This window comes from Verrucomicrobiota bacterium JB022 (assembly GCA_030673845.1).
Taxonomy (GTDB): domain Bacteria; phylum Verrucomicrobiota; class Verrucomicrobiia; order Opitutales; family Oceanipulchritudinaceae; genus WOUP01.
On sequence record JAUTCQ010000002.1, the window covers coordinates 1 to 57390 of the forward strand.

The window sequence follows — 57390 nt, forward strand, 5'->3', positions numbered from 1 at the left end:
AGCCAAGGCGAAGGCCCAAAACATCGCCGCTTGAAGCGCAAGAAGTCATCGCGGTCATAAACGTCATACCGATGAAAGCTATCACAACTATGACAGCTTACACGTCCAGCCCGTAGTGACGGCGCTTGGCGTGACGCTTACACAACAGCTCCGATTACTATTACATTTCAGGCACTGAGACTTTCACGATCGACCAAGTGGAGTGGGAACCCGAAATCCGCTCGATTTTCACCGCTCCCTTCGCTCCCTTGACCGAAGATGGCTGGCGATGGTCTTACCTCTACAAGGAGTGGATCTACGAAGGTTACTACCCATGGGTCAGCTCCGCGACCCACGGCTGGCAATGGGCTTCCAGCATCGACTCCAATGGCAACTACTGGCTTTATGACAGCGGCATGGGCCGTTGGGTGATGCACAGCCGCGCGCTCTTCCCCAACTTCTACGTCTTTGCTGAAGACGGGACGGGCGACGGCTGGTATAGCTACATTGGCAAGCCCGGCCAGTACCGCCGCTTCTGGAGCTACGACGCACAAGCCTACGTGTTCGAAAACGAGTTCTAGAACGGATCCGGTTTTAGCTTGGATTTCCAGCCACCTCCGCCCAGAGGTGGCTTTTTTGGCTTGTCGGGTTTCCGGTTGAGCCCTCTACAGTTGAAAGAAATGCCTTTTCGATTCTAGCCGTAGCTTTATGTCTAAAATTCTTTAAGCCTCTCGTTTTGCACGTCTTGCAAGGCGCTTCATTTGGAGAAGATGCTTTAAGCTATAACAACTTGATTTTGATAACGTTCTTTGGTAATTCAGGGTGAATAATTCAAATGTGGAGGTTGGGCCAGAGATGTCCGTTTGGGAATAGCCGTAACTGCTTAAAAAGTCTTTACCTAGGAAGTGCGTATATCCACGAATAAGCGCATCAGTGTATTTGGGCTGATCGCTTGTCTTATTTGTCACTCCGCCAATGGATTTTGTTTTGTGTGCATTCACGGGGTCTCCAAAGATTCCATCGCATTTGTTATTTTTGCTAGGATCAAGGTATTCACTGGAATATTTAAGCCCCAGTCGCGTATAGATATTCCTTAAAAATGCTTCTGGATCCTTCAGAAGGTCCTCGTAACGAATCGTCATGCAGCGGTCAGATTCGCATGATCTGGAAAATTCTAGTAACATTTTGGGAGCGAAGCAGAGGTCTTCGTAAAACTCGTCTGAAGCTCTATAAATAGAGGCGGGCATCCAGGTTTTAAGGATGGAGCGGGCGACCGCAATGGGATCTCTTAGTAGTAAAATGAAGTAAGCCTCTGGGAATGCTGCATGCAACTGTGGAAGTATCTTGTAATAGCGAGGTGTTTTATCGAGAAAATACGGGGAGTCTTTAGCTAACTCCTGATAGTAGGAGCTCAGCATGCGTGCCATGATTTTGGCGGGCTCATCGGTTGATTGTTTCCAATTGTCATTAATGGCCGTTCGAGCGAGTTGGGTGTCTCTATCGATGTAGAATGGGGTAGATCCATAAAGACGCATCAAGGGCAGGGCTATCCAAGGCTCACTGACGGTGGCAATATCCGGATGATTGGTAATCACCCGCTGCAACATGGTCGAGCCTGCTCGCGGCTGGGAAACGAGGAATATAAGCTTCATGACGTTTTGTTACTGGCGTTTTCCAGTCGAAGATATTCTCCACTATCTAATAAACTTGCGGAGCTTTCTGGCTAGCTTGTGGGCAATGGGGTCAAAACGTTCCATACGCTTGGAAATGGGCCGCGGGGTGATCTTGGGCTTAACATGAAATCGGGTGCGGTTCAATTCGCGATCAATTTCATAATTGCGGCTCACGTAGGCCGGGTGGCGCAGTGGAAATGTAATCGGTTCAGTTGGGCGGGAGTCGTTCGCCGCGCCCGCATTTTGTGTGTGAGTAGCATCTGCTCCAAATCCGATATTGGAGATCAAGTTGACTGCGGGTATGATGCAAAGGCCACCGTTACGCCAGATTGATAGGCGATAGAGAAAATCCCAAATCGAGATGCGACGAAATTGGGTGCGCCAGTATTCAGCTACTTCCGGGCTCCCGTGGAGGTCTTGTAGCCACGTGCTGTCCATTAAGGTCTCAAAGTCTGGAGGAGTGCCTTCATAGTATGCCCAGGCGCGCTTCCAGGTTGCCCAGCCCCATGGTATATTGTAGAGGGAAAACCCATAAGAGGCTTCACCAAATGCTTGGCGGGAGATTTCACCATAACCTCCGATTGTCGCTACGCGTTTGTCATAGCGGTATCGCGCAAGTAGTTCGCTACAAAAGGGGAAAAACGATGGTTCAGGGAGGCAGTCGTCCTCCAGAATGATACCTTCGTCCACCTGCTCAAAAAACCACGTTATTGCGCTCGAAACTGCATCGCGGCATCCTAGGTTTTCTTCCCGGAAGAGGGTCTTGCATTCACAGGGCCAGTCAATGTTCGCTACAATGGCTCGTGTTTGTGCACACAATTCGGCTTCGCCAGCTTTTTGTGCTCTAGGCCCATCTGCTGCGATATAAAGCTGCGTTGGCTGAATCTCACGTAGGCGTTCGAAAACCCGAGCGGTAGGTTCGGGCCGGTTGAAGATCAGGAACAGGACAGGTGGCTTGGTGAGATGGGACATCGAGGCGCGTGCTTAAAACCCAAGATATATCGAAAAAATGCCGTCGAAGGCAGATCTACTCTTTTTGAGCCTTACAATATGAAGTCGTTCAGTTGACGTCTGCGAGATGCGGCAACGCTTGCCCCTTCACGCGGATAACCCACGCAAATGAACATCGTGACGCGGAACCATTCTGGCAAACCCAGCAGCTTTCTAAGCTGGGCATCGCGCTCGGCATCTACACACCAATTGAGGGTGCAAGACGAAATGCCTTTGGCGTGCAATGCATAAACGAGCGACATGGAGAACATTCCAGCGTCGATCCAAGGTTCGTTGCGCTCTTCTGGTCCCAGAAAGGAGCGCATATCGGCTCCGGTAAGGAGAAGTGTACGGACTTCGTGACCAAAGCCAGTGTTGCCATTCTGCAGCTTGAAAGCACTCGCAATCTCTTCTCTTTCATCCAGGATTTTGACCTTCCAGGGTTGACGGTTGCAGACTGAAGGAGTGCGCAGGGCAAGCTCTATAGCGGAGGTGAGATCCTCGCGCGGGACAGTTTGGTCCGAGAATGAGCGGACGGAGTGTCGAGAGTGGCAGAACGCTTTGAAATCCTGAAATGAAACCACCGACTCCGCCGGCATTAATTCGATTAGTGGCGATTGGGTGAATGTTTCTAGGTTGCCAAAAACACGTTGGGCTTCCTCGCGAAAAGCATCTACTTCCGGTGAGCCTTCATGAAATTTGAAATAGGCTACCGCGGCATCCTGTGCCATGATAAAACGCTCGTCGCCTGTGTTCCAGCCGTTGTCCACTACTTTGGCTGCTAGTTGGATTAGAATCGGGAACTTAGCGAGGAAGAATGGTTTTTTTACTGCCGACAGTGACAAAGCTTTTTCGATACCGTGGGCAAGCATTGTAAGGCGCGATAGACACTGCTCTTCACCTAAATCATCTAGAGAGAATATAGCGTGCCGTTGATAGACCTCAGCATCCCTCAGCGCGTTGACATAGAGCTTTTCATCGCCGCGGCGTTTCCAGAAGACGTTACGGCCCGCAATTCTGGTATGAAAGAAGCCCAAGCGTCTAAAGAGTTTCAGGATTTGTCTTCTCATGGTTGGTGTCAGGCGAAAATGGAGAGATCAGTCTGCAGTGGATAGGTGTCCTACCGCTGTTTTTAGTGCTTTGTAAAAGAGGTCGTGGCGCTGCTGGTAAAAGTGAGAAGGCAAGGGGTTTTCTCGCTGTTCCTGCAGCATTTGCATAATAAGGGCAGGCGTGGCCTGGTTGAACCGGTAAGTTGGGAAAGCATAGCGCTCGCGACCAGCACGGGCGCAGAGATCAAATGTCTTGCTCATAACTCGGGTGTGCGGATTGAGCCGGTGTCTCAGCTTGCGCTTAAGCTTACTTCCCGCCCATTTTAGGCCTACATCATAAGTATCGAGGGCGACAAAAGGTACACCCAATACCATCGAGAGCATGATGGGATGAAAGCGCACGCCAACGTAACCGGATGCGTTTGCAAGCCACTGAACCCATTCTAGCGGGCTCATTGGAAGCCCGAGGATTCGGTCAAAATTACCTCGTGTTTCTCCTTCGGGGTGGGGAAGGGAAAAAACCTTGTAGCCAGAGGCATGGGCGCTGCTTACAAGATCATCAATCCAGGTACTAGGGCGCGTATCCTCATAAAGGCTAACGATTATGTATGGTGGAGACTCTTCTGGCACTTTTAGCTCAGCAGAGCTAAGGAGACTGGGCAAGACACTGGTTGGGTCGGGGCAGTAGTGGATAGCCCGGTTAGGCACGCCACATAGGCGTAACATCCACTGAGTCCACCGGTCTCGTGTGGAAATATAGTCCAGCTTCTGGCAGGCCAAGCGTATTCCGCGTCTGGTTCGACCACTTAGTTGGTAGTACTTACTCCCCATGGCGCTGGGTGCAATGAAGCCGGTATGGGCAATCCCTGCTTCATTGCACCAGTCCAGCCAGAAAGCGTTTGGAAAGGTAAGGTCCTCTCGGTCAGATTTTGAATCCAGCCGCAATACCGCATCACTGCCGGAAATGACCGCATCGAGCCGATGTGATTTCGCAACGGAAATGACTTCCTCCGTGGAGGTGCAGACTTCGCTTAGAGGCAGGTATTCTTGGCAAAACGCTTCGTGAGTTTGTAATTGGTCGAGAGAAACCCTCTTGCGGTAGAGGGCTTCGAGCACGGGTAGCCGGTAATCTATTATAATAGGCTCGCAGCCCAACTGGCGCAGTGCTCGAGCCGTAGCCAAGGCCTGAAGGTTGGCTCCGAAATTGGCGAGCCAGTGATGAGTGAGAATGCCGACTTTCACAATTCAGCTTGGGCTATGTGATGGGTGTTGCTTTCAGGCGGTGGTTACGGTGCAGTAAACCGATCGGGCGAAAGGTGAATACCGCATCACATCTCCCGAAATCAGGAAAGGTGCGACCCCCTCCGCTCGCGCAATCTGATCTCCAGATACCCCACCGATTTTCGCATTGAGGATAAAGGTGTAGCGACCGGGGGAAAGCTCCAGCGCTCCAAGGTCGACCGCTACGCGGTATTTGCCGCGCCGGAAGTTGCGTAGCCTTTTATCTGAATCGCTGAGATCGAGGACCATGACAGGGTTTTGGTCCTGGCTGCAGATTGTCGCGAAAATGCTGACTTCAATGTCATCCACCACCTCGAATTCAAGATGAAGGGCAAGCTTTTCATCCGGGCGGAACGTATCGTCGTGCTTGTTTTCTCCAATTATCGAGGCATTGGAGAAGGAGACTTGGCCAGTGCCGGCAGTCGATGAGTGGCTTGCAATTCGCGAGAGGTAGAGGTCGATCCCACGCGGTACGTCGTTGGAGTGGTAGCTAATCTGGCCATGCTCTAGCATGAGCACATGGGTGCAAAAGTTGGATATCTGCTGCATGCGGTGCGAGACGAGGATAACGGCACAGCGGCTCATCATGTCGCGCACGCGGTTCAGGCACTTGACCACAAAAGTCATATCTCCAACCGCGAGCACCTCATCGAGCAGGAGGACATCGGGGTCGATTGATGAAGCAATCGCAAAGCCCAGGCGCACACGCATGCCAGATGAATAATTGCGCAGCGGTGTCTCCATAAAATCATGGGTTTCAGCAAAATCCACAATTTCGTCGTATCTTCGATCCATTTCCTTTTTGCTGATCCCGATGACCGCCCCTGCGATGTAAACATTCTCACGTCCAGTCAGCACAGGGTTAAAACCGGCGCCGAGAGCGATCAAGGCGCCCACACGGCCCCGCATTTCAATATACCCAGTGTCTGGCTTGATCAGCCCGTTGAGCATTTTGAGCAAGGTCGTCTTGCCGGCACCGTTATGGCCAATGAGGCCATAGGCTTCACCGCGGCGTACCTGAAAAGAGATGTTCTGATTGGCCCAAAATTCAGACGGGCGTAGGATCGGTCGTCCGCCGCTGTCAAGGCGCCGTTGGGCGGCTGGAAAAATGTCGCCCAAGCTATCTCGTGCGCCGTAAAGGAGTGAGCGCTTCAGGTCTGTGCAGAAAGTCTTGCCCACATTTTCCGCGCGGATCAAGACGTCACTATCAGAAGGCGGGTTTGCCATTTGGATAAGTGCTTTGGTTGGAGAGGCGGGGATTGGGATCAAGGGGCTACATGCCCATACGCTCGATCAGCCGCGGCAGAGTCAGGTGGAACACAAGCCAACCCAGCAGAAGAAAAAGAATGCTGCCAGTGGTGACGATAAAGAAACCAGTCAGGTCATGCACGGGCACGCCAGTCAGCCAGTCACGGGTTGGAAGCAGCACGTGTGTCACAGGGTTGATCGTCATCACCTTGCCCAGGATGCCGCCGCGCTCTGCAGCAAAAAAGACCGGAGTCAAAAACATCCAAATATTCGTGATCATCTGGAGACCTCGGCCAAAGTCGGTATAAAGCAAACTCGCGGTGGCCACGAGAAGGCCGATCGCGCTGCCGAGCAGCACAATTGCGGCAAGGCCAAGAGGGAAAAAGAGGACTTCCCAGCTGGGAGGGATGCGGAAATAGAGGAGGACTGGCAGCAGGACTGCCATTCTGATTGCGAGACCGATGAGCGCAGTGTAGATCGCTGACAGAATTAATGCCGCGCGAGGGAAGTTCACCTTGATCATCATGTCCTTCGACGCGGTCAACACTTTGGCTGGGGCCATGAGCGACTCGACAAAAATCTGCCACAGAATCATGCCGATGAACAGATAGGCCGCGTAGGGAATGTATATGCCCTGAGGATTTAACACGTTGCCCGAGCGCAGGATCAAGAAAGCGGCCGATGCCAGCAGGGGCGGTAATATCGCCCACACATACCCAGCGTAGCTTTGACGGTATTGAGCGGTAAAGTCGCGTAAAGCCAAGCGCACTGCCAATTCCTGACCCGCTTTCAAGTCGCGGGCCATTTCACGGAAGAGATCTGCAGGTTTCGAGAGCGAGGACTTGGGAGAATATCTACTGATCTGCATATTATCGATTCGAGAGGCGAGATGCAGGTTCATCTATTGCAGACAGCTTTATGAACCGAGTTTCCGTCATACGGAGTGATTACATCCCTACTGGGCTTGAAGGGTCAAATCCTTTTGCTTGCCTCCTCGATAATGGAGGGAGTCGTGCTCTATGAGTATTTTGCACTAAGTCTGCAGGCGATTTTTTGTTTAATATAGGCATTCGTTGGCGTTATTTCGTGCATCTATATCCTCGTCTAAGGTAGGATCTTAGGGCCGTTTTCGAGGTTTTATGCTGTCTGGCCTCTTATTTTGAAAAAGCTTTGAGGGATTGATATTACTTCACTTCCACCCGCTCCAGCGGCACGAGCTTTACGGGGCCGAGCAGGCCTGCCGGTTGCACGGGCCACCCAGAGGCGTCGAAGGGGCGGTAGTGGATATTTACGAAATTGATCTCGCGCATGATCTTCCAGTCGACGCTGCGGCGGTCGAGATCGCGGATGCGGTTGGCGGCCGTGTTGGTGACTTCGATGGCGAGTTCGTTGGTGCCTGCGCGTAGATCCCCGTCGAGCAGGAGGCGGTAGGGCAAGCTCCAGGCGGTGCCGACAAGTTGGCCATTGACCCATACCCGGGCGCTTTCGCGGACGTCTCCGAGGTCGAGTTGCCAGCCGTCGGCGATGGTGGGGTCAAGTTCGAAGGTCGTGGAATAGCGGGCGGTGCCGCTGAAGCGCTCGGCGTCGGCGCCCGGGGCCGTCGTCCAGCTGACGGGTTGGTCGGTGGCGAATGGATCGGGCAGGATAGAGCCGCCGTTCACAAACTTCACGCGCCACGGTCCCGGTAGGGTTTGCACGGGCTGGGCAGGCTCGGTGTAAGGCCAAGCCGGGCCACTTGACTTGCCGTCGGCCACGGTGCGGAGGATCAGCGACTCGCCGGGCGCCAGTTGCAGATAGGCTTCGGTCGCGTTGGGGGTCTGGCGCATGGCCGCCACGCCACCACGCCCGGTCAAGGGATCGAGCAGGGTGCTGGTCGAGGCCTCAACGCCGAGGGGGAACCAGCCTTCGCGCGGTTCGGCGCCGAGGTTGGCGATAAAGTAGTCCCAGCCGTCCGTCGTGCGCCGCCGGATACTCTCCAGCCCTTGCGCGTGCATCGCCTCCGGGCGCACCCCCGGCAAACGGGGCAGGGCGGACAATGCATCCTCGTCCAAGAGAACCCTTCCGCGTCCGACCTTTGCTACATCGACCCCCAGCTGGCGGTCATGCTGAAACTTGAGCGGTTGGCGCAGGTCCTTCAGCTCGGCGCGTCGCTCTTTCAGCCGACCGAGCCCCGGCACGTCTTCCGGCCAACCTTGCATGATGACGGTGGCCCCACCTTCGGCCAATTCGAGCAGTGCACGCAGGGTCTCCAGCCGCATGTGCTGCACGGGGGGCACGACTAGTGCGGCGTAGCTTGTGCCGGGCGTCACGATGCGACCGTCTTCCGCGTGGCTCAGGCGGAGTTGGGCATCGGAAATATAGTCAAAGCTGTGGCCGTGTTCGCGCAGTTGGCGCGTCGTTTCCCCAAAGGCGGTACCAGTCGCAAATTCGGGACGATGGACAGACAGCAGTTGCTGCAGGCCGTCAGGTGAGTGCCAGAGGTCGTCCAGCGGCCAGTAGACGAGCAAATCGTTGTCGGGCTGGCCACTCTGCAAGACGCTTTGCACGCGCGCCACGTAGGCGTTGAGCGCGCCGAAATCTTCCCACCACGGGTTGCGCGGGTTGAACTGCGTGGAGGCGTAAAAGAGCCAGCCCGGCCATTGCGCGTCGGCGGGGGAGAAGACGGCGCCGTGATAAAAGACGTGGTTGATGCCGTCGAGGAACAGGCGGTCCACCTCCGGCTTCACGCCCGCAAGCGTTACGTGCCAATGCTCACGCAGCCAGGTGGCCGTCTCGGACGAGATGAGAGGCTTGCCCATTACATGCCCGGCAGACGAGGCAAAGCGCGTCACGAGCGGCTCGGGCACATCTTTGCCGATGCGGTCGGGCTCGCGCCGCAGGCCGGGGATGGGGAAGGGGGTGGAGCCAAAGGTCTCCGTCTCGGGGATGTCGGCGATGCCGTAGAGGTCGAGCAGGTTGGCCGGCGCGCCGTGGGACTGGTTGCGCGTCTTCCAGCCGTGCCCGTGTGCCCAGTCGGCCCATTGTTGCAGGTAACTTTGATGGAGGTGGTCGAGCGTGGCCCGGTAGTCGCGCTTGATCCGCGCCAGTTTATCCGGTGCGGTGGTCGGGTTCTCGCTCAGGACTTCAGCCGCGTAGGGCTCGATGCGGTAGCCGTGCTGGCGTTCGAAAGCATCCGCAAACGCGCCGGTCACGTTGGCGCCATAGTATTCAAAAGAGTCGTGAAACTGAGACCGCACCAGCTCGTCCGGGAAACCTATCAGCGCCTCGTCGAAGTGGCTCAGGTAGCGCTCCAGCGCGTCGGGGGAATAGGGATCGAGCACGGTGCCTTCGCCGCCCGGAGCCGCCCGCTTTACCTGCTGCTTCGTCGGCTCCATCGCCCACTGGCCTGCCTGCACGGTCAGTGCCTGTGCGCCATCCTCCACTGGCACCCACGGCCCACCAAAAGGCCAGCCCGTGCCGGTTGCCATATCTACGCCCAGGCCCAGCCGATTGGCTTCGGCGCCCGTGTGCTGCAGCAGCTCCACCCAGCGCGGCGAGAGGTATGCGACGTAGCGCTCTTCCGCCCCACGCGCGCCGTAGATCGGCGTAATCTCGACTCCGCCCAGGCCCGCCGTTTGAAACGATTCCAGTTCCGCCGTGAGGTTGGCCTCATCGACTGCACTGCCCGGCCACCACCAGCGAATCCACGGGTGCGCCGTCTGCGTCACCTCCGGCCAGCCGGGCGAAAGGGTGGCGGCAGCGTTGGCCAGCGGTGCAGCTACTGTTCCCAAGGCGACCAAGGCCCACGCGCGTCGAAGTCTCATCATATGCAACCCTTAAGCCTTGGCACAAGGTGTGCCGACTGTTAATGACTCCACACGTCCGAAGATAGACCTTCGCTGCTGAAAAATGCCTCCCTACTCCTGGAAACACCTAAACACTCGGCAACTCGGCCGGTATGCTGAATACTTTGCTAAGATGGAGCTCGCTCGCTTCGGACTTCAAGTCTTTACGCCCGAAGTCGATGACCATGGGATTGATTTTGTCGCTCGTGTGAAGGATGGCGAGTTTTGGGAGTTTCAGGTTAAATCGGTTACCAGGTCAAATTACGTGTTTATGCGAAAGCAGCATTTCAAGCTGCATCCGAAGCGCTTTTGCATTCTTGTGTTGTTGCGAGAGAACGAAGTTCCTCGGATGTATCTGATTCGTTCGACCGAATGGCTCCGGCCCAATAGCTTGTTGTGCGACCGAGATTATAACGGAGAGGGGCAGAAGAGCGCCCCCGAATGGGGAATCTCATTGACGAAGAAAAACGTGTCCGTGTTGGAGGCTTACGCCTTTGAAGATCAGATGGAGCTACTGTTAAGGGAGGTCCTTGCGTAATGTCACTTCCCTCCGCCGTTCCTCCAAGGCGTGCTGGATTTCTTCCATGCGGCGGCGGGTGAGCGGGTAGCTGATCAGCACGGCGGCGCAGGCGACGATGAAGGCGGTGGGCACGACGCTCATGACGAGGCGGATGCCTTCGAGGGCGGTGGCGCTTTTGACTTCTTCGGTGCCGGAGTAGCCATAGCGGCCCAGCACGTAGAGCATGACTGCGCCCGCGATGCCGCTGCCCAGCTTGATCGCAAAGGTGCCGGAAGAGTAGACGAGGCCGGTGGCGCGGTGCCCAAACTTGTACTCCGAGTAATCGGCGGCATCACCCAGCATGGAGAAGAACAGCACCGGGAAGGCCCCCGCCGCGAAGTCGGACACGATGCCGAGCGTGAAGATCAGCGGCAGGTTGTCCGGACCGGCCAGATAGGTAGCGGCCGCCGCCGCGCCGGAAACTGCCATCGCGCCGAGGAAAAGTGTGCGTTGGCCCATCCAGCGCGCGAGCACGGGCGTCACGACGGTGGCGGCGAGGCTGGCCAGCACCAGAGCCGTCATATACGGGCCCACGAGGTCGCGACGCTCCATGTAGTGCGTGAAGTAATACATGATCACGCCTTGCCGGATCGCGACGTAGGTGACCCAGAGGAAGCCGACCAGCAGCAGGATGAGCCAAGCGTGGTTGCGCAGAAGGTCGTGCAAATCGTCCAGCAGGCGGGTTTTGGTGATCTGCGGTTGCACGCGCTCGCGAGTGCCGAAGAACGTGATCAGGAGGAACGCTGCCAGCATCGCCCCGTAGATGCTGAAGGTAATGGTGTAGCCGCGTGCATCATCGCCCTGCCCAAAGTAGGTCACCAGCCGCTCCGCCAGCCCCAGCGCCAAGGCACCGCCCGCAAAGGCCCCGAAGAACCGGAACGACGAGACGACCGTCCGCTCCCGCACGTGGCCGGTGATGACCCCGGTGAGGGAGGAGTAGGGCACGTTGCTGGCGGTAAAGGCCAGCGTGAGCAGGATGTAAGTGACATAGGCCCACACAAGGTTGCCGGTGTCACCCAGGCCGGGCGAGGTGAAGGCCAGTGCCAGTAACAGCCCGAATGGCACCGCCGACCAGAGGATCCAGGGGCGGTAGCGTCCCCAGCGCGTCTGCGTGCGGTCGGCAATCGTGCCCATCGCCACGTCGGTAAAACCGTCGGAGACGCGGGCGACCAGGAGCAGCGTGGCCACCGCCGCGCCGGGGATGCCGACCGTATCGGTGTAGAAGATCGGCAAAAAAGTCATCAGCGGGCGCCACGCAAGGGCCGTCCCGGTATCGCCGAGCGCGTAGGCCAGCTTTTCCCAAAAACTTGGGCGTTCGGTGGAAGCAGGGGAGGGGCTCATAAGGGGGTAGCGCCCGAGCCTAGCGCGTTGCCGCGCGGCGTCAGCCTTCGCGGTTTCAACCAGTCAAAAAAAGAAGGACCGCCCCCTGTGCAATGGGGCGGTCCTATGAGGATGGGAGAGCCTGCAATTCTCTCCCGCTAACCGTTCTGCGCTTAATGCTATGCTGTCTTGGAATAGCAGAGATAAATGTAGTCGCCGCCGGCGCCCTGGTTCAGGTCTTGCGGCACTTTGGTGAAGTCGTAGGGGGGCGGGATGTCCGGGTTGCCGCCGCCAACGATGGTGATGCCCTTGATCGACTCCATGGGGTTGTAGGCAATCGACTTGTAGCACAAGTAGATATACTCGCCGCCCGCACCCTTGTTGAGGTCGACATCGATCTTGGTATAGCCGCTCGGGGCGGGCGCTCCTTTGCCTTTGACGAAGAGGATGTCAGTGATGCAGGCGGGCTGGTCCTGCAGGTGCATCGGGTTGACGCTCATCTTGTGGTAGCACAGGTAGATGTATTGGCCGCCGGCCCCGCGATTGAGGTCGTAGGGGATCTTGGTGTAGCCCGCTGGCGGCGGCACTTCGGAGCTGCCGCCATAGACGACGGCCAAGGCGTCGATGTAGTTGGCGTAGATCTGGGCTTCCCTCGACTTGCGCGGCCCCCACACTTCGGTGAAGTAGCGCTGCATGTTGGCCCGATTGGTGGAATCTACGCACAGCACCCAGAGCCCCGTCAGCGGGTTGTTGCTCATGAAGTCGATGAAGTCGGGGGAAGTTCCGACGGTCGCCACCCACTTGTCGAAGTCGGCCTTGACGCCGGAGAACACGCTTGAGGCGACGGTCGAATCGCCGCCCGTCACAAAGTGTCGCATTTCCGAGTTTTGCTGAAAGCTCGACATCGATTGCGAGTACTTCGCGCGCGCCTCGGTGCTCAACTGGCCGGTAAAGCCCTGATAGCTGGCCTGGGCTACCGTTTCGTTGGAGAAGCTCTTGTCGACCTGCACCTTGTTGGTGGCCGAAGAGAGGACGGCGCGCCCGCCCATGATGATGCCGCTGAGGAAGTGGCTGCCGTAGAGGTTGAAGAGGGTTTCGAAATCCTGGTCGCTGCTCGCGTTGTCGATCAGCTTGCGCACGTCGTCGTAGAGCAGCGAACGCAGCTTCTCGAAGTCGGGTCGCAGGACGAGCGACCAGAGGGTGACGGATTGCTGGATGCGGGAGAACTCGTTTTCCGCCACCCGTAGGCTGCTGGAGCTGTATTCGTTGGAGACGGAGGCCGAGAACAGATTGTAGGCGCCGGACACCGTCACCTTGGCGGTGAAGTCTTCCTGGAACTTCGAGATGCTGTTGCCCGTGCTGTTGCTGTAGCGGTAGCTGTCTTGCTGCTGCACGTCGATCACGTCGGGCACGACATTGTTGGGTTTGAAGGAGACCGGGCGTTTGGTCGCCTTCGACCAGTCGAAGAGTTGGACGGTAATGCTCTTGGCCGACGCATATTCGCCATAGAGGTTGTAACCCGCACCAACGGCTTCGACGCCCGGCAGGTAAGACTCGGAGAGGTTTTGCTGGTAGCGCAGCAGCTCGCGGCGGGTAGGGGCGTCGTGCTTGACCAGTACGGGAGGAACGTGAGTGGTGATACGTGGCGCGATGTTTTTGGGAAACACCTCGCGCTCAATCTTCGCCTTGGAGGCGGAAAGAGTCTGGCTCATGGTGAGATGGGGGGGGGGGGGGGGCAGGGTAAGGGTACATGCCCTTGAGGGAGGGCAGGAGAAACGCACGGAATCGAAGAGCGGTCGGAACACGCCAGAATCTCGTGCGCCGATCAGTTGATTCCAACCGCTCTGGGGGGGGGGGGGGGGCTAACTTGCAAGAAAGGAGGAGATTCGAGGCCGGTCCGTATCCGCGAATCTAGGCGTATTCGTTTAGTCGAAAACGGACGTATGATCAAGAGCTTTTCTACGTTAATCACGTTTTTAAGCTTTAGTTTAAAGCTGCAAGGTCCGTTTGAGGGCCAAGAGCCGGTATCCCGGGCTACAGTGGATGGTGATTCTTCGGCTTTATTACGTTATTAAACGATCATGTATAACTTGCTCGCCGCTCGATCCAGTAGCTTGGTTTCCGCTTCAGGTGCGCCAAGTGTGAGGATGGCGCTGGATTTCTCGAAAGGCCGACTCCAGCTTCAAAAATCGATCCCTAGGCCGGGAACTTCATTTTCGTAGAATGCCGCTGCCTTTATCGTTTCGCGGCGAGCTGTAAGGGCTACTTTAAATTCCATCCGAGTTCCGCGCGAATACCCTCAAAAGCTTCCTCCATCGGAATGCCCGGTTCCCGCCCGTCTTTCCAGGCTTGGTACCGTTCTTCGGCCAAGGCGAACCATGCGCGGTCGATCTCGTTCAACTCCTCTGGCTCAGGGGCATGATACTAAAATAGACTTTCGCGACTCTCCGTCGACTCCGTCTTCAGCCCACCACCAGCTCCATGCGGACGTCGGCTCGGGTGTAGGGGCTGGGGCGCATGGGCACTTTGACAAAGCCGGCTTGCTCGTAGAGGCGCAGGGCGGGGGCGAGGCGGCTGTTTGTCTCCAGAAACAGTTGGCGGGCGCCGATCTCACGGGCGCGCTCCAATACGGCCAGCATCAGCAGGCGACCGATCCCCCGGCTGCGGGCCCGCTCGTCGACGCCCATCTTGGAGATCTCCCACCAGCCCGGCTCGCTCTTGGCGGGGACGAGGGCAATGCAACCCACGATAGTGTCGTCCAGCCGTGCGAGCAAAATATGGCCGCCCCGGTCGAGGATGTGGGCCTGCGGGTGGTTGAGCACCTCCAGGTCGGCTGGCTCGATGCTGAAGTAGGCCTTGATCCACCCGAAGCTGATGCGGGCAAAATCGACGGCATGCTCGGGGCGGAAGTCGATGATTTCGATTTCAGGGGCGGGCGCATTCGGTGTCAGTGGCATGACTGCAATGGGATACAGTTTGTGCGTGCAAAATTCCGGCCATACGTTCATCTTTGCCGCCTTATGGTCAAAAAAGTCCTGCAACTATTAGCCAATGGCGAAGCCGTAAACACTGCCCAGATCAGTGCCATCCTGGGCGCATCTGAAGCCGCAGTCGAGGCCGCCCTTGCAGAATTGCAGGCGGAAAAGCTCCTGCTCGGCTGGCGGCCCATCCTGCACCCCAAGGCGCACGATGGCGACAGCGTTCAGGCGCTGATTGAAGTCAAGGTGATGCCCGAGCGCGAGGGCGGTTTCAACAAGGTGGCCGAGCGCATCGCCCGGTTCGACCAAGTCGAAACCTGCTACCTGATGAGCGGCGGTTACGACCTCATGGTAGTGGTCAAGGGCCACAACCTGCTGGAGATCGCCACCTTCGTGGCCGAAAAGCTCTCCACGATCGACCGCGTGCAGTCCACTGCCACGCGCTTCATGCTGCGCTGCTACAAGGAGAGCGGTTTCCTGATCGAAACCCAGCCCGACGAGCTCCAGCGCCCCGCGGTCAGCCCGTGATCCGCGTTCAGTCTCAACCACCGTCATCACTTTAGATCCTTCAGACAGTAATGAGTGGAATTTCACACCGCTTTGTGGCGGAACACGTGCGCGATCTGCCACGTTCCGGCATCCGTGACTTTTTTGCGCTGGTCCAGCAAATGCCGCAGGCCATCTCCCTCGGCATTGGTGAACCGGACTTCGTAACGCCTTGGAACATCCGCGAAGCCGCGATTTATTCGCTGGAGCGCGGTCGCACCAGCTATACCGACAATCTGGGCCTGCTCGCCCTGCGCCGTACCATCGCCGATTACGTGGCGAAGGTCTACGGCATGCAGTACCATGGCGACAAGGAAGTGCTCGTGGGCATCGGCGTGAGCGAGGTGCTCGACACGGCCCTGCGCGCCACGCTCAATGCGGGCGACAAGGTGCTGTATCACCAGCCCTGCTACGTCAGCTACTCGCCCAGCATCCAGCTTGCGCGCGCCGTGCCGGTGCCGATCCAGTGCAAGGCCGAGCACAATTTTGCCCTGCAGGTGGAAGACCTCGAAGCCGCCTGGCAGCCTGGTACCAAGGCCATCATTCTCAACTTCCCGACCAACCCGACCGGCGGCGTCATGAGCCGCGAGGAGACGGAGAAGATCGCGAAGTTCTGCGTGGAGAAAGACCTGCTCGTCTTCAGCGACGAGATCTACGCCGAGCTGACCTACGAGGGCCAGCACGTGAGCATCGCCACCTTCCCCGGCATGCAGGAGCGCACCATCTTCCTCCACGGCCTCTCCAAGGCCTGGGCGATGACGGGCTTCCGCATCGGCTATGCCTGTGCGCCCCAGCCAATTATCGAGGCCATGATGAAGGTGCACCAGTACAGCATCATGTCGGTCTCGATCTTCACGCAAGAGGCCGCCGTGGAGGCGCTCAAGCGCAGCGACGACTCCGTCAACCACATGCGCGACAGCTACCACCGCCGCCGCGACTTCCTCGTGCGCCGCTTTAACGAGATGGGGCTCACCTGCCACCTCCCGCGCGCCACCTTCTACACCTTCCCCTCGGTCGCCATTACGGGCATGGACGAAAAGACGTTCTGCCAGACGCTACTCAAGGAGGAAGAAGTCGCCGTCGTCCCCGGCACTGCCTTCGGGCCTGCGGGCGCCGGCTTTGTGCGCGCCAGCTTCTCGACCAGCTTCGAAAAGCTGCAGATCGCCGCCGACCGTATCGAGCGCTTCGTCCAGCGCCACACGAAATAGCCGTTCGTTCCTTCCAACAGGAGATTCACGATGTCCCTACCACGTACCGTCGCCCTCGTGGGGCGCCCCAATGTCGGCAAGAGCCGCCTCTTCAACCGACTGGCGCGGAAACGCGTGGCCATCGTGCACGACCAGGCAGGCGTCACTCGCGACGTTAACGCCATCCGCGTCGACAACGATTACATGTTGCTCGATACGGGTGGCATCGGCCTCGTGCCGGAGATGTCGCTCAAGGCCCTCGTCTCGGCCGCAGAAGAGCAAGTGTGGCTGGCCCTGGAAACGGCTGGCCTCATCTGCTTCGTCGTCGACGCCCGCGAAGGCTTCACCTCGATGGACGAGGTGATCGCCGAGCGCCTGCGCCAGGCCAACAAGCCTGTGCTGCTCGTGGTCAACAAGGTCGACGGCGAAGAACATGTCGACCGCGTGGACGACTTCTCGCGCCTCGGCTTTGCGAAAGAGGTGATGGTCTCGGCCGAGCACGGCTACAACGAAGAAGAGCTGCGCGAAGCCATTTTCGGCATCATCGGGCCCGCCCCGGAGAAGGTGATCGACCCGGTGGAAGCCGCCAAGGGCGAACGCGTGAGCATCGCCTTCGTCGGTCGCCCCAACGTCGGCAAATCTTCGCTCTGCAATGCCCTGTTGGAGGCCGAACGTATGGTGGTGAGCGAAGTCCCCGGCACCACGCGCGACTCGGTGGAGCTGGACCTTGATTACCATACCAAGAGCGGCAACTCCTGGCCCTTCCGCCTGATCGACACGGCAGGCTTGCGCCGCAAGGGCCGCCTCGATTCGCCGGTCGAATACTTTTCGACCCTGCGCACGCGCGACGCGATCGAGCGCGCCGACATCGTCTTCCTCGTCATCGACGCGGAGGAGGGGGTGAGCAAGCAGGACAAGCAACTCGCTGGTGAAGTCGTCGACTCCGGCAAGCTCGTGGCCGTCGTGATCAACAAGTGGGATCTGGCGATGGAAAAGTTCAACGAAGCCGAGTCCGAAGCGGAAGGCGTCACCGGCTACAAGGACGAGCGTGAGTTCCGCGAAAAATATGCCGCCGCGGCCCTGAAGGAGCTCTTCTTCCTGCCCGACAGCCCCGTGCTCTTCGTCTCGGCCAAGACCGGCTACGCCAACGAGCGGATCCTGCGCACCGCGCGCGGCCTCTGGGAGAAGTCGGCCCGCCAGCTGCCTACGCCCAAGCTCAACCAGCTGATCGACCGCCTGCAAAAGGCTCGTGAGCCCCGCGTCATTGGCGGTAAGCGCTTCCGCATCTACTACGCCGTGCAGGTCGACAACCGGCCGTTCCTCTTCCGCCTCTTCTGCAACCGCGCGACCAAGCTCGAAGACAGCTACTACCGCTATCTGCGCAACGCCATCATGCGCGAATTCGACCTCGCGGGCTGCCCGATCAAGTTCGACCTGCGCGGCAAGGAAGTGCGCTACGCCAAGCCCTAGTAGGCGCTTTTCTTTACGTTCGCAGGCGTTATTGGGTTGCCGTGAGCGTGCGGGGGGCTATCCACCATAGCATGTCTAAGCTGTCGCTGTGGTGCGCGCTCTTTTGTGCGGGCGTAAGTGCTGTGTGGTCTGCTCCCACCAAGGTGGCGGACGGCGTGTGGACCGAGCCCGAGCTGCCCGCCTGGGTGGTGGCGCCCGCCGCGCCCCAGGCCCCGGACGACCTGAGCGACGACACCACCGGCCTCCACCAGCTCGTGGTCGACTCGCAGGTGCGTGTCGAGGGCCAGGAAGAATACGCCTACCGCGCCTATCTGCTGACCAACGACCGGGGCGTCGAGCAAAACGGAGACGTCCAATTCTCGTTCGACCCCTATTACCAGGAGCTGTTTCTGCATCGCCTGCAGATCCGGCGGGGTGACGAGGTGATCGACCTGTTGCCCACGCAGAAGTTCTTCGTCTCGGTGCAGGAAGGCTCGCGCGAATATCTCACCTACGACAACTCCGTCACCGTGGAGGCGCTGCTCAACCAGGTGCAAGTGGGCGACATCGTGGAATACGCCTACCGCATCGTGGGCGAAAATCCCGTGACGCAAGGCCGCTACGGCGAATGGTGGTCGCAGACTTTCAGCGTGCCGGTCGAATACGCCCGGGTCCGCACCCTCTGGCCGGCTGACCGGGGTGAGCTAAATTGGCGCCTGCATGGGCCCGACGTGGGCATTGAGCTGGAGCAGGACAAGCTGCCCAGCGGCGAAACCGTTTACGGCTGGGAGCAAGGCCGCACCCCGCTCGTCGTCTACGAAGAAGATACGCCTTACGACTACGACCCGCGCACCTACGTGCAGTTCAGCGACTGGCCCGACTGGCCGAGCGTCTCGCGTTGGGCGGAGAATTTGATCGACTGGGAAGCTCCGCTGCCCGACACGCTCCAGCCGCTGCTGGCCGAGTGGCGTAAGCTCCCGAACGAAGAGGCCAAGGTCGCCGCCGCCCTCAGTTGGGTGCAGCGCGAGATCCGTTACGTGGCCATCCCGATGGGGGAACACAACTACCGCCCTTACCCCGTCGAGACCATCGTCGAGCGCCGCTTTGGCGACTGCAAGGACAAGTCGCAACTGCTCACCCGCCTGCTCTGGGAGCTGGGTATTGATGCCGTGCCCGTCTTGGTCGACACCTCCGCCGGTTCGCTCGTCAAAGGCTACCTGCCGGGCCCCGGCGCGTTTGACCATGTGATCACCCATGTGCAAGGCAAGGACCGCGAATACTGGGTCGACCCCACCTCCTACGCGGTCGAAGGGCCGCTGACCAAGGCCTGGTGCCCCGATTACGGCTGGGGCCTGCCGATCCGTGGCAACAGCGAGCTGGTGCGCGTGCCGGGGCAGGGCGGGGAAGCCTGGAAGAGCGTCTCGATTGAGACTTATGTGATGGATGACTACGGCACCGACATCCGCCTGAGCGTCCAGACGATCTTCGACGGGCAGTCCGCGCTCCAGATGGCGAACCGTATGAAGGGGCAGACTCTCAGCGAGCTGGGCGACGACTACCTCAACTACTACGCCGACTCTTTCCCTGAGATTACTGCCGACCGCCTGCCGGAAGTCTCGGAGATCCGCGCCGACGGCACGGTGGAGATCACCGAAGCCTATACCATTCAAAACGCCTGGCAGCCCAGCGAAGACGAAACCGTGATTACGGTGCAGTTTTATCCGTCTTACCTGGCCGACCACCTCTTTCTCTCGAATCAGCGCATCCGCAAATCGCCGATGGAGCTGAGTTATCCGCTCAACGTCGAGCAGCGCATCACGCTCGTGATGCCGGAGGCGGGCGATTTCCCGGCGGAGGAGGAAAAGATCGAGACCAAGTGGTTCGAATACTCTGCCACCGTCAAGCCCGTGGGCAGCGACGTGCGGATCGTCTACGCCTACCGCAACCTCGTCGACCGCGTGGAGGCCGACGACATGGCCGAATACCGCAAGGCCCTCACCCGGGTCCAGAACTCGCTCGGCTATCCCATCCAGTATGCCACCGGTGGTACGAGGGTGGCCGAAGGCGCGGCCTGGCACGAAAAGTTTTATTGGCCTGCGGTTACCGGCTGGTTCGTCGGCGGCGTCATGGGTTTTGGACTCTTTTTGTGGCTTATTTTACGCCGTAAAGTCCCCCCACTGCCCCCAATCGACCCAGAGCAGGATGGGATCACCAGTTGGCTGATCCTTGTCTCCATCGGCGTGATCGTGCGCCCCTTCATCATCGCGGCGACTATGATCACAACTGCTGATGCGCTGTTTTGGGAGAATATCTGGGTCCTTGCCTCGCCAGACAGCCCGCAGCATGTGCCTGCATTCGGTATGCTTCTCGCAGCCGAGGGCTTCATCAACTTCCTCATGATCTGGCTCTCGCTGGCGCTGATCGTGACGTTCTTTTGCCGACGGGCGGTTACACGCTGGCTCTACCCCACGGTGGTGCTGTCCAACCTCGTGGTGTTGCTGGCCGATGCTGCCGTCGTGCAGGCCCTGCTCGGTGAGTATGCCGATGCGAGTGACTCCCTGCCCAGTCCGGCGGGCGCTGTCTTCGGAGTCGTTTTCTCGATCTATATGATCGTCTCAACTCGCGCCAAATCCACCTTCCGGCGTTGACGTAGCCGGGCGGGGCTGGCAGGTGGGTTGTTTCGCCTTGGCTCCCAAACCCGAATTTACCGTTTTGAAGCGCGCACGCATTGTCTTTTTTGGCTCCGACGAGATTTCGCTGCCCCTCCTGCAGCACCTCGTCGAGGCCCAGCAGGAACAGGCCGAACTGGTCGCCGTGTTCACCCAGCCCGACCGGCGGACCGGTCGCGGCATGAAGCTGCAGGCCAATGCGATCAAGCAGTGGGCGGAGGCGCGCGGCATCCCCGTGCTGCAGCCCGAAAAGCCCGGCCCGGAGGAAGCCAACTGGCTGCGCGAGCAACAGATCGACCTCGCCTTGGTCATGGCCTACGGGCACATCCTGAAGCAGGCCCACCTCGACGCCCCCCGCTTGGGCATGCTCAATTTCCACGCCTCGCTGCTGCCTCGGCTGCGTGGCGCCTCGCCCATCCACACCGCGCTGGCCACGGGAGAGGGCGAGACAGGGGTCACTCTCATGCGGGTGATCCGCAAGATGGATGCGGGCCCGGCCCTCGATCAGGAGCGTGTGGCGATCACGGGCGAAGACACCACCGGCACGCTCTGGGACAAGTTGGCCGCCGCGTGCGTGCCGTTGCTGGAGCGCAACCTGCCGACCGTGCTCGCCGGCGAGGCCCGGTTTACGGACCAGGACGAGGCGCAAGCCACCTACTGTCGCATCATTTTCAAGACCGATGCGCACCTCGACTTCACGCGCCCGGCGACGGAACTGGAGCGGCGGGTGCGCGCCTTCCAGCCTTGGCCGGGCACCGCCTTTGAACATGCGGGGCAAGAAGTGAAAGTCGGCGCGGTGCGGCTGCTCGATACCACTTCCAGCGGCACACCGGGCGAGATTTCGCAGACCGACGGCCAGCTTGTGGTGCAGTGTGGGGTGGGGCGCCTTGAGCTGCGCGAGCTGCAGCGCCCTGGCGGCAAGATGCTGCCTGCCGACGCCTTTCTGCGCGGCTTCGACCTGCCCAGCGGCACGGTGCTCGCCAGCCGCGAGATGGACCCGCTCGTCGCTCCACGCCCCTTCAGGTATGTCGACCGCCGTCCGGTGATCGCCTGAGGGCATTCTGGTAGCAGGTTTTCCGCTAGGCCATTGACCACCGGGAGTTGATGCGCCAAGCTGCTGGGATGAAATGGCTTTGGTTCGTCGGGGCGGCGTGGGCTACCGTCTCCGCCTCCAGTGTAGCGTGGGCGCAATCGTCGTCCTACAATGTCAATCAGCAGGTTGCGCGGCTAACGGCCGATGTGCAGCGCCTGCAGCAGCAGCTTGGCTCTCTCAACATTGCGGTGGAGCAGTTGCAGCGCGAAAACGCCACCCTGCGGCAAGAGCTGCAGCAGCGCGACACGGCCACCTCCGAGATGGCCAATGCCTACGTGACCACGGCCCAGCTCAACCGCGCGCTGAGCGAGCTGCGTAGCCAAATGATTGCGGCCAACGAGTCGCAGAAGTCGGTCATCATCCGCGAAGTGACGGCCGAGATCAACTCGCTGGCCAAGCAGACGCAGACCGCGCTCGACGCCATGGCCCGCGCCGGTGCCTCCCGCCCGCAGACGAGCGCGCCGGTTACCTTCAGCGACGATTTCCCGAAGTCCGGCGTCTCCTACACGGTCAAAGGCGGGGACAGCCTCGGCAAGATCGCGCGCGAGAACAAGTCGCGCGTGGACTGGATCCGCAACGCCAACCGCCTCGCTTCGGACATCATTTACCCCGGGCAGGAACTCTTCATTCCGCAGCAATAGTTTTACACCATGTCGACTGCCAAGAAACGCCTGGGCCGCGGCCTCGGTAGCCTGATCAGCGGCGGCATCGCCGTCACCCAACCCTCCACGCCGGCGGCGGCCGAAATCGCCAAGGTCGAGCAGGAGGCCCCGCGTGCGATCCCCACCGGCCTGATGGAGATCGCCATCGAGCAGGTCGAGCCCAACCCGCACCAGCCCCGCAAGGAGTTCGACGAGGAGCTGCTCGAAGAGCTGGCGGAGAGCATCCGCAGCGAAGGCCTGTTGCAGCCCATCGTGGTGCGTCGCGTCGGCAGCATGTTCCAGCTCATCGCGGGCGAACGTCGTTGGCGCGCCTGCAAGCTGGTGGGCATGAAGCGCATCCCCGCGCGTGTGATGGAAGTCAGCGAAGCCTCCAGTGCGGTGCTTTCATTGATCGAAAATCTTCAGCGGGCCGACCTCAACCCGCTCGAAGAAGCCGTCGGCTACGCCAGCCTGATGCGCGACTTCGACCTCACGCAAGAAGCGGTGGCCGAGCGCCTGGGCAAGGGCCGCGCCACGATCGCCAATTCCCTCCGCCTGCTCCAGCTCGACCGCGAGATCCAGGGCTACCTCGCCCGCGGCCTCATCTCGGTCGGCCACGCGAAGGCCCTGCTGGGCGTGGAAGATACCGATGAGCGCATCTGGCTGGCCCGCCATGTGATCGAGCGCAGCCTCAGTGTGCGGCAGACGGAAAACCTGGTGCAGCAACAGCGTCAGCGCCGCACTACGGCCCCGCGCGAAAAGGGCGTTACTGCCGCCGAAGCCGCTGCGGTCGAGAGCTTCCAGAAAGAGATCGCCTCCTACCTCAACACGCAGGTGCAGCTGAAGCACCACGCGCGCAAGGGCCGGATCGTGATCGACTATTACGGCAACGACGACTTGCGCCGCATTCTTGAGCGGATGGGGATTCAGGGCTAAACTGGCCCACATGTCGTGGGCTTACCGCTACTCCTTCCCGCTCTTTGGCCCGCTGGCCGTCTCCCTGGCCGCACAAGCGCCTTTGGCCGACCGGGTCTACGAGCTCGAAGCGGTAGAAGTGACCTCACCCACCGGCCTGGCGCAAAACGTCAACGCCGTGCCGCAGTCGATCGACGCAGTGGGTCCGCAATCGGCGTCTCTGATGTCGCCCACGTGGGTCGGGGAGATGCTCAACACGTTGCCCGGCGTGCTCTTTGTCCAGTTGCGCGGGCCCATCGATGCGCCATCCGTGCGGCTGCCGGTTTCCTATGAAAACACGCAGATGTATTTGCAGGACGGCGTGCCCCTGCAGTCGCCCATCAGCTACAATCACGCGGCGTTTGCCTACTCGGGTGCGTTGACCTCGCTGGGCGGCGTCGAGGTGCTCAAGGGGCCGGGCACCGCCCTGCACGGGTCGGACGCCTTTGGCGCGGTGATCAACGTCAAGAGCCTCGCGCCCACGGGGACGCCTAGCGGCAGCTTCCGGCTCGCGGGCGGCTCCTACGGGCTCTTCGAAGCGCGCACCGAGGTATCGGACGGCCTCGGCGGCGGCCATAGCTACCGGGTGGCGCTCTCCACCGCACAGGAAGACGGCTGGCGCGACATGACGGGCTGGTGGCGTCACCAGGCGATCGTGCGGCATCGTTGGGCCAATGACCGCACTCAGGTAGATACGTTTATCACGGCGACCGATTTCGACAGCGAGATGGCTGGCACGCATACCCCCGAGTCTTATGCCGAGAATCCACGTGGCGATGCCTTCGACCCGGCCGTGCCGCGCGACAAGGCGCACGAAACCGCGAAATACCTGCGCCTGCACAGCGAGGTGACGCACCGCCTCGACAATATCTTCACCCTGCAGGTGACGCCCTACCTGCGCTGGATCGACTCCGACTACATGGTGACGTGGGAGCCCGCAACGCTGCCCGAAGTCTCCGACGACACCGAGACGCTGGGCCTGCTCGCCCGCCTTTATGCCGACTGGTCGCCCCGCAGCCAGACGGTGTTGGGTTTCGATGTCGAGCAGACCGATTTTGCGACCTCGACCCTCCAGACCTTGCCGACGGTCGAGGTGTGGGGCGACGTTTACCCGCAAGGGCTGCACTACGATTATGAGGTCGATTACCGCAACCTCGCGCCTTACCTCCAGCACACCCAGGATCTTGGAAACAACGTAAAGCTCCTGCTCGGGCTGCGCTACGAAAACGCCCGCTACGTCTACGACAACCATCTGGCGTCGGGCCAGCAGGATGCGTTTTATCGCCCGGCCGACCGCACCGACCGCTTCGAGGCGGTCAACCCCAAGGCGGGCCTCAACTGGGAATTCTTGCCCGACCGGCACCTGTATGCGCGCTACGCCCATGGTTTCCGCATTCCCAAGGCAGAATCGCTTTACGCCCTCAACTCGTCGCAGACGGGCTTCTCGCTCGACCCGGAGCAGATCGACAGCTACGAGCTGGGCTTCAAAGGCGCGCTGACCGAGCGGGTCTATTTCGCCACCTCCGTCTACACCATGCGCAGCCGCGACGGGCTGACCGGCGTGACAACCCTGGCGGGCGAGATTACGACCAACGCCGGCAAGCGTCGATACGACGGCGTGGAGGCTCAGATCGCCTGGCGCGCGCGGGACAACCTGACGCTGACGCTCGCCGGCGCGGTGCAGGGGAGCGAGATCCTGCAAGACCAGCCCGACGGCGAAGACCCGCGCGGGGTGAACGGCAAGACCCCCCATTACCAGCCCGCGCGCTCGGGCCATGTGGGCCTGCAATGGTGGCCCGAGGTGCTGGAGCGGCGCCTGATGGTGGGCCTCGGCCTGCAATACCTCGGCCCGTGGTGGATCGACGACCAGAACACCGCCCGCACCGATGACGAATACTTGGTCGACCTTCGCCTGCGTTACGCGTTCGCCTCCGGCTGGGCCGTCACGGGCAAGGTGCTCAACCTGCTCGACCGCGAGTTCCCGATTGCGGCGCACGATTCCGGTTACGGGCCGCGCTTTCGCCCGGTCGACGCCCAGCGTGCGAGCGTGGGGCTGGAGAGGGCATGGTGAAAAGGGCGTTGGAAAGGCGGGCGATCACCGGGGATTTGTCCTTGCCAAGGGGCGGTGACCTTCGCAGGCTACTAGGTTTTCCCGATATACCCAGCCCATGCTGCCGATCCTCATCACTTTCCTGACCCTCGTCCTCATCATGATTTGCGTGATCATGGTGACGGCCATCCTCATGCAACGTGCCAGCTCCGACGCGGGGATGGGCGCGGCCATGGGTGGCGGTGCGGCCGAGTCGGCCTTTGGCGCCGAGGCGGTCAACGTCCTCACCCGCGCCACCAAGTGGTCGGCCATCGCTTTCTTCGTGATCGCCTTTGGCCTTTACCTGCTCCACATGGTCAACGAGCGCCCCGGCGCTGCTGCCACGCAAGATGGCGACGTGCTGGAGTTTGAAGAAGAAACCGCTCCGGCGGCCAACGAGATGGGCGGCGACAACCTGACTCTGCCCGAAGACGCCCAGTTTGCCCCGGTGGAGCCTGTTGAGCCGGCTCCGGCGCCTGCGACCGGCACGACGACCGCGCCGGCCCAGTAAGCGGCCGCTGATTCAGTTTATTTTCGATGGGAGGGCGCTGGTTTCAGCGCTCTTCGTCGTTTAAATCCAGCACAAGCTTCTCCCGCTGGCCATCCTTGTGCACGAGCACCACGCTGCCGCCGTCGACGAGGGTGGTGACGATGGCATCCAACAGATACAGGGAGGTGCGGATGATCCGGTTGATATTGCCAATGCCCGTTAGTTCAATCAGGCGAAGGATCTTTTGGTCGCAGTCGGGGGCCAGACAAATGAGCGAGTCAGACGATACGGAGCGCATGGGGTGTTGGGGTAGGAGGGTTACGTCTCTGTGACGGGGGTGTTACATAAATCGGCCTGATTCGCTGCCTCCTTTAGGCTTATCACGCAAAAAAAGCCCGGCTTTGTAAGGCCGGGCGCTTGAGGTGGGTAAAATGTTATCAGCCTGAGAGCCAGCGGCTTACCACTTGCCTTTGGTGCGGCCTTCGACCCAGTTGACGATGGCGGTATCATCGTTCTCGTTGTCCATCACCACGCGCAGGAATTCGGCCGGGTGGATGTCGTTGGTCTTGAAGAAGCGCCGGTCGCCGCCGCAGCCATACATGATGTCGTGGCTCAGCTCGCCGCGCAGCTTGGCCTTGGCTTTGGGCAGGATGCGGGGCAGCCAGTCGATGCCGCGCACGCTGCTGTCTTTGGGCGGGAGCGTCGCTGGGTCGAGCACCTTGCCGGTCGGCTTGCTCTTCTGGCGCACGAGGAAGTAGTAGCGGCGGATGTCGGCCAGCAGGGCAAAGGTGCTGTAGTCCGGCTCCTGGCCAGAGCACCAGTCTTCGGCAAAGTCGTAGATCTCCTGCGGCGTCGCGCCGATGGAGCGCACGAACTCCAGCTGCTCGCCTTCAAAATAGGTGCTGGAATCGCGGTTGCCCTCTTCATACAGCTTCACGGCGTGTTCCCACACCCCGCGCAGGCGCTTCTGGTAGTCGTAGTTCTTCATAACATCGAGAAAGATACCAGACTATGCGGTCTACCCCCGTCTGGCAATCGTGGAGCGCAAGTTTATCCTACGGCGTGCGCACCCAGCCCACGACTGCGCCGACGAGGCCGCCTAGGATGTGGGCAAAGCGCGCGATCTCATGACCGCCCACCTCGTTGGAGCCCGCGATCGAGGCGGCAATCTCCTGCCCCAGGAAGAGCAGGGCCACCAGCAGAAAGGTAAGGGGGATCGTGCCGCTCTTGGCCCGGCTGAAGCTCGACAGCACGATGAACGCAAAGACCACGCCGCTGGCCCCGAGCAGGGTGCCGGGGAAGATCAGCGCCATCGCCATCCCCGTAACAAAGGCCGTGATCAGCGTCGTGACCAGAAGGGTCTGCCAGCCGTATTTCTCCTCCAGCATCGGCCCCAGCAGGAGGATGAGAAAGATGTTGCTCGCGAGGTGTTCGGCGTTGGCATGCCCCAGCACGTGCGTGAAGAGGCGGATGTAGGTCAGCGCGTGCGACCAGTCGGGATTGTGCTGGATGCTGAAAAAGCCGGCGTTGGCCGCTCCGCCGCTCAACAAGGCGATGACCAGCGCTACGATGCAAAGCAGCGCGTAGGTCAGCGTAAAGGGCGCGTTGTAGTCGAGGCGGAGCGAGCGGGGCATGCGCACAGCATACCCCCAGATCAGGCTCAGGCAAGCACAGCCCGCAGATGTGCGCTTTACACCACCGCCCAGTTCCTTAGCCTAGCCCCATGAGTCTGTCCGTGGAGCCGGAGGAGCAGGGAATGACATCCATCGTGGACGAGGTGGCGGCGCTGGTGGCCCGCCAAGGCACCCGCCCCAGTTGGGACGAATATTTCATGTCCACCGCGCTCCTGCTCTCGACCCGTTCGGCCTGCGAGCGGCTGCACGTGGGCTGTGTGCTCGTGAGCGGCGGAGACCAGAGTAACCGGATCATCGCGGCAGGCTACAACGGCTTCCTGCCCGGCTCGCCCCACCTCAGCCGCGTGCGCGACGGCCATGAACAGGCGACCGTGCACGCCGAGCAAAACGCGATTGCCGACGCTGCACGTCGGGGCGTTTCGCTGGAAGGGGCAACTGCCTACATTACGCACTTTCCTTGTATAAATTGCGCCAAGATGTTAGCTGCTGCAGGGATACGGACGATTAAGTATCACATCGACTACCGCAACGATCCCATCGCCCACGAGCTTTTGACCGAGGCGGGCGTGACGATCAGCCAGTTTTAGCAGCACGCAAATCTATGCGAGATATCAATATCAGCGGCCCCAGCCTGCGGGGAAACCTCCTCGTGGCGCATCCCAGCCTGCTCGATCCCAATTTCCAACGCAGCGTCGTCCTGCTCTCCGCTCATACGGAGGAAGACGGGGCCCTCGGCGTGATTATCAATCGCCCGCTCGACAAGACGCTAGGCGACGTGCGTACCGAAGTCTCCGAGGGCGTGCTTTCGGAGATTCCCCTCTACGAAGGCGGCCCGGTCGCGACCGACCAGATCATCCTCGTGGCCTGGAAGTGGGACATGGTGGAGGCGACCTTCCAACTCTACTTCGGCGTGGCCGATGAGACGCTGCAGGAGATGATGGCCGAAGAGCCCAACCTCATCGTGCGGGCCTTTGTCGGCTACTCCGGCTGGTCCGGAGGCCAGATGGAAGACGAGCTGAAAGAAAAGGCGTGGCTCGTGGCCCCGATCCGCAAGGACTATCTCGACGAGGAAGAAGAGCAGATCTGGCGACACATCCTCAAACACGAAGACCCAAAGCTGGCCTTCTTTGCCGACGCGCCCGACGATCCCTCGCTCAATTAACGCGTCTTAGATTAAGATGATCAGAGGGTTCCGCGATGTCGCGATGCCAAAAATAGCGTAAAATTCACCTCAAGCGCGCTACTTTTCGTTGTCCCTCGCTGCCGAATCCTGCTTTTTACCTTTTGGACCTCTTCTTGTCATTCGAATCTTACCTTTACTTCATCTGTCTCTATGTCCGTTAAAAAAGCGCTGATTACTGGCATCACTGGTCAAGATGGCTCTTACCTGGCTGAGCAGCTTCTGGCCAAGGGCTATGAAGTGCACGGCATGATCCGCCGCGCCAGCAGCTTCAACACTGATCGCATCGATCACTTGTTCGAAGATCCGGAGGTTCACGGGGTGAATTTCTTCCTCCACCACGGCGACCTGACGGACTCCAGTAACCTGAACCGCCTGCTCGATCGCATCGCGCCCGACGAAATTTACAACCTTGGCGCGCAAAGCCACGTGAAGGTATCATTCGACGTGCCGGAGTACACGGCGGATGTCGACGCCATCGGCGTGCTGCGCTTCCTCGACGCCATCAAGGAAGTGGGCCTTAAGGACAAGACCCGCTTTTACCAGGCTTCGACCTCCGAGCTGTACGGCCTCGTGCAGGAAGTCCCGCAGTCGGAGACGACCCCCTTCTACCCGCGCTCGCCCTACGGCGTGGCCAAGCTCTACGGCTACTGGATCGTGGTCAACTACCGCGAAGCCTACGGCATCCACGCCAGCAACGGTATCCTTTTTAACCACGAGAGCCCCCGGCGGGGCGAAACCTTCGTGACGCGCAAGATCACGATGGCCGCTGCCCGCATCGCGCTCGGTCAGCAGAAGGTGCTCAGCCTGGGTAACCTAGATGCCCGTCGCGACTGGGGTTACGCCCCGGAATATACCGAAGGCATGTGGCAAATGCTGCAGGCCGATCAGCCGGAGGACTTTGTGCTCGCTACTGGAGAAACCCATACGGTGCGCGAGTTCTGCCTTCACGCTTTTGCCGAGCTGGGCATCGAGCTCGAGTTCTCGGGCGAAGGCGTCGACGAAGTGGGCCGCAACACCAAGACGGGCGACGTCGTGGTGGCGGTCGATCCCCGCTACTTCCGCCCCGCCGAAGTCGACCTGCTGATCGGCGACCCGACCAAGGCTGCAGAGAAGCTGGGTTGGAAGCCGCAGACCACCTTCAAGGACCTGGTGTCGATCATGGCCAAGGCCGATCACGACCTGCTGGTCCACAACCGGCGCGCCTAAGCCCTCATGAACCCGGAATCCCGCATCTTCGTCGCCGGCCACCGTGGCATGGTGGGCTCCGCCCTCGTGCGCGGCCTGCAAGCTGCCGGCTACGGCCACGTTCTCACCGCGCCCCGCTCGGAGCTGGATTTGACCGACGCGGCCGCCGTGCTCGATTACTACCGCCAGGAAAAGCCGGAGGTGGCCATCATCGCCGCCGCCAAGGTGGGCGGGATCGAGGCCAACCGCAGCTACCCGGCTGAGTTCCTCTTCGAGAACCTAGCCATCGCGCAAAACACCATCCACGGCGCGTGGAAGGCGGGCGTGAAGCGCGTGCTCTTCCTCGGCAGCAGCTGCATCTACCCGCGCAAGGCCAGCCAGCCGATCCGCGAGAGCGAGCTGCTCAAAGGCCCGCTGGAGCAGACCAACGAAGCCTACGCGATTGCCAAGATCGCCGGCCTCAAGCTCTGCCAGTATTACCGCCAGCAGTATGGTGTGCTCTTCCACAGCGCCATGCCGACGAACCTTTACGGCCCGGGCGACAACTACCACCCGGAGCACTCGCACGTGATGCCGGCCCTCATCCGCCGCTTCCATGAGGCCAAGGAGACGAAGGCCCCCACCGTTACCATGTGGGGCACCGGTCGCCCGCGCCGCGAGTTCCTGCACGTCGACGACCTCGCCTCGGCCTGCATCCACCTGCTCCAGCTCGAAAACCCGCCGGACTGGGTCAACGCCGGGGTGGGGGAAGACCTCTCGATTCGCGAGCTGGCCGACATGGTGGTCGAAACCGTGGGCTACGAAGGTGAACTGGTGCACGACTATTCGAAGCCCGACGGCACTCCCCGCAAGCTGCTCGACGTGAGCCTCCTCAAGTCCACTGGCTGGGAGCCCAAGATCAGCCTCCGTGAAGGCCTCAAGCAAACCTACGCCGACTTCCTCTCCCGCAAGGCCGAGGGCTCGCTGCGCGCGGTTTAGGTCCTCTCCGTTTGTATTTTACAAGGTCGCCATGACATCAGTCGGGCGGCCTTTTTTGTAGTCGCAACGCCCGCTGGAGCCGCTCATCCTCAGCCTCGCATGGAGCCCTTCAAGAACCTCTTCAATCCCGACGTTATTCGTGCCATGGCGCGCTCGCTGGAGCGCAGTTGGGCGGACTTCCCTAGGGCGAAGTTCGAGCAGATCGCGCTCGACGGGCTGGAAGAGCTGGAGCTGAAGGCCCGCTCCGAACAGATCGTGAAGGCGCTGGAGGCAACGCTGCCCGATGACTTTGCCGCTGCCACTCCCGTCTTGCTGGAGGCGCTGCATCCGCACACCGATGGTTTTGACCGCGCCGACCCGGAGGCCATGGACCACGGTGTCAACGGCTGGGCGATCATGCCGATGACGGAATACGTCGGGCGGCATGGGCAGCAGCATTTCGAGCTGGCGCTGGAGATCGAGCGTGAGCTGACGAAGCGCTTCTCTTCGGAGTTTGGCATCCGCCACCTGATCGCGGCCGATCCGCAACGCGCGGTGGCGGTTTTCCGAGGTTGGACGAACGACCCCAACGAGCATGTGCGCCGACTCGTAAGCGAAGGCACGCGCCCGCGCCTGCCTTGGGGCATCCGGCTGCAGTGCTTCATCGCGGAGCCCGAAATGTGTTTGCCGCTGCTCGAAGCCTTGCGCGACGACCCGAGCGAATACGTCCGCCGCTCCGTCGCCAACCACCTCAACGACATCGCGAAAGACCACCCGGACCTGGTCGTGAAGATCGCGCGCGACTGGTGGAAAAAGGCCCCTGCGCCGCGCAAAAAGCTGCTGCGCCACGCCCTGCGCACGCTCCTGAAGCAAGGCCACTCCGGGGCGCTCGAGCTGATGGGCCACCGGGCCGCCAGTTGGGACGACGTGCAGCTCGAAATCCTCACGCCCACCGTGCGCGTTGGGGACAAGCTGGGCTTCCGCTTCCGGGGCAAGCTTGCCGAGCCGCTCGATTCGCTCCGGCTCGATTACACCGTGCACTACCTCAAGGCCAACGGGCAGCTATCGCCCAAAGTCTTCCGCTGGAAAGTCGAGTCCAATGTCCCTGCAGGCGCTTGGGTCGGCGAACGCCAGCACTCCTTCAAAGTCGTCACCACCCGCCGCTACTACCCCGGCCCCCACGAACTCGACATCATCGCCAATGGCCAAGTCGTCGCGCGGGCAAAATTCGAATTGGAGGAGTGAATTGAACAGGAGTTAAAAGAGGAAAAAGAGTTTTAAAACAGAAGAACACAAAGAACTCAAAGAAGGGATCAAGAAGCGCACCCCATCCCACTTCTTCGCGTTCTTTGTGTTCTTCTGTAAATCTTAATTCTGAACTCCCCAAACTCCTGTTCAAAATCCCATCCTTGTCTCTACACCTCGACCGGCTTGGGCTCTTGCCATTTGCCGTGGTGTTTGATCAGGGCGATGAGTTCGTCGACGGCTTCGGCGCTGGGGATGTGGTATTTCACGCACTCCTTGCCCACGTAGAGGTTTACCTTGCCGGGTGCGCCGCCGACGTAGCCAAAGTCGGCATCGGCCATTTCGCCGGGGCCGTTTACGATGCAGCCCATTACGGCGATCGTTACGCCCTTGAGATGCCCGGTGGCACTGCGGATACGCTGGGTGGTCGTCTGGAGATCGAAGAGTGTGCGACCGCAGCTTGGGCAGGCGACGTATTCCGTGCGGGTCGTACGGGCACGTGAGCCCTGTAGAATGCCGTAGCTCAAGGCGAGGGCCTGACGCGGGTCGGGCACCGTTTCGACGCTGATCAGGTCGCCGATTCCGTCGCAGATCAGGCCGCCGGAGAGGATCGAGGCCTCCAGCAGTTGGTCCCCGAAATACGGCTGCGGGTCGAGCGCGTTGGCCACCGTGTTGCGGATCCAGATAGGGGCCTTCAGGCCCAGTGCGTTCACCACTTCCGCCAACTGACGATACGCGCCGAGCGGGTGCAAGGGCTGGGCGGGGTCGGGCGCGCCGAGGGTAAAGATCAGTTGGCCCTTGGGCGCGGCGGCCAGGACATCCGCAAGTGCCGGCAGGTCGACCGGGTCGGCATTCACGGCCAGGCGCAAATCGAAGCGGGCGGCGAGGGCGATGCGGTTCTCCAGGCGACCGGTGTCGGCGGCTTCAAAATAGTCGAGCAGCACATCGCCTGCGGTCCACGCAACTGCCTCCAGGTCGGCGGCTTCGATGGGGCCCGAAAGCTCCCAGACGCAGGCGTCGACGAGCGGGCGCAACGCCTCGCGCAGCGGCGCGACTTGGGCGAGATCTTCGGCCTGCTCCAGGCGCACCTGTAACAGCTCGGCCTTGGCTTCGCCCGCTTGACGCTGCACCGGCTTGAGCGCATCGACGATTGCCGGGAGGCCGGCGGAAAGGGGCTGCGGGCTCGGCAACACCACGCGAGGGGGCTCCAGTGCGTTCAGCGGCAGCTTCCCGCCCAGCGGTTGCAGCTCCACCGCGCGGCGGCGGAACTCGAACGGGTTCACCGTATCGGGGGCAGTGCGGACGTTGCCTTGCACTTCCGCCGCTCGGGCCCAGAGCGTTTCGGCCTTGCGCGCCAGGTCTTTCGCCACGGGCACTTCGTAGACCGGGTCTTCGGTCAACGATACGCGGATGGTGTCGCCGAGGCCGTCATAGAGCAGGCTGCCGATGCCGATGGCGCTCTTGGTGCGGGCGTCGTCGCCGTCTCCGGCTTCGGTCACGCCGAGGTGGAGGGGGTAGCGCATGTCTTCGGCGGCCATCTTGGCGACCATCAGGCGGTAGGCCTGGATCATCACCTTCGGGTTGCTCGCCTTCATCGAGAGCACGATGCCGTGGAAGCCATGACTCTCCGCGATACGGATAAATTCCAGCGCGCTCTCGCACATGCCCAGCGGCGAGTCGCCGTAGCGGTTCATGATGCGGTCGCTCAGGCTGCCGTGGTTGGTGCCGATGCGCATGGCGCGGCCCAGCTCCTTGCAGCGCAGCACGATGGGAGAGAAGGCCTCGTGCAGGCGCTCCAGCTCTTCGACATACTCGCGGTCGTTGTATTCGCGCTGGGCAAACTTCTTCTTGTCCGCGTAGTTGCCGGGGTTGATCCGCACCTTCTCGACCCACTTGGCGGCCTCCATCGCGGCCTTGGGGAGAAAGTGGATGTCGGCCACGAGCGGGATGTGCTCAAAGCCGGCAGCGGTGAACTGCGCGCGGATGTCCTTCAACGCTTCAGCGGCGGCCACGTTGGGCGCGGTGATGCGCACGATTTCGCAGCCCACCTCGGCCAATGCGATACATTGGCGCACGGTCGCCTCGACGTCCTGCGTGGGCGTCGTCGTCATCGACTGCACGCGGATCGGATTGCTCCCGCCCACACCGACGGGCCCCACCCGCACCTCACGCGATAAGCGACGCTGCGATACGAAACGGCTGCTGCAATACGCTGGAAGGCTCATAAAGAAAAGGGAATTGGAATGAACAGGAGTTAAAAGGAGTGAAAAAGAGTTTTAAACAGAAGAACACAAAGAGCACGAAGTTAAGGTAATGGATTAATTCAAATCCTACTTCTTCGTGTCCTTCGTGCTCTTCTGTAAGTCCTTATTCTGAACTCTTTTTCACTCCTTTTAACTCCTGTTCAAATAATCGAATTTAGTTAACCTGCTCGTTGGCGTCGATGCCGTCGAAGACCGGCGTGATATAGCCCTCCTGGGAGCTGATGTAGTTACGCTCGGCGGCGGCCTTCTGGTTTTCGCGGCGCACGTCAAAGAACGAGACGTAGAACATCAGGCCCAGCAGCAGGATCATGAACGAGCCTTGCAGAGCACCGATCACATTGGCCGGGATGGGCTTGCCGCGCAGCTTGGCGATGGTGGCAAAGGCCATGTGCCCGCCATCGAGCACGGGGATCGGCAGCAGGTTGAGGATCGCGAGGTTGACGTTGATCACCACCAGGAAGTTCAGGACCACGCGGAAGCCTTGCTCGAAGGCGCTGAGCAGGGCGCTGCTGATCCCGATCACGCTGCTCATGTCCTTTAGGCCCACATCGGAATTCGGGTTGAGGAGTGCGCCCAGGATGCGGAAAATCAGCGTGCAGGCCTCGGTCATCTGGCGAATCGGGCTCTCGTAGCTCAGGCCGGTGCCGCTGTTGAAGGCGATGCCCAGCATGGGCTTGGTCGCGCCGTCTTCGTGATAGACCACGACTTCCGGCTTCATCTCGACCGTCATTTCCTGACCGTCGCGGATGATGGTGTAGGTGCTGGGCACGTCCTGGTGCTCCCGCAAAAAGTTCGTCAAGGCGGGCACGGAGTAGAGCGGCTGACCTTCGACGGCCACGATGCGGTCGCCCTCCTGCAGCCCCGCCCGTTGAGCCGGTGCGCCCTCGCTGATGTTGCCCACATACAAGTCGTAGGCCATGGCGATGGGGAGGATGCGCACGCCGGCGGCGCGGGTATCGGGCGTCACGGTCACGTCCTTCGTTTCGCCGTTGCGCTCGATCTGCAGCGCCACCTGCGGGTTGCCCTCTGCATCGCGGCCCGAGCTGGTGGCGACGATGCCCATGATGTCTTCGTAGTCGTGCACGCGGTGCCCATCCACGGCGAGGATCTTGTCGCCCGGCTGGAGATCGGCGTCCCACGGTTGGGCGACCCATTCGCCATCGGCCTGCACCTCGACTTGGTCGATGTAGCCCACCTGGGTGGAGGCGGCCCACTGCGGCACTTCCTTGCCCACCTGCCAGAGCACGGTGGCGAGCACGAAGGCGAGGATAAGGTTGAAGACGGCTCCGGCGACGGAGACGACCATCTTGTCGGTATAGCTGATGGGAGGGAGCTCCCCTTGGCGACTGCGGTCGCTCTCGCCCTCGATGCCCTTCATGTCGGCCAACTGCGGGAGCAGCACGTAGCCGCCGAGGGGGATGGGGGAGACCTGCCAGGTGCAGCCGCGCTTGTCCGTCCAGCCAAAGAGCTTGGGCCCAAAGCCGATGGAAAAGCGCTCGGCCACGAGGCCCCGCCAGCGAGCGGCCAGGTAGTGGCCCAGCTCGTGGATGAAGATGCAGGCGCCGAAGGCAAAGATGATCCCGAGGCTCAGCAACGGGTTCGTCAGCAATCTGTGCAGGAATTCGATCATGCGAAGAAAAGGGAATGGAAGCTCAACCGAAGAGAACGGGGCCGCCGCGCGAACGTTTCGCCGCAGTGGAGGGCCGCGCCAATCTGGTCGGAAAACGACACACTGGAAAATTACTCTACGAAAGACTGTGGGGACTGCAACGCCCGGACTGCGCTAATCGGGCCGTAATGGCACGGGCGCGGTGGCGGGCTTCCGCCTCCAGCTCCAGCAGGTCGTCGAGCGACTCGCCAACCTCTGGATCGACCGTTTGCAGCGTTTCTTCAACGACAGTGGGGATATCGAGGAAGCCGAGTCGCTCGTCGAGGAAGGCGGCGACCGCCACTTCGTTGGCCGCGTTGAAGATGCCCGGGGCCGCACCGCCGCGCACCATCGCTTCGCGGGCGAGGCGCAGGCAAGGGAAGCGCTCGGTGTCGGGCGGCAGGAAGTCGAGCTGCAGCGCGCGGGTAAAGTCGAGGCTCTGGGTGACGCCCGGGCCGCGGTCGGGGTGGAGCAGGGCGTGCTGGATCGCGAAGGTCATCGACGGCGGCGACATCTGGGCAAGGATCGAGCCATCCACATACTCCACCATGCTGTGCACGATGCTTTGCGGGTGGATGACCACGTCGATCTGGCCGGGCGCCACGTCGAAGAGCCAGCGCGCCTCGATCATTTCCAGGCCCTTGTTGGCCATGGTGGAGCTGTCGACCGTGATCTTGGGGCCCATCGACCAGTTGGGGTGCTTCAGGGCATCCTCCGGGCGGATGGCGGCCATCTGCTCACGCGTCCAATTGCGGAACGAGCCGCCCGAGGCGGTCAGGATCAGCCGGCGCACGTGTTTCTGCTCCGGGCAGCCCTGCAGGCATTGGAAAATCGCGTTGTGCTCGCTGTCGATCGGCAGCACCTGGCAGTTGTGGCGCTTGGCCGCCGCCATTACATGCTCACCTGCCAGCACCAGCACCTCCTTGCTCGCCAGCGCCACGTCCTTGCCCGCTTCCATCGCGGCCAGGGCCGGGCGTAGCCCTACGGTGCCCACGGCGGCGATCAGCACCACGTCGGCCTCGTCGAGGGTCACGAGATCGAGCAAGCCCTGCAGGCCGTCGCGCGTATACAGCGTCTGGTGGCGCACCCCAAACTCGCGCGCGATGGCGTCGAGCTGCTCGGCGTTGGAGTTGGCGGCCACGCCCACCAGCTGCAGCGCGTGCGGGTTGGCGCGGATGACTTCCAGCGTGCTCTGGCCGATCGAGCCGGTGGCTCCGATCAGCACGAGGCGTTTGGGATCACGAGAGGGCTGCATAACGTTCAATCCACCACATCACGAGGGTGTAGCCGACAGGGCCCGTCAGGAGCAGGCTGTCCATCAAATCAAAAGCGCCGCCGATGCCCGGGATCATGCGGCCGGAGTCCTTTACCCCCGCCTCGCGCTTGATCGCCGACTCCAGCAAGTCCGAAGACACGGCAATGGTGGCGATGGGGATGGCGATCAGGACCGCCGCCAGTACGTCGAACTCGAACGGGATGAGCGGGCGCACCAGCCAGGCTGCGAGGCCGCCCAAGGCCGTGGCGGTGGCAATGCCGCCGATTACGCCCTCCCAGGTCTTGCCCGGGCTGATGGAGGGGGAGAGCTTGTGACGGCCAAAGGTACGGCCCCAGAGCAGCGCGCCCACATCGGAAAACTTCGCCACCCCGATCGTCCAGATGCCCAGCTCCATGATCCCCTGATGGATAAAGCCGATGAAGTAGCTGAGCATGTAGGGCACGAGGAACAGGCCGAAAAGCGTCGGCATGATCCGCTTTTGCACCAGGCCGGGGCCCGGGCGCGCCAAGGCGGTCATCACCACCAGCAACATCGCCGGGACGAGCATCCCGCTGGAGGTCAGCCCCACATACGGGGCGAGAAAGCCGCCGACCGTCACGATCAGGCCCGCGATGACGCCCGTGGTCGCATAAGGCTGGTAGTGGCAGCGCTGCAGTAGTTGATACAGCTCGATCTGCGTGAGCATTGCCGCCGCCGCGATCAGCAAAGCTGCGCCGATGGGCCCGCCGAACCACGGGATGAGGACAAGGGCCGCCCACAGCAGCAGAAAACTCAAAAAGCGCCACCTCATACGCTCGCCGTCGGCTCCTCGGTTACGCGCACTTGTTCACCCGTAAGGCCATAGCGACGCTCGCGACGGCGGTAGGAATTCACCGCGTCGGCAAAACAGGCTTCATCGAATTCGGGCCAGCACACCGGAGTAAAGTAATACTCGGCGTAGGCACACTGCAACAAAAGGAAGTTACTGATGCGGCACTCGCCGGAGGTGCGGATGACCAGATCCGGGTCGGGCAGGGCGCCGGTATACAGGTGGCGTGCCACCGTCTCCCAATCCGCCGCGTCCGGCTTTTCCTTGCCCGCCAACACCGCACGGCCATAGGCTTGGAAGGCGTCGACCACCTCGGTGCGGCTGCCGTAATTGAGCGCCAGGTTGAGGTTCCACTCCGTATACTGGGCGGTTTCGGCGATCGTCTGCTCCAGCAGCTTCACCACGCGCTTGGGCAGCTCGTGCCAGCGCCCGAGCACGCCCAGGCGGATGTGGTTCTCGTGCAACACCTTCTGCTGGTCCTTCAAAAAGCTCTCCAATAGGCGCATCAGCGCTTCGACTTCCAGCTTCGGGCGCTTCCAGTTTTCGACACTGAAGGCGTAGAGCGTGAGGTGGCGGATCTGCTGGTCGCGGGCGGCCTGCACGATGCGCTTGACGTTGTCGACCCCCCGGCGGTGGCCTTCGTTACGCGGCAGGCCCTGGCGTTGGGCCCAGCGGCCGTTGCCATCCATGATGATGGCGATGTGTTGCGGAGGGGGCAGCAGGGCTGTTGAGGACGAATCTGACACGGAGGCTGCGGATGGTGCTTTTTTGGACGGCGAGTAAAGCAATCGAGCAAAGACCGGCGCTCTTTCTTTGGCAATGGGAAAAGGTCGGGCCAACGCCGCTCACTCCCCGCCGCGCTGGCTTGACCGGCCTCCCAAAGTGGCCTAATCTCGCCGTTATGAGCCATCCGCTTACCAGCCAGGAACTTGACCTCGCCCTCAGCAGCCTACCGGGCTGGGCCCACGAAGACGGCCACCTGACCAAGCTCTTCGTCTTCGAGACCTTTCGCGAAGCCATCGGCTTTATCGTCCAGATCGGCTTCATCGCCGACGAGATGAACCACCACCCCGAGCTCTACAACGTCTACCGCCGCGTGCAGGTCTCCCTCACCACGCACAATGCCGGCTCGCTGGTCACGGAGAAGGATGTGAAGCTGGCCGAAAAGATCGAGCTGCTGCAGCCGGCGGAAGTCGAAGACGACGACTGAGTTTCTGCTGTTCAGGCGAGTTGCATTTTGAAAGTGCGCGCATAAAGTCCTTCCCATGAAGCGTTCTGTCGGTCTCTCCCTCTGTCTCACCGCTGCGGCCCTGGCCCTCATGCCCGGCTGCGCCAACGTGCCCGCTTTCCTGCCGGAGAAGCAGCTTGCCGCTCAGGCGTCGACGCAGTTCGACCAGATGAAGCAGGAGCTGAAGCAGAGCAACAACCAGGCCTACGTCAACATGGTCAAGGAGGTGGGCAACCGCATCGCCCCCATCGCCGGGCAAGACATGGAGGTGACGCAGTGGGAATTTGTGGTGTTCGACGACGCCGCGATCAACGCCTTCGCCATGCCCGGGGGCAAAGTGGCCGTCTTTACCGGCCTGCTCGACCTGATCGAGGGCGACAAGGACGAGCTGGCGGCCGTGATGGGCCACGAAATCGCCCACGTCGCCCTGCGCCACAGCAACAAGCAGATGAGCTCCGAGATGATCCGCCAGGGTGGGGGCGCCGCCCTCGCCATCATCCTCAGCCGCCAGGAGAAGGCGATGCTCGACCCGGCGCTCGTCCAGCAAGCCTACGACCTCGGCACCCAAGTGGGCCTCATGCTGCCCTACAGCCGCGATCACGAGCTGGAAGCCGACGCCCTCGGCCTCTATTACGCCACCAAGGCCGGTTATAACCCCGATGCCTCCGTCGAGCTGTGGCAAAAGATGGCTGCCGCCAGCCAAAGCCAGCCCGCCGAATTCCTTTCCACCCACCCGAGCCACGAGACCCGGATCGACCGCTTGCAGGAGCTGATCCCCGAGGTGCGCCAGCAAGTCGAGGCCGAAAAGGCACAAGCCGCTCTGGCTCAGTAGCGCCCGAAACGTGAGGGGCCGTCGTGAGAACGTCGGCCTTTCGACGCTTCCGCCTTGTCAACCCGCCGCTTCCCGCCTTGTCTAGGCGGATGGATTTGCAAGACCTGCGGCGGCAGATCGACGCCATCGACCGTGAGATCGTGGAACGGCTGGACGAACGCGTCCGCTTGGCCAGTGAAATCGGGCATATCAAAAACCTGGAAGGCGCGCCCATCTACGTTCCCAGCCGTCAGGAAGAAGTCTTTCTCAAGGTGCAGGGGCACAGCCGCGGCCACCTGACCGACGAGGCCATCCGCGCCATCTACAGCGAGATCATCTCCGCAGCCATCGCGCTGGAAAAGCCGCTCAAGATCGCCTATCTCGGGCCCGAGGCGACCTATACGCACATGGCCGCGCTCAAGCACTTCGGCCGCAGCGTTTCCTATCTGCCGTTGGTCACCATCCAGCAAGTCTTCGACGCCGTGAAGCGCGGCGAGGCGGATTACGGCATGGTGCCGGTCGAAAACTCCACCCAAGGCACCGTCATCACCACGCTCGACATGCTGGTCGAGACCGAGCTGAACATCGTGGCCCAGCGCATGATCGAGATCAGCCACAGCCTCATCTCGCAAAGCCCGCTGGACAAGATCAAGGCCGTCTATTCCAAAGACAACGCGCTCGGCCAGTGCCGCGAGTGGCTGGCCCGCAAGCTGCCCGGCGTCGAACTCTTCGATTGCACCAGCACGGCCGAAGCCGTCCGCCTGGCCAAGGAAAAGCCGGAGGTGGCCGCCATCGCCAGCCGCGGCGCCGCCGAGCTTTATGGCGTGCCCGTGGTGGAAGAAGGCATCAACGACAAGCGCGACAACTTCACCCGCTTCTTCGTCATCGGCAGCCACAGCGGCCCGGCTTCGCAACGCTGTGCCGACAAGACAAGCATCGTCTTTACCCTGCCCGACAACAGCCCCGGCGCGCTGATCAAGGCCCTCTTCCCGCTCAGTATGCGCGGCATCAACATCAGCAAGATCGAGAGCCGCCCCAGCCGCCGCAAGTTGTGGGACTATTACTTCTACGTCGACGTGGCCGGCCATCGCGACGACGAAAAGCTCGGTGCCGCCCTTCAGGAGCTGGAGCAATTCTGCCCCTTCATGCGCTGGCTCGGCAGCTACCCGGACACCACCGGTTGAGGATGCCTCAAGCGCCGATCTTTACAGAAGAACACAAAGAACTCTAAGCCCGAGCTTTTGAGGAAGAGATTCTCCGAAATCTAACTTCTTTGTGCCCTTGGTGTCCTTCTGTTGAATTTCTTTTCTTAATGGCTTCTCTTTCACTTCGCGTAGTCCCTAACGCCAGCCGGTCCGAAGTGGTCGGCTGGATGGCCGACGGTGCGCTGAAGGTAAAAGTCCAGGCCCCGCCAGAAGACGGTAAGGCGAACCAGCAAGTCTGTGCGGTGCTCGCCAAGGCCCTCGGCCTCGGCAAACGCGACGTCAGCATCGTCACCGGCGAGAAAAACCGCTCCAAGACGGTCGAACTCACCGGAATTACGCTGGATGAGGTGCACGAGCGGCTGGGGTAGGCTATATTTCAGCCTCGCTTACCCCAAGATGAAGACGGAACTCGATAACAAGGTGGCCGCGCTGGGTCTCGTCGGCGTGGCGGTGACAGTCATGTCGGCAGAAGGGCGGTTCAACGTCGTCGATTTTATCGTCGGCGTCACGCTGCTGCTGATCGTCTCCAACGTGGCCGAAGGCTGTCAGCGCTCGTTACGCTTTTGCGCGGCCTTCAGTGCCGTCTGCGGCGTTTGCTCGATCCTGATTACCGGCATGTTGATCGAAAGCCTGCGCGGCTGGGTCAGCGTACCCTTCCTCATCTTCTGCATCTGGCTCGCCGTTTCCGGTGCCGTCTTCTTCCGCGTGCTGAAGTCCTACAACGGCGCGAAGCGGTAGGGGCGATCGTTCTTTTAGCCGCAGATGAACGCGGATTTTCGCGGATAGATTCATGAATGTCCGCTCCGAGGCACTCCTTTCTTTTTGTGGTGATCTCCTGTGAGGCGGCAGAATCAAGGCGTGGCCAGAGCATCCGCGAAAATCCGCGTTCATCTGCGGCTGAAGTAAAGCGATTCTTCCCTTCGCTCATTTCCTGCTGGAAGGGTTGCGTTCGGCCCCAACCTGCCTTATCCGGGTAGGGCTATGGCGCAGACGCTCAGAATCGGACTCATCGGCGCGGGGGCGAATACCCGGGCCCGGCACATTCCCGGTTTCCAGGCTCTTGATGGCGTGGAGATCGTAACCGTGGCCAACCGCACTCCCGATTCGGCGAGGGCGGTGGCCAACCAGTTCGGTATCCCGCGAGTCGCCCCCGATTGGCGGGCGGTGATCAACGACCCGGAGGTGGATGCCGTCTGTATCGGCACCTGGCCCTACATGCACAGCGAGATCGCTATCGCGGCCTTGCAGGCGGGCAAGCACGTACTGACGGAGGCCCGTATGGCCAGCGACACGCTGGAGGCCGAGCGCATGGTGGCGGCATCGCACGCCCATCAAGACCTCGTGGCACAGATCGTGCCCTCGCCCTTCACGCTCGATTACGATGCCACGGTGATCCGCCTGATCGAAGAAGGCCGCTTGGGCGATGTGCGCGAGATCCGCGTCACCCACACGCATGCTGCCTTTGCCGACAGCCTGGCCGCGCTCACCTGGCGACAGAACATGACTTACAGCGGCGTCAACATGCTCACGCTCGGCATCTACCACGAGGTGATCCTGCGCTGGTTCCCGGACGACCTGGTCGACGAAGTGCGCGCCCACGGTGCCATCTACACGCCGCGCCGCTACAATGAGGAGACCGAGCAGGAGGAAGACGTGAAGCTGCCCGACAGCTTGACCGTCGCCGGCACGCTCGAATCCGGCACGCAGTTGCGTTACCACTTTTCCGGCATCGAATCCGGCCGGGGCCGCAACGAAATCATCCTCAGCGGTTCACTCGCCACCCTGCGGGTCGACGTGGGCGCGGGCAAGCTTTGGTGGGCCGAAGCCGGCTCGACCGAGGAACGCCCGGTCGAGATCCCGCAGACCGACCGCCGTGGCTGGCGTGTAGAGGAAGACTTCGTCAACAGCATCCTCTACGGCAACGAGATCGAGCTGACCTGCTTCGAGGACGGGCTCGAATACATGCGCTTTACCGAAGCGGTCTACGATTCGTGGAAGGCCGGCGGCGACGCCCGTTCGCCCGACGATTACGCGACCGATCTCGACCCCGATCTGGCAGAGAGCGAGTCGACGCCTTTCTGGGATTAAGGTAAGCCCATGCGGGCCGAGTGAAGCTCCAGCTACGAAGACTGGCTGGCAGGCCTCAGCGCCTGATCCTGAGACGCTACCTGAAGCCGAGCAGCCGCAGGCCGTTGAGGCAGACGAGCACGGTGCCGCCTTCGTGCGCGAGCACGCCCAGGGGCAGGGGCACTTCTATGCCCCACACGGGGAGCAGGAGCGTCGCGATGACCATGATCACAATCACGCCGCCCGCAAAAGTCAGGTTTTGCCAGACGATGCGGTTGGCGGCGCGGCTGATGCGCAGGGCGTAAGACACCTGCCGCAGGTCGCTCGACATCAGGACCACGTCAGCCGTTTCGAGCGCCACATCGCTCCCGGCCGCTCCCATGGCGATGCCCAGACTGGCGGAGGCGAGGGCAGGGGCGTCGTTGGTGCCGTCGCCCACCATCGCGACCGGCTCTCGGGCATTGTGCTCCTGGACGAGCCGCACCTTGTCCTCTGGCAGCAGCTCGGCGTGCACGCAGTCGAGTGACACCTGCCGGGCGATGGCCTGGGCGACCTGGGCATTGTCGCCCGTCAACATGCAGGTGTGGGCAATGCCGTTGGCGCGGAGGGACTGCAGGGCCTCCAGCGTCTCCGAGCGCAGTTGGTCCGCGAGGCAGATGAGGGCGGCCCAGCGCGCCGGTTGGGTGGGGCGGGCCTCGCCTAGCGCGATCACCGTCTGGCCCTCGGCCGCGAGGGCCTCCAACTGCGGGCCCACGTGCTCCAGCGACAGGCCGAGAGCTTCCGCGACCCACTTGGCCCGGCCCGCCAATACGCGGTGTTCGCCAAAATGCGTTTCGATGCCGCGCCCGGTGCTGGCGGTCAGTTCGCCTCCGTTTTGCACCTGCAGCCCGCGCTGCTGAGCGGCTGCGACGATGGCTTGCCCCAGTGGGTGCTCGCTATGGATCTCTGCTGAGGCGGCCAGTTGCAAGGCCTCGTCTGCGGTCTGCCCGGCCAGCGGCACCACGCGGCTTACTTGCGGCTGGCCGACCGTGAGGGTGCCCGTCTTGTCGAAGAGCACGGTGCGGATGCGCGCGGCCTTCTCCAGTTGCGCGCCTCCCTTGAAGAGCACGCCTTTGCGCGCCGCGTTGGCGATGGCTGAAAGGATCGAGGCGGGCGTACTGATGACGAGCGCACAGGGCGAGGCCACCACCATGACGGTGATCGCGCGGTAAAAGGCATCGCTCCAGCCGAGCCCGAAGAGCGGCAGCACCGCGATCAGGACCAGCGTCAGCGCGATCACACCCACGGCATATTTCTTTTCGAAGGCTTCCAGAAAGCGTTGACTGGCGGCTTTGCGGGCCTGCGCTTCCTCCACCAGCGTGATCAGCCGTGCAATGGTTGAATCGCTGGCGGCGCGGGTCACTTCGACCGTGAGGCCGCCCTGGGCATTGATCGTGCCCGCGAAAAGCTGGTCGCCCGGACGCTTGGTCACGGGGATGGATTCGCCGGTGACGGAACTTTGGTCGACCGCGCTCTCGCCGCTCAATACGCAGCCGTCCAGCGGCACCTGTTCGCCCGGGCGAAGCACAAAGCGCTGCCCCACCTGCACTTGCTCGACCGGCACTTCGGTAGTGGAGCCGTCGTGCTGCTGCACATGGGCCACGCGCGGGCGCAGCTTGGCCAAGGCCTCGATTGCCTTGCGCGAGCGGCCCATCGCGTAGTCTTGCAGCACATTGGAGAAGGAAAAGAGGAAGAGCAGCATGGCCCCCTCGAAGGGCGCACCCACAAACGCGGCACCGAGTGCGGCCAGGATCATCAGCAGATCAATATCGATCTCCTTTTCGCGCAACGACTCCCAGGCCGAGACGGTGCCGAAGTAGCCGCCCGTAAGGTAGCTGACTGCGTATAAGACCGTGCTGACGGCTTCGGGCGCGTCGAAGGCTTCCGCCAGGCCCCCGGTTGCCATCGTCAGGAAGGCGAGGCCGACACAGGCCATCTCCCACCGGTTGACCGCGCTGGCACTGGTGGGGGCGGGGGGCTCTTGAGAATTCAGCGATGCGGGGCTGGCGTGCGACACGAGTCGACCATGAGCCTCGAAAATGCTAATTGCAACACCTGTCGCAAAGAGGAACTGAGTCGCAAGAGCGTCTAGATATTGTGATCCATGCACTCGGCCGGCAAGTCTTCGCAGGCCTGGCGGACGACGCGGGCCGGGACTCCGGCCACCGTGCTGTGCGCTGGCACGTCGGACAGCACGACGCTGCCCGCGCCGACCTTGGCACAACGGCCGATCTCCACATTGCCCAGGATCTTGGCCCCGGCACCGATCAGCACGCCCTCGCGCACTTTCGGGTGTCGGTCGCCTCGCGCCTTGCCCGTGCCGCCCAGCGTCACTTCATGGAGGAGGGATACGTTGTTCTCGATCACCGCCGTTTCGCCCACGACAATGCTCGTGGCGTGGTCCATCAAAATACCACTGCCGATGCGTGCCGCCGGGTGGATGTCGACCGAGTAGACTTGCGAGATGATGCTCTGCAGGTAGAGGGCGAGCTCGCGTCGGCGCTGGTTCCACAGTTGATGCGCGATGCGGTAGGCCGTGAGCGACTGGAAGCCCTTGAAGTAGAGCACCGGGGAGAGGTAGCCGCCGCTGGCCGGGTCGCGGTGGTCGATCGCGATAATGTCTTCACGGACTGCCGCGCCGATCTCAGGGAAGGCGGCAAACACGTCGACAAAAAGGTCGTGCAGGTAGGGTTCGCTTACGGCGTGGTGGCCGAGCTTGCGCGAGATACGATGGGCCAGAGACTCTTCCAGGCTGTCACAATCGAGGATGCTCCGGTGGATCAGCTCCGCGAGGACCGGTTCACGATGGGCGGCCGAGGCGGCTTCCTCGCGCAGCTTCAACCAGACGGTATCGGCGGCGGCGGGTGCCTCGGGGGTCGCCTGCTCAACAGCTTTGGACATGGCCATAATGAGAGCTTACATGCAACCCTAGACCGGGCGTTCTGTCAATGGCAGGCCGGGATTGCGCGCGAAAGAAAAAGATGAGCGCCGATGGAATAAAACCCGCGCTGGATTATCCTGTCCTCAAACTCAAAATCTCACCTCACTCGCCATGCGCCTACCTCAACTCCTTTGGATTTTCCTTCTGACCGCCGCTTCCAGCCTGCTGGCTAACGTGAAGAACGGCGACACCGCCCCCGACTTCACCCTTACCAATTCGGAGGGCAAAGAAGTCTCGCTCCACGATTACGAAGGCAAGTATGTCGTGCTCGAATGGGTCAACCCCGGCTGCCCCTTCGTCCAGAAGCACTACAATTCCGGTAACATGCAAAAGCTGCAGGCCGAGGCCAAGGGCCAGGACGTGGTGTGGCTCTCGATCAACTCCACTTCGCCCAAGAGCGGCGACTACATGGACTCCACGCAGACCAAGGCCTATTTCAAGGAAAAGGAAGTGAAGAGCCAATGGCTGCTCGACCCCGATGGCAAGGTCGCCAAGGCCTACGGCGCCACCCGCACGCCGCACATGTTCATCATCAACCCCGAAGGCCAGCTCGTCTATCAGGGCGCGATCGACAGCATCAACTCCGCCGACCCCGCCGACATCGGCAAGGCAGACAACTATGTGATGAATGCCCTCAAGCAGGCCAAGGCCGGGCAAGACGTGTCCGTCGCGCAAACGCGCCCCTACGGCTGCACCGTCAAGCAGTAAGCTTTCATTTCAAACGGTTTTCCGATTGCGACTCCCGGCTTTCCACCAGGAGTTTTTTTTTGCGCTTTGCAATTCCCTCTGATCCACGAAGATGCCGACCGCTTCTTGGCTCCAAAGCGGAGCCGGGTGCTCAAATTCCCATTCATCAAGGGCTTGGCTGTACGCTGTCGCTCAGCATTGCTATGGGGCGCTGCCGAAGAATGTTCTCGGCTCTCGCTGGCACCGATTCTGCAACATCTTCCGGCATGGCGCGCCCCATCTGGAAAGGTAATCTCACGTTCGGGCTGGTTAACGTGCCCGTCACGCTCTACTCCGGCGAAAAGCGGGCCGACATCCACCTGCACCTGATCGACAGTCGTAATCAGGCTCGCGTGCGTTATGAGCGCGTGAATTCCGAGTCGGGTGAGGAAGTGCCGTGGAATGCGATCGTTAAAGGCTACGAGTTCGATTCCGGCCAATACGTGCTGCTTTCCGCCGAGGAGCTGGAGAAGGTCGATGCCGAGCTGACCCGCACGATTGAGATCGAAGACTTTGTCGACGCCCAGGAGATCGACCTCGTCTACTTCGACAAGCCCTATTACCTGGAGCCGGGCAAGCGCGGCGAGAAGACCTACGCACTGCTCCGCGAAACCCTGCGCCTCACCCAGAAGGCCGGCATTTGCCGCGTGGTGATCCGCAGCCGCGAATACCTTGCAGCCGTCATGGTGCGAGGCGAAGCGATCGTGCTGATGCTGCTCCGCTTCGCTCAGGAGCTGCGCGACCCGGTCGAGTTCAAGCTGCCCGACGTGAAGAAGGACAAGATCAAGATTTCGCAGCGCGAGGTGGACCTGGCGGTGAAGCTGGTCGAGGAAATGACCGCCGAGTGGGACCCCGAACGTTACCACGACGAACACCGCGATCAGTTGATGAAATACATCGACGAAAAGGTAAAGCGCGGCGAGTTGACGGCCTCCCAGCTCGAAGATGCGGAGGAAGACGACGAAGACGAGGGCGAGGAAAACGTGGTCGACCTCATGGACTACCTGCGCCGCAGCGTCGAAAAGGTGCAGGACGAGCCGGCCAAGAAAAAGGCGACGAAGAAGGCCACCAAGAAGACCGCGCGCAAGCAGACCGCCAAGAAAGCCGCTCGCAAGACTTCCAAGACAAAACGCAGTGCTTGAGACCTACCAGCGCAAGCGCAACTTCCAGCGCACCCCCGAGCCAGCCGGTCGCAGCCGCGGCGGGCGCGCTGGTGCGTTTGTGATCCAGCAACACGACGCGCGGCGCATGCACTACGATTTGCGGCTGGAGCTGAACGGCCGCCTGCTCAGTTGGGCCGTGCCCAAAGGCCCCAGCCTCGACCCCTCCGAGCGCCGACTGGCAGTGCGCACGGAAGATCACCCGACCGAATACCTCGACTTTGAAGGCGTCATCCCCGAGGGCAATTACGGCGCAGGCTCCATGATCGTATGGGACACCGGCCGGTGGAAGCCAGACGCCAAGGACCCCGAAAAGGCGCTCAAGGCGGGCAAGCTGAAGTTCACGCTGCAAGGTGAGAAGCTGCACGGCCAGTGGGAACTCGTCCGCACCCGCATGGGCAAGGATAGCGACAAGGAAAACTGGCTGCTCTTCAAGCTGAAGGACGACTACGCCGAGGCGAATGGCGCCGAGATCACACAGCGCGAGCCCAAGAGCGTCAAATCGGGCCACACGGTGAAGGACCTCGATGCGGACGCAGTGGAAGCGGAAAGCGATCGGGCGGAGGCCCTGGACGCTCACGATTTGCCGAAGCTGAAGCGGATCGAGTTTACGCCTCCGCAGCTTGCGACCCTAGTGGATCAGGTGCCGGCGGGCCGTAACTGGTGGCAAGAGCTGAAGTTCGACGGCTACCGCATCCAGGCTATCCGGCGGGGTGGGGAAGTCTGTCTCTGGTCGCGCAACGAAAAGGACTGGACCGATCGCATGCCGGAGGTCGCAAAGGCGGTGGCGGAGCTGCCGGGCGGCGATTTCGTGCTAGACGGTGAGGTGGTAGTGCTCGATACCAAGGGCCGTTCACGCTTTTCGCTGCTCCAGCGCGCGATGAAGCACGGCCACCCCGAGCGCCTGCGGTATTTCGGCTTCGACCTGCTGGCGGTGGAGGGGCGCGACACCCGCGCGCTGCCGTTGACGGAGCGCAAGGCACTGCTCACGCAGCTTTTGGAAGGTCAGGAGGATACGGCTACCGTCCGCCTCAGCGAGCATTTCGAGGGTAAGGGCAAGGCGTTCTTCGGGGCTGCGTGCAAACAGGAGCTGGAGGGCATCATTTGCAAAGACCCGACGCAGCCCTATGAGCCGGGCCGCAGCCGCCGCTGGGTGAAGGTCAAATGCGAGCGCCGTCAGGAATTTATCATCGCGGGCTACACCGATCCACAGGGCACGCGCAAGGGCTTTGGCGCGCTGCTCATGGCGCAACAGAGTGACGACGGCCTCGTCTATCGCGGCAAGGTCGGCACGGGTTTCGACCACCGTACGCTGGTCGAGATGACCGAGCGGCTGGAGCAGCGGGTGCGCAAGACCAGTCCGCTGGCGCACGCCTTGCCGACAGAGATGAAACGCGAGCGTGTCCACTGGGTGCGGCCCGATCTGGTGGCCGAGGTGCGTTTTGCCGAGCTGACCCACGACGGCTACATCCGCCAAGGCTCGTTTCAGGGCCTGCGCGAAGATAAAGCGGCCGACGAGGTGCAGCTGGAACAGCCCCAGGAAACTCCCGAACCCCCGAAGAAAATGAGCGCCACCACTGCTGCCCTAAAGAAGAAGCCGACCGCAAAGTCCTCCTCCGCCGCCGAAGTGAAGGGGGTCGCCGTTTCTCACCCCGAGCGCGTGATCTTCCCGGAGGCGGGGTTGACCAAGCTGGAGCTGGTGCAGCTGTACGCCGAGCTTGCGCCCCGGATCCTTCCGTATCTGGAGCGCCGCCCCCTGTCGCTGGTGCGCTGTCCGCAAGGGCGGGCCAAGGCCTGCTTTTTCCAGAAGCATTTTGAGGAAAACCAGCCGCCGTACACCCACTCCGTCGAGGTGGAAGAGAAGAGCGGGCGACGCCAATACCTCTATGTGACGAACGAGAAGGGCATCCTCAGCCTCGTGCAGTATGGCGTGATCGAGTTCCACCTCTGGGGCTCACGCGTCGACAACGTAGACAAGCCCGACCAGATCATTTTCGACCTCGACCCCGACCCGGGCGTGACTTGGGAAGAAGTGCTGGGCGCCACCTTTTTCCTGCGCGACAAACTGGCGGAGTGGGGCTTGCCAAGCTTTGTGAAACTCTCCGGCGGCAAAGGCGTGCATGTGATGGTGCCGCTGGTGCGCCGCTGGGGCTGGGACGTCGTCAAAGCCTTCTCGCGCGCCGTCTCCGAGCAAATGGTCAAGGCCGCGCCCGACAAGCTGATCGCCACCGCCAGCAAGGCCAAGCGCAAGGGCAAGATCTTCGTCGATTACCTGCGCAACGGCTCCGGCGCGACCTGCGTTACCGCCTATGGCGTGCGTGCCCGGGCGGGGGCACCGATCAGCATGCCGGTGGCGTGGGGCGAGCTGAAGCCGCAACTCAAGCCCGACGCCTTTCGCCCTGCCGACGTGGCGGCCCGCCTGAAAAAGCCCGACCCGTGGAAGGATTTCCACGACTCACGCGCTCATTTGAAGCAATCGCTCCTCAAGACGCTGAAGGTGCCGCATTGATCATTCGGCGGGCACGAGGCCCGGCAACGCGGGCTGCTGGATCTGGGGCGTCAGGCGCTCGACGACGATGCCCAGCGCCTCCGAGGCCGGGAGCTGACCGGAAGTGGTGTAGTCGAGGGCGGAGCCCATGCCTTGCCAGAAGAGGCCCATCTCCGGGATGTTCGGGATCAGCTGGCCGCGCTCGATGTTTTGTAACGTTCCCTTGATGTGCGCGTCGTCCTGCGCCTTCTGTTCGGCGAAAGCCTTGATCGTGGGCACCACGAGCGGGAAATCGCGGTCCATCGTGCGCAGCCCTTGGCTCGTGACGAGGTAGTTGCGCAAAAACTGTTCCGCCGCCTCCCCGTTGGGGCTCGCGGCGCTGATCAAGCCTACCTGCACCCCCACAAAGGGCCGGCCTGCTTCGCCGTTGGTGCCCGGCACAGGGGCGACGCCAAAGTCGATGCCGCTGCGGCGCAGGTTTTCCCACGCCCAGGGGCCGTTGATCATCATCGCGCAGTCGCCGGCATTCACCTTGGCTTCCATTACGTTGTAGGAAGCCGTTTGGGGCAGGAGCCCTTGGCGGACCATCTCGGCGAGCAGCTGCAGCCCTTCGACGGTGCCCGGCTGCAGCACGCCCAGGTCGCTCAGGTCGTAGTCGGCACCATCCCAGCCGAAGACGTAAGCCCCCTGCGCCGCCAATACGCCCCAGCTGAAGTAGGGGTTGTCGTAATCCCACAGAATCGCCTCCACATGGTGCTCTTCCTGCAGTTTGGGCGCGAGTTCGGCGATCTCTTCCAGGGTCTTGGGCGGCTCGGGCACCAGCTCGCGATTGTAGATCAGCCCCACCGAGTCGATGGTGAGCGGATAACCCCAGGTCTTGCCCCGATACGTAACCGCCTGCCATGCCAGATCGTAAAAGCCCGCACGGTAGGCTTCCGGGGCCTGCACCTCGCGGATCAGACCGGCATCTGCCCAGGAGCCGACGCGGTCGTGGTTGCCGAAGACGATGTCGGGCGCGTCTTCGCTCTCGGCTACCTGCTTGAACTCCCGCGGCGCCGAGGGCACAGCACGGACTTCCACCGGGATGCCTTGCTCCTCGGTGAAGCGTGCCGCTACCTCGCGGATGCCTTCGATGCCTTGTTCGCCGTTGATCCAGACCAGCAGCTGGCCTTCCTTGGCGGCCGAGAGCGTGGCGCAGAAGGGCAGGAGGGTGGCGCAGACAAGCGTAAAGCGGGTAAAGATCGACATGAGAGAGTGGGGTGCGGAAGGAGACGGATTGGGTGCGGCCCAACGGGCCGGAGCAGTCTACGGTAGTGGGTCGATTCACGAAGGTCAACCGGAGTTGCCGGGATCGCGTTTGCGAGCGGCGTTTTTCCTTTCCCGCGCGGGCGAACCTTGCCACACTCGCTCGATGGGCCCTCGGACTCTGGAACTGGCGACACCCCCCGCAACCCCTGGCGGTCGGCAACCGGGGCGGCGCGATTTCCAGCAAATCTGCTGGGACTTCCTCCGGGCGGCCGAGCGTCACCAGTTGCGCGTGCGTGTGCCGCGCCTGGAGCACCTGATGGAGCGCCACCCTAACCTGCACTACCATTTCAAGCCAGAAGTCTACCTGCAGGTGAGCGGCATCACCCGTTTTACCTTCCCGGGCGACTCGCAGGTGCTGCAGCCGGGCGAGATGATCGTGATCCCGCGTGGCGTACCGCACCAGGAGCAGGCGCAAGCCCACGGCGAGCCGGCCTGCCAGCTGGTGGTCGGTTTTTACTCGGACGTTGCCAGCCTGCACTTCGCCGGCGCACTGGGGCCAGAGGGGCCCGACATCGAGGCGATCGAGTTCTTCCACCTGCCGCAGCTTCAGTTGGTCGTCGACCAGCTCGACCACCTGACGCAGAGCCACTTCGAGCTTTCGCCGGTGCAAGACTCGCTTCAGCGCGCACTCGTCTGCGCGTTCCTCGCCACGATGGTCAACCTGACGGCTGCGCACACCCCGAAGAAGGGCGACCCGCAGCGTATCTTCCAGGTCAAATGGCTGGTGCGCGAGCAGCTCTACAACCCCAAGCTCAACGTCAAATTTATCGCGGCGGGCCTCAGCTGCTCGGCCGATTACCTTTCTCACCTCTTCCACAAGGAGACGGGTGAGACGCTGATCCATTACATCAACCGTCAGCGCATTGCCGGTGCGATCGATGCCTTGACGGAGACGCGGCTCTCGATCTCCGAAGTCGCGTGGTCGTGCGGTTTTGCCGATGCCGGCTACTTCACGCGTATGTTCAAGCGCCTGACCGGCAGCACGCCCAAGGAATACCGTAAATTGGCGGGCCCAGGAGAAAACTTACGCCCGCAGGCTCTACCCCTGAGCCACTTGAAAGCGGCTTCGGTCTCGACCCTGAGCCGCGAAACGGAAGACTGGAGCTAGATATTTGTCTAGTTTTGGGCAGGGTGGCCCTTTTCCAACCCGCTGAAAAACACGTTCAACGCCGTTTCGAGGTCTACCTCGATCTGGCCGCACCAAGGCTCCCGCAGGAAGTGCCAGTAGAGCCCCATGCCCATCGACTGGAGGATAAACGCGAGCTGGCGCGGGTCGTAATGGGCCGCCAGCTCTCCGGATTGCTGAGCGTGGCGGAAGACGTCTTCCGTGCTTTCCAGCAAGTCCAGCGAGTGGTTGATGCTCTGCTGGTAGGCCGGATTCATCTCCTGCACAAATTCGCAGCGGTGGAAGAGGATGGTATTGATGCGCTTGCGACGTTCGTCTGCAAAAAGTGAGCGCATGGCCCGCAGCACGTTCTGGTGGAATTGACCTAACGTGACGTGGTCGCTGTTGCCAAAGAGGTCTTCCCACGGCAAATTCACGCTCCGGATCAATTCTTCCATAATCTGCGCCTTATTTTCGAAGTGGTGGTAAATTGCGCCGCGGGTGTGGCCTGCGCGCTGTGCGATCTCGGCCAGTGAGGTCCGCGTGACCCCCTGCGCCATAAAGAGCTCGATGGCGGCATCAAGGATGGACTGGCGGGTGGCGGCGGCGTCTTCTCGGGAATTTCGGGCCATGTAAAGAATGGAACGTCGGATTCAAATAGTCGCTTGACTAGTTTAAGGAATTACACCAATGGATACATACATGAATGTTTCTATCAAGCCTCTGATGGCGGTTGCCGGATTTTTCTCGGCCCTGAGTCTTTCGGTGCTCGTGGGTTGCGGAGGGCACGGCGCCGAAGAATCCGCCGCCCACGGGGGCGGGGGTGGTGCGCCTTCGGGGCAACCGATGGAAGTTCCCGTCTTGCGCGCGCAGGTGAGCAACCAGGAATGGACGGAGGCCTACCCGGGCCGGGCCGAAGGTCTGCGCGAAGTGCAGATCCGCCCGCGCGTGAGCGGCATCCTGCTCGAGCGCGTCTACCAGGAAGGCTCCAAAGTGGAAGCCGGCGATGTGCTCTTCAAGATCGACCCGCAGCCCTTCCAGGTGGCGCTGATGAGCGCCGAGGCCGAGCTGGCCCGCGCCGAAGCCTCCCTGCGCGAAGCGGAGCGTAACTGGAACCGGACGCGCCGCCTTTACGATTCCAACGCGATCAGCGAGCGCGAGCGCGACAACGCCCTTTCGACCTTCGAGCTCGCCCAGGCAGAGCTGAACGTCCAGAAGGCCTCCGTCGAAGAAGCCAAGCTGCAGCTCGGCTACACTTCGGTCGAGTCCATCGTGCCGGGCGTGACGAGCCTCGAAGCGGTGCCGCAAGGCAGCCTCGTCGACTCCAGCACCCTGCTCGCGACGGTCACGCAGCTCGACCCGGTGCAGGTGCGCTTCTCGATCTCCGAGACCGATCCGATTTTCGCCGTACTGCAGCAGCACCGGGCAGATGCCGGTAGCGATTTGACGGCCCGCCTTCGTCTCGACGACGGCACGACGCTCGACGGCAAGGTCGACTTTGCCGCCAGCACGGTCAATTCCAACACCGGCACGGTGCAATACCGCGCGCTCTTCGAGAATCCCGACGCACGCATCCTGCCCGGCATGTTCGTCCGCGTGTCCTTTGCCGATCTCACCCTCGAAAACGTGGTGCTGATCCCGGAGACCTCGGTCATCACCAGCCCACAAGGGCCGATCGTCTACACCGTGGGGCCCGACAGCACCGTGCAGCCGCGCCCCGTCCAGCTCGGGCCGATCTTCGGTAACCAGCAAGCCATCGTTTCCGGTTTGAAGGAGGGCGATCAGGTCCTGACCGGTGCCATCATCCGCGTGCGCCCCGGCATGCCGATCAAGCCTGTGGTTCAGCAGAACCAGAATCAGGAAAGCTAAGCCGGGCCCTAGACCATGATTTCCAAGTTTTTCATCCACCGTCCGATCTTCGCGACGGTTATCTCCATCGTCATCGTCCTTGCGGGCTTGATGTCGATGCGGATGCTGCCCGTGTCGCAGTATCCCGAAATCGTGCCGCCGCAGGTCACGGTGACGGCCGTGTATCCCGGTGCCAGCGCCGAGGTCATTTCCGAAACCGTCGCTTCGCCCATCGAGCAGGAGATCAACGGCGTAGACAACATGATCTACGTCAGCTCCACGGCGGCAGACAGCGGTACGTTGAACATCACCGTCACCTTCGAGCTGGGCACCGACCCGGACCAGGCGACGATCGACGTCAACAACCGCGTGCAGGCCGCCCTCTCGCGCCTGCCCGAAGAAGTGCGCCGACAGGGTATCCGCGTGCAAAAGCGTTCCTCCTCGATTCTGCAGGTGGTCACGCTTTACTCGCCCGACGGTTCGCTCGACCCCATTTACATCAGCAACTACGCGCTCTTGAACGTCGTGGACGAGCTGAAGCGCACGCCCGGCGTCGGTGACGCCAGTGCTTTCAGCAGCCAGGACTATTCGATGCGCATCTGGCTCAAGCCCGACAAGCTGGCCGAATACGGCCTGACGCCGGGCGACGTGGCCGAGGCCGTGCGCGCACAAAACGCGCAGTTCGCCGCCGGTAAGTTTGCCGCCGAGCCCGACCCGCTGAAGCAGGGCATGACCTACACGGTCACCACCACCGGCCGTCTCGTTACGACCGAAGAGTTTTCCCGCATCATCCTGCGCGGTAACGAAGAGGGCAGCACGCTGCGCCTCGGCGATGTCGCCCGCGTCGAACTGGGCGCTCAGGACTACAGCTTTGCCGCGACCCTCAATGGCCGCCCGGCCGCCACGCTCGGTATCTACCTGCAGCCCGGCGCCAACGCGCTCGATACGGCCCTCGCCGTGCAGTCCACGATGGAACGCCTCAAGGAAGGCTTCCCCGAAGGCCTCTCTTACGAGATCCCCTTCGACACTACGCGCTTCGTGGATGTGGCCGTGCATGAGGTGATCAAGACCTTCATCGAAGCCATCATCCTGGTGATTCTGGTGGTGTTCCTGTTCCTGCAGAACTGGCGCGCCACCGTCATCCCGCTGCTCGCCGTGCCCGTGTCGCTCATCGGCACCTTGGCCGGGATGCTCATGCTCGGGTTCTCGATCAACCTGCTGACGCTGTTCGGCATGGTGCTCGCCATCGGTATTGTGGTGGACGACGCCATCGTGGTGCTCGAAAACGTCGAGCGGATCATGCGCTCCGAGCACATCGGGCCCAAGGAAGCAGCCGTCAAGGCCATGGAGGAAGTTACGGGGCCGGTTATCGCCATCGTGCTGGTGCTGTGCGCCGTGTTCGTGCCGGTGGCATTCCTCGGCGGCCTCACCGGGGTGATGTATCAGCAGTTCGCCATCACGATTGCGATCTCGGTGTTCATCTCCGGCATTGTGGCGCTCACGCTGACGCCCGCGCTCTGCGGCATCATGCTCAAGCCCGGCCACATCGAGCCCATCCTGCCCTTCCGCATCTTCAATCGCTTCTTCGACAAGGTGACGGACGGCTACACCGCCGGGGTGAAGTTCTTCCTCAAGCGCGTGATCCTCGGCCTGCTCGTCTTTGCCGGCCTCATCGCCGCCACGGGCTGGATCTGGCAACAGATCCCCGGTGCGCTCGCCCCCGAAGAAGACCAGGGCTACGTGATCGCCTTCACCAACCTGATGCCGGGCTCCTCGCTCGACTCGACGATGGACATCACGGGCCCCTACTCGGAAGAGCTGGCCAACCACCCGGCGGTGCGCAACGTCATCATGCTCTCGGGCTTCGACCTCCTTTCAAGCTCCCGCAAGACCAGCAGCGCCGTTTCGTTCGTCACGCTGGAAGACTGGAAGAAGCGTAAGGAGACGGAGCTGCAAGCCCCGGCGGTCGCTGGCGCGGCCAGTGCCTTCGGTGCCAAGTATGAAGATGCGATCATCTTCTCCTTCAACGCACCTCCCATCACCGGCCTCAGCTCCACCGGCGGTTTCGAAGCCTACATCCAGGACCGCTCCGGCGGCGACCAGGCCCAACTCAACGCCAAGGTGCAGGAGTTCGTGGCTGCGGCCAACGAACGCCCCGAGCTGGCAGGCGTGCGCACCACGCTGAACGTGACGGTGCCGCGCTACCGCGTGGAGGTGGACAAGGAAAAGGCGCGCTCCATGGGCG

General features: G+C 61.6%; 51 protein-coding genes (1 of these 51 only partly in view). 28 read left to right on the forward strand and 23 right to left on the reverse strand.

From position 1 onward, the window contains the following. The first annotated feature begins 197 nt into the window (after window positions 1-197). Entirely contained in the window at window positions 198-560 is a 363-nt protein-coding gene (locus Q7P63_01425; protein MDP0498733.1) for a hypothetical protein, read from the forward strand. A 141-nt stretch (window positions 561-701) separates the two neighbouring features. On the opposite strand, the gene Q7P63_01430 is transcribed toward Q7P63_01425, so the two are convergent. The 7 genes from Q7P63_01430 to Q7P63_01460 all read right to left on the reverse strand — a co-directional run bounded on the left by Q7P63_01430 (window position 702) and on the right by Q7P63_01460 (window position 10023). Then, on the reverse strand, window positions 702-1631 hold the full coding sequence (locus tag Q7P63_01430) for a sulfotransferase (protein MDP0498734.1): 930 nt from the start codon (window positions 1629-1631) through the stop codon (window positions 702-704). A gap of 42 nt (window positions 1632-1673) precedes the next feature. Further along, window positions 1674-2624: a hypothetical protein gene (locus tag Q7P63_01435; GenBank protein MDP0498735.1), complete on the reverse strand. Its 951-nt coding sequence runs from the start codon at window positions 2622-2624 to the stop codon at window positions 1674-1676. Between the two features lie 71 nt (window positions 2625-2695). Next, window positions 2696-3712, reverse strand: coding sequence for a nitroreductase family protein (locus Q7P63_01440; GenBank protein MDP0498736.1), 1017 nt, complete (start codon window positions 3710-3712; stop codon window positions 2696-2698). A gap of 27 nt (window positions 3713-3739) precedes the next feature. Continuing rightward, a complete protein-coding gene (locus Q7P63_01445; protein MDP0498737.1) occupies window positions 3740-4933 on the reverse strand; it encodes a polysaccharide pyruvyl transferase family protein in 1194 nt (397 codons plus the stop codon). A gap of 33 nt (window positions 4934-4966) precedes the next feature. Further along, the gene (locus tag Q7P63_01450) at window positions 4967-6199 is read right to left on the reverse strand and encodes a polysaccharide ABC transporter ATP-binding protein (GenBank protein ID MDP0498738.1); all 1233 of its coding nucleotides are present in this window, start codon (window positions 6197-6199) and stop codon (window positions 4967-4969) included. Between the two features lie 46 nt (window positions 6200-6245). Then, window positions 6246-7121 carry an ABC transporter permease gene (locus tag Q7P63_01455; protein MDP0498739.1) on the reverse strand — a complete coding sequence of 292 codons (876 nt, stop codon included), beginning with the start codon at window positions 7119-7121 and terminating at the stop codon, window positions 6246-6248. A 283-nt stretch (window positions 7122-7404) separates the two neighbouring features. After that, the gene (locus Q7P63_01460) at window positions 7405-10023 is read right to left on the reverse strand and encodes a glycosyl hydrolase (protein MDP0498740.1); all 2619 of its coding nucleotides are present in this window, start codon (window positions 10021-10023) and stop codon (window positions 7405-7407) included. A 154-nt stretch (window positions 10024-10177) separates the two neighbouring features. Here Q7P63_01460 and Q7P63_01465 point away from each other — a divergent pair, with 154 nt between their 5' ends. After that, window positions 10178-10582 (forward strand): DUF4365 domain-containing protein, encoded by a 405-nt coding sequence (locus Q7P63_01465; protein ID MDP0498741.1) that lies wholly within the window; start codon window positions 10178-10180, stop codon window positions 10580-10582. On the opposite strand, the gene Q7P63_01470 is transcribed toward Q7P63_01465, so the two are convergent. From Q7P63_01470 to Q7P63_01485, 4 genes are all read right to left on the reverse strand, one after another. Further along, window positions 10562-11944 carry an MFS transporter gene (locus Q7P63_01470; protein ID MDP0498742.1) on the reverse strand — a complete coding sequence of 461 codons (1383 nt, stop codon included), beginning with the start codon at window positions 11942-11944 and terminating at the stop codon, window positions 10562-10564. The genes Q7P63_01465 and Q7P63_01470 overlap by 21 nt on opposite strands. Before the next feature lie 158 nt (window positions 11945-12102). Next, window positions 12103-13635, reverse strand: a complete 1533-nt coding sequence (locus Q7P63_01475; protein MDP0498743.1) for an MAC/perforin domain-containing protein — start codon at window positions 13633-13635, stop codon at window positions 12103-12105. A 550-nt stretch (window positions 13636-14185) separates the two neighbouring features. Then, window positions 14186-14323, reverse strand: coding sequence for a hypothetical protein (locus tag Q7P63_01480; GenBank protein MDP0498744.1), 138 nt, complete (start codon window positions 14321-14323; stop codon window positions 14186-14188). 62 nt (window positions 14324-14385) lie between these two features. Then, window positions 14386-14880 (reverse strand): GNAT family N-acetyltransferase, encoded by a 495-nt coding sequence (locus Q7P63_01485; protein MDP0498745.1) that lies wholly within the window; start codon window positions 14878-14880, stop codon window positions 14386-14388. Between the two features lie 63 nt (window positions 14881-14943). On the opposite strand from Q7P63_01485, the gene Q7P63_01490 reads away from it, so the two are divergent. From Q7P63_01490 to secG, 9 genes are all read left to right on the forward strand, one after another. Beyond that, window positions 14944-15429: an Lrp/AsnC family transcriptional regulator gene (locus tag Q7P63_01490; GenBank protein ID MDP0498746.1), complete on the forward strand. Its 486-nt coding sequence runs from the start codon at window positions 14944-14946 to the stop codon at window positions 15427-15429. A gap of 50 nt (window positions 15430-15479) precedes the next feature. Continuing rightward, a complete protein-coding gene (locus Q7P63_01495; protein MDP0498747.1) occupies window positions 15480-16655 on the forward strand; it encodes an aminotransferase class I/II-fold pyridoxal phosphate-dependent enzyme in 1176 nt (391 codons plus the stop codon). Between the two features lie 30 nt (window positions 16656-16685). After that, the gene (der, locus tag Q7P63_01500; protein MDP0498748.1) at window positions 16686-18104 is read left to right on the forward strand and encodes a ribosome biogenesis GTPase Der; all 1419 of its coding nucleotides are present in this window, start codon (window positions 16686-16688) and stop codon (window positions 18102-18104) included. Window positions 18105-18175: 71 nt separating this feature from the next. Then, on the forward strand, window positions 18176-20731 hold the full coding sequence (locus tag Q7P63_01505) for a DUF3857 domain-containing protein (protein MDP0498749.1): 2556 nt from the start codon (window positions 18176-18178) through the stop codon (window positions 20729-20731). A 64-nt stretch (window positions 20732-20795) separates the two neighbouring features. After that, window positions 20796-21806, forward strand: coding sequence for a methionyl-tRNA formyltransferase (fmt, locus tag Q7P63_01510; GenBank protein MDP0498750.1), 1011 nt, complete (start codon window positions 20796-20798; stop codon window positions 21804-21806). Between the two features lie 68 nt (window positions 21807-21874). After that, entirely contained in the window at window positions 21875-22486 is a 612-nt protein-coding gene (locus Q7P63_01515; protein MDP0498751.1) for a LysM peptidoglycan-binding domain-containing protein, read from the forward strand. Window positions 22487-22495: 9 nt separating this feature from the next. Beyond that, window positions 22496-23422, forward strand: coding sequence for a ParB/RepB/Spo0J family partition protein (locus Q7P63_01520; protein MDP0498752.1), 927 nt, complete (start codon window positions 22496-22498; stop codon window positions 23420-23422). 10 nt (window positions 23423-23432) lie between these two features. Next, a complete protein-coding gene (locus Q7P63_01525) occupies window positions 23433-25511 on the forward strand; it encodes a TonB-dependent receptor (protein MDP0498753.1) in 2079 nt (692 codons plus the stop codon). 97 nt (window positions 25512-25608) lie between these two features. Next, window positions 25609-26040, forward strand: a complete 432-nt coding sequence (gene secG, locus Q7P63_01530; protein MDP0498754.1) for a preprotein translocase subunit SecG — start codon at window positions 25609-25611, stop codon at window positions 26038-26040. Between the two features lie 43 nt (window positions 26041-26083). Here the strand turns inward: secG and Q7P63_01535 are convergent, their stop codons facing one another. The 3 genes from Q7P63_01535 to Q7P63_01545 form a co-directional block, all read right to left on the reverse strand. After that, entirely contained in the window at window positions 26084-26317 is a 234-nt protein-coding gene (locus Q7P63_01535; GenBank protein MDP0498755.1) for a hypothetical protein, read from the reverse strand. Window positions 26318-26476: 159 nt separating this feature from the next. Continuing rightward, complete coding sequence (locus Q7P63_01540) at window positions 26477-27007, reverse strand: DUF5069 domain-containing protein (GenBank protein ID MDP0498756.1); 531 nt, start codon at window positions 27005-27007, stop codon at window positions 26477-26479. A gap of 67 nt (window positions 27008-27074) precedes the next feature. Next, window positions 27075-27653, reverse strand: a complete 579-nt coding sequence (locus tag Q7P63_01545) for a rhomboid family intramembrane serine protease (GenBank protein ID MDP0498757.1) — start codon at window positions 27651-27653, stop codon at window positions 27075-27077. Between the two features lie 89 nt (window positions 27654-27742). On the opposite strand from Q7P63_01545, the gene Q7P63_01550 reads away from it, so the two are divergent. The 5 genes from Q7P63_01550 to Q7P63_01570 all read left to right on the forward strand — a co-directional run bounded on the left by Q7P63_01550 (window position 27743) and on the right by Q7P63_01570 (window position 32223). Next, window positions 27743-28240, forward strand: a complete 498-nt coding sequence (locus Q7P63_01550; protein MDP0498758.1) for a cytidine/deoxycytidylate deaminase family protein — start codon at window positions 27743-27745, stop codon at window positions 28238-28240. A 14-nt stretch (window positions 28241-28254) separates the two neighbouring features. Further along, the gene (locus Q7P63_01555; GenBank protein ID MDP0498759.1) at window positions 28255-28815 is read left to right on the forward strand and encodes a YqgE/AlgH family protein; all 561 of its coding nucleotides are present in this window, start codon (window positions 28255-28257) and stop codon (window positions 28813-28815) included. Between the two features lie 171 nt (window positions 28816-28986). Continuing rightward, window positions 28987-30042 (forward strand): GDP-mannose 4,6-dehydratase, encoded by a 1056-nt coding sequence (gmd, locus tag Q7P63_01560; protein MDP0498760.1) that lies wholly within the window; start codon window positions 28987-28989, stop codon window positions 30040-30042. Between the two features lie 6 nt (window positions 30043-30048). Then, the gene (locus tag Q7P63_01565; GenBank protein MDP0498761.1) at window positions 30049-30999 is read left to right on the forward strand and encodes a GDP-L-fucose synthase; all 951 of its coding nucleotides are present in this window, start codon (window positions 30049-30051) and stop codon (window positions 30997-30999) included. A gap of 99 nt (window positions 31000-31098) precedes the next feature. After that, window positions 31099-32223, forward strand: coding sequence for a DNA alkylation repair protein (locus Q7P63_01570; GenBank protein MDP0498762.1), 1125 nt, complete (start codon window positions 31099-31101; stop codon window positions 32221-32223). Window positions 32224-32393: 170 nt separating this feature from the next. Here the strand turns inward: Q7P63_01570 and ispG are convergent, their stop codons facing one another. From ispG to uppS, 5 genes are all read right to left on the reverse strand, one after another. After that, window positions 32394-34448, reverse strand: coding sequence for a (E)-4-hydroxy-3-methylbut-2-enyl-diphosphate synthase (ispG, locus tag Q7P63_01575; protein ID MDP0498763.1), 2055 nt, complete (start codon window positions 34446-34448; stop codon window positions 32394-32396). A 193-nt stretch (window positions 34449-34641) separates the two neighbouring features. Then, a complete protein-coding gene (gene rseP, locus Q7P63_01580; protein ID MDP0498764.1) occupies window positions 34642-36117 on the reverse strand; it encodes an RIP metalloprotease RseP in 1476 nt (491 codons plus the stop codon). Between the two features lie 115 nt (window positions 36118-36232). After that, a complete protein-coding gene (gene dxr / locus Q7P63_01585; protein MDP0498765.1) occupies window positions 36233-37390 on the reverse strand; it encodes a 1-deoxy-D-xylulose-5-phosphate reductoisomerase in 1158 nt (385 codons plus the stop codon). Then, window positions 37374-38201, reverse strand: a complete 828-nt coding sequence (locus tag Q7P63_01590; GenBank protein ID MDP0498766.1) for a phosphatidate cytidylyltransferase — start codon at window positions 38199-38201, stop codon at window positions 37374-37376. Before Q7P63_01590 ends, dxr begins: the two co-directional genes overlap by 17 nt. Beyond that, complete coding sequence (gene uppS, locus Q7P63_01595; GenBank protein MDP0498767.1) at window positions 38198-38965, reverse strand: polyprenyl diphosphate synthase; 768 nt, start codon at window positions 38963-38965, stop codon at window positions 38198-38200. Before uppS ends, Q7P63_01590 begins: the two co-directional genes overlap by 4 nt. A gap of 155 nt (window positions 38966-39120) precedes the next feature. Between uppS and Q7P63_01600 the strand changes: the two genes are divergently transcribed. The 6 genes from Q7P63_01600 (at window position 39121) to Q7P63_01625 (ending at window position 43551) form a co-directional block, all read left to right on the forward strand. After that, on the forward strand, window positions 39121-39429 hold the full coding sequence (locus Q7P63_01600) for a 4a-hydroxytetrahydrobiopterin dehydratase (GenBank protein ID MDP0498768.1): 309 nt from the start codon (window positions 39121-39123) through the stop codon (window positions 39427-39429). A gap of 55 nt (window positions 39430-39484) precedes the next feature. After that, window positions 39485-40279, forward strand: a complete 795-nt coding sequence (locus Q7P63_01605; GenBank protein ID MDP0498769.1) for a M48 family metallopeptidase — start codon at window positions 39485-39487, stop codon at window positions 40277-40279. 89 nt (window positions 40280-40368) lie between these two features. After that, entirely contained in the window at window positions 40369-41442 is a 1074-nt protein-coding gene (pheA, locus tag Q7P63_01610) for a prephenate dehydratase (protein ID MDP0498770.1), read from the forward strand. Between the two features lie 128 nt (window positions 41443-41570). Beyond that, complete coding sequence (locus Q7P63_01615; GenBank protein ID MDP0498771.1) at window positions 41571-41831, forward strand: DUF167 domain-containing protein; 261 nt, start codon at window positions 41571-41573, stop codon at window positions 41829-41831. A gap of 28 nt (window positions 41832-41859) precedes the next feature. Then, complete coding sequence (locus tag Q7P63_01620) at window positions 41860-42201, forward strand: hypothetical protein (protein ID MDP0498772.1); 342 nt, start codon at window positions 41860-41862, stop codon at window positions 42199-42201. A 243-nt stretch (window positions 42202-42444) separates the two neighbouring features. Continuing rightward, window positions 42445-43551: a Gfo/Idh/MocA family oxidoreductase gene (locus Q7P63_01625; protein ID MDP0498773.1), complete on the forward strand. Its 1107-nt coding sequence runs from the start codon at window positions 42445-42447 to the stop codon at window positions 43549-43551. A 76-nt stretch (window positions 43552-43627) separates the two neighbouring features. Here Q7P63_01625 and Q7P63_01630 read toward each other — a convergent pair whose 3' ends face one another. Next, a complete protein-coding gene (locus tag Q7P63_01630; protein ID MDP0498774.1) occupies window positions 43628-45586 on the reverse strand; it encodes a heavy metal translocating P-type ATPase in 1959 nt (652 codons plus the stop codon). Window positions 45587-45657: 71 nt separating this feature from the next. Continuing rightward, window positions 45658-46470 carry a serine O-acetyltransferase gene (cysE, locus tag Q7P63_01635; GenBank protein ID MDP0498775.1) on the reverse strand — a complete coding sequence of 271 codons (813 nt, stop codon included), beginning with the start codon at window positions 46468-46470 and terminating at the stop codon, window positions 45658-45660. Between the two features lie 151 nt (window positions 46471-46621). On the opposite strand from cysE, the gene Q7P63_01640 reads away from it, so the two are divergent. From Q7P63_01640 to ligD, 3 genes are all read left to right on the forward strand, one after another. Continuing rightward, window positions 46622-47218 carry a thioredoxin family protein gene (locus Q7P63_01640; protein MDP0498776.1) on the forward strand — a complete coding sequence of 199 codons (597 nt, stop codon included), beginning with the start codon at window positions 46622-46624 and terminating at the stop codon, window positions 47216-47218. Between the two features lie 245 nt (window positions 47219-47463). Beyond that, entirely contained in the window at window positions 47464-48378 is a 915-nt protein-coding gene (locus tag Q7P63_01645) for a Ku protein (protein ID MDP0498777.1), read from the forward strand. After that, window positions 48371-50905, forward strand: coding sequence for a DNA ligase D (gene ligD / locus Q7P63_01650; protein ID MDP0498778.1), 2535 nt, complete (start codon window positions 48371-48373; stop codon window positions 50903-50905). The genes Q7P63_01645 and ligD overlap by 8 nt, the downstream gene beginning before the upstream one ends. On the opposite strand, the gene malE is transcribed toward ligD, so the two are convergent. Beyond that, window positions 50906-52132 (reverse strand): maltose/maltodextrin ABC transporter substrate-binding protein MalE, encoded by a 1227-nt coding sequence (gene malE / locus Q7P63_01655; GenBank protein ID MDP0498779.1) that lies wholly within the window; start codon window positions 52130-52132, stop codon window positions 50906-50908. Window positions 52133-52295: 163 nt separating this feature from the next. Here malE and Q7P63_01660 point away from each other — a divergent pair, with 163 nt between their 5' ends. Next, window positions 52296-53300: a helix-turn-helix domain-containing protein gene (locus Q7P63_01660; protein MDP0498780.1), complete on the forward strand. Its 1005-nt coding sequence runs from the start codon at window positions 52296-52298 to the stop codon at window positions 53298-53300. An 8-nt stretch (window positions 53301-53308) separates the two neighbouring features. Here the strand turns inward: Q7P63_01660 and Q7P63_01665 are convergent, their stop codons facing one another. Beyond that, a complete protein-coding gene (locus Q7P63_01665) occupies window positions 53309-53929 on the reverse strand; it encodes a TetR family transcriptional regulator (protein MDP0498781.1) in 621 nt (206 codons plus the stop codon). Window positions 53930-53999: 70 nt separating this feature from the next. Between Q7P63_01665 and Q7P63_01670 the strand changes: the two genes are divergently transcribed. Next, entirely contained in the window at window positions 54000-55166 is a 1167-nt protein-coding gene (locus tag Q7P63_01670; protein ID MDP0498782.1) for an efflux RND transporter periplasmic adaptor subunit, read from the forward strand. Window positions 55167-55181: 15 nt separating this feature from the next. Continuing rightward, window positions 55182-57390: the 5' portion of an efflux RND transporter permease subunit gene (locus Q7P63_01675; GenBank protein ID MDP0498783.1), read on the forward strand. Its footprint extends 923 nt past the window's final position; only the first 2209 of its 3132 coding nucleotides appear in the window; the start codon lies at window positions 55182-55184; the stop codon falls past the right edge of the window.

What these genes read in the sequence shown, in the direction of transcription:
- Q7P63_01620 (MDP0498772.1), top strand. Translation starts at nt 41,860, where the DNA reads ATGAAGACGGAACTCGATAACAAGGTGGCCGCGCTGGGTCTCGTCGGC.
- Q7P63_01535 (MDP0498755.1), bottom strand. Translation starts at nt 26,317, where the DNA reads ATGCGCTCCGTATCGTCTGACTCGCTCATTTGTCTGGCCCCCGACTGC.
- Q7P63_01565 (MDP0498761.1), top strand. Translation starts at nt 30,049, where the DNA reads ATGAACCCGGAATCCCGCATCTTCGTCGCCGGCCACCGTGGCATGGTG.
- Q7P63_01670 (MDP0498782.1), top strand. Translation starts at nt 54,000, where the DNA reads ATGAATGTTTCTATCAAGCCTCTGATGGCGGTTGCCGGATTTTTCTCG.
- secG (MDP0498754.1), top strand. Translation starts at nt 25,609, where the DNA reads ATGCTGCCGATCCTCATCACTTTCCTGACCCTCGTCCTCATCATGATT.
- Q7P63_01640 (MDP0498776.1), top strand. Translation starts at nt 46,622, where the DNA reads ATGCGCCTACCTCAACTCCTTTGGATTTTCCTTCTGACCGCCGCTTCC.
- Q7P63_01465 (MDP0498741.1), top strand. Translation starts at nt 10,178, where the DNA reads ATGGAGCTCGCTCGCTTCGGACTTCAAGTCTTTACGCCCGAAGTCGAT.
- Q7P63_01555 (MDP0498759.1), top strand. Translation starts at nt 28,255, where the DNA reads ATGCGAGATATCAATATCAGCGGCCCCAGCCTGCGGGGAAACCTCCTC.
- Q7P63_01460 (MDP0498740.1), bottom strand. Translation starts at nt 10,023, where the DNA reads ATGAGACTTCGACGCGCGTGGGCCTTGGTCGCCTTGGGAACAGTAGCT.
- Q7P63_01455 (MDP0498739.1), bottom strand. Translation starts at nt 7,121, where the DNA reads ATGAACCTGCATCTCGCCTCTCGAATCGATAATATGCAGATCAGTAGA.
- Q7P63_01505 (MDP0498749.1), top strand. Translation starts at nt 18,176, where the DNA reads ATGTCTAAGCTGTCGCTGTGGTGCGCGCTCTTTTGTGCGGGCGTAAGT.
- Q7P63_01475 (MDP0498743.1), bottom strand. Translation starts at nt 13,635, where the DNA reads ATGAGCCAGACTCTTTCCGCCTCCAAGGCGAAGATTGAGCGCGAGGTG.
- Q7P63_01665 (MDP0498781.1), bottom strand. Translation starts at nt 53,929, where the DNA reads ATGGCCCGAAATTCCCGAGAAGACGCCGCCGCCACCCGCCAGTCCATC.
- Q7P63_01470 (MDP0498742.1), bottom strand. Translation starts at nt 11,944, where the DNA reads ATGAGCCCCTCCCCTGCTTCCACCGAACGCCCAAGTTTTTGGGAAAAG.
- Q7P63_01520 (MDP0498752.1), top strand. Translation starts at nt 22,496, where the DNA reads ATGTCGACTGCCAAGAAACGCCTGGGCCGCGGCCTCGGTAGCCTGATC.
- Q7P63_01515 (MDP0498751.1), top strand. Translation starts at nt 21,875, where the DNA reads ATGAAATGGCTTTGGTTCGTCGGGGCGGCGTGGGCTACCGTCTCCGCC.
- rseP (MDP0498764.1), bottom strand. Translation starts at nt 36,117, where the DNA reads ATGATCGAATTCCTGCACAGATTGCTGACGAACCCGTTGCTGAGCCTC.
- Q7P63_01430 (MDP0498734.1), bottom strand. Translation starts at nt 1,631, where the DNA reads ATGAAGCTTATATTCCTCGTTTCCCAGCCGCGAGCAGGCTCGACCATG.
- malE (MDP0498779.1), bottom strand. Translation starts at nt 52,132, where the DNA reads ATGTCGATCTTTACCCGCTTTACGCTTGTCTGCGCCACCCTCCTGCCC.
- Q7P63_01645 (MDP0498777.1), top strand. Translation starts at nt 47,464, where the DNA reads ATGGCGCGCCCCATCTGGAAAGGTAATCTCACGTTCGGGCTGGTTAAC.
- pheA (MDP0498770.1), top strand. Translation starts at nt 40,369, where the DNA reads ATGGATTTGCAAGACCTGCGGCGGCAGATCGACGCCATCGACCGTGAG.
- Q7P63_01605 (MDP0498769.1), top strand. Translation starts at nt 39,485, where the DNA reads ATGAAGCGTTCTGTCGGTCTCTCCCTCTGTCTCACCGCTGCGGCCCTG.
- Q7P63_01600 (MDP0498768.1), top strand. Translation starts at nt 39,121, where the DNA reads ATGAGCCATCCGCTTACCAGCCAGGAACTTGACCTCGCCCTCAGCAGC.
- Q7P63_01435 (MDP0498735.1), bottom strand. Translation starts at nt 2,624, where the DNA reads ATGTCCCATCTCACCAAGCCACCTGTCCTGTTCCTGATCTTCAACCGG.
- Q7P63_01615 (MDP0498771.1), top strand. Translation starts at nt 41,571, where the DNA reads ATGGCTTCTCTTTCACTTCGCGTAGTCCCTAACGCCAGCCGGTCCGAA.
- Q7P63_01495 (MDP0498747.1), top strand. Translation starts at nt 15,480, where the DNA reads ATGAGTGGAATTTCACACCGCTTTGTGGCGGAACACGTGCGCGATCTG.
- Q7P63_01540 (MDP0498756.1), bottom strand. Translation starts at nt 27,007, where the DNA reads ATGAAGAACTACGACTACCAGAAGCGCCTGCGCGGGGTGTGGGAACAC.
- der (MDP0498748.1), top strand. Translation starts at nt 16,686, where the DNA reads ATGTCCCTACCACGTACCGTCGCCCTCGTGGGGCGCCCCAATGTCGGC.
- dxr (MDP0498765.1), bottom strand. Translation starts at nt 37,390, where the DNA reads ATGCAGCCCTCTCGTGATCCCAAACGCCTCGTGCTGATCGGAGCCACC.
- Q7P63_01625 (MDP0498773.1), top strand. Translation starts at nt 42,445, where the DNA reads ATGGCGCAGACGCTCAGAATCGGACTCATCGGCGCGGGGGCGAATACC.
- Q7P63_01440 (MDP0498736.1), bottom strand. Translation starts at nt 3,712, where the DNA reads ATGAGAAGACAAATCCTGAAACTCTTTAGACGCTTGGGCTTCTTTCAT.
- Q7P63_01590 (MDP0498766.1), bottom strand. Translation starts at nt 38,201, where the DNA reads ATGAGGTGGCGCTTTTTGAGTTTTCTGCTGCTGTGGGCGGCCCTTGTC.
- Q7P63_01545 (MDP0498757.1), bottom strand. Translation starts at nt 27,653, where the DNA reads ATGCCCCGCTCGCTCCGCCTCGACTACAACGCGCCCTTTACGCTGACC.
- Q7P63_01660 (MDP0498780.1), top strand. Translation starts at nt 52,296, where the DNA reads ATGGGCCCTCGGACTCTGGAACTGGCGACACCCCCCGCAACCCCTGGC.
- cysE (MDP0498775.1), bottom strand. Translation starts at nt 46,470, where the DNA reads ATGTCCAAAGCTGTTGAGCAGGCGACCCCCGAGGCACCCGCCGCCGCC.
- Q7P63_01450 (MDP0498738.1), bottom strand. Translation starts at nt 6,199, where the DNA reads ATGGCAAACCCGCCTTCTGATAGTGACGTCTTGATCCGCGCGGAAAAT.
- Q7P63_01570 (MDP0498762.1), top strand. Translation starts at nt 31,099, where the DNA reads ATGGAGCCCTTCAAGAACCTCTTCAATCCCGACGTTATTCGTGCCATG.
- Q7P63_01490 (MDP0498746.1), top strand. Translation starts at nt 14,944, where the DNA reads ATGGTCAAAAAAGTCCTGCAACTATTAGCCAATGGCGAAGCCGTAAAC.
- Q7P63_01485 (MDP0498745.1), bottom strand. Translation starts at nt 14,880, where the DNA reads ATGCCACTGACACCGAATGCGCCCGCCCCTGAAATCGAAATCATCGAC.
- Q7P63_01550 (MDP0498758.1), top strand. Translation starts at nt 27,743, where the DNA reads ATGAGTCTGTCCGTGGAGCCGGAGGAGCAGGGAATGACATCCATCGTG.
- Q7P63_01525 (MDP0498753.1), top strand. Translation starts at nt 23,433, where the DNA reads ATGTCGTGGGCTTACCGCTACTCCTTCCCGCTCTTTGGCCCGCTGGCC.
- gmd (MDP0498760.1), top strand. Translation starts at nt 28,987, where the DNA reads ATGTCCGTTAAAAAAGCGCTGATTACTGGCATCACTGGTCAAGATGGC.
- ispG (MDP0498763.1), bottom strand. Translation starts at nt 34,448, where the DNA reads ATGAGCCTTCCAGCGTATTGCAGCAGCCGTTTCGTATCGCAGCGTCGC.